Here is a 57,671-nt window from a genome sequence, read left to right on the forward strand (position 1 = left end):
TCCAGATTTGGAAAAAGCTTACAATTTATCCGATAAACTAAGGAAAATTTATAATCAGAACACATTAAAATCTGTAGCAATGCTCAAACTTGCCCATTGGTTTAAAGATGTGGAAGAATCAGGTTTTAAATCCTTTTCAACACTTAAAAATACGATTACAAACCATTATAATGACATCCTGAATTATTTTGAAAGAAGAAGTACCAATGCATCTGCAGAATCGTTTAATTCGAAAATAAAGCAATTCAGAATGCAGCTTAGAGGTGTTAAAGACAAAGTATTTTTCCTTTTCAGATTATCTAAAATTTTTGCCTAGTCCCCAAGGTTTGATCTTGATCCCAGAAGTATAAGCCTGACATAAAAAAAGCGATCAATAATTGATCGCTTTCATTTTTTGTATCAGTAAGATATTACCAACGGCTTCCACCACCACGGTTTCCGCCTCTGTCGCCACCACCGTAACCACCGCCACGGTTGTTGTCAAAAGATCTTCTTGGTTTTTCTTCTCTTGGTCTTGCTTCAGTTACGTTAAGAATTTTACCGCTAAATTCTTTCTGGTTCAAGGCGTCTACAGCTTGTTTTCCTTCCTCGTCGCCCATTTCTACGAAACCAAATCCTTTGGATCTTCCGGTTTCTCTGTCTGTAATGATTTTTGCAGAAGAAACTTCTCCAAATTCTTCGAATAATTCCTGCAACTGATAATCTTTAGTTGCGTAATTGATGTTTGAAACAAAAATGTTCATTTTAAAAAAATTAAGTTATAAAAAATGTTGTTTTAAAATTATAGATTAGGAAAAACAACAAAGAGAAAGAACAAATCATTGATTTCAAATATAATTTGTCGCAAGGTACGATTATTTTTGAATTATAAAATTTATTTGTTATTAAAAATGCAAAAACCTTGTTAAATCATTATTAATCAACCTCTTTACCTTGATTCGCTTCCAGAATACGAAACCAGTCTTCCAGTGGATAGTGGCGTAAATATAATGAATTTCCTACAAGTGTAATGGAAAGCCCTGAAACTTACATGCTAATTTCTTAAATTCGTACAATGAAGATCTTTATCAAAAATATGGTTTGCAGCCGCTGCATTGCTGCAGTAGACTCTATATTCAACAACATGGGTATCGATGTCAGCCAAATTTCATTAGGCGAAGCAGAGACTAAAAACCATCTTTCTGACAATACACTTAGAAACCTGGACCTGAAACTGAAATCCATCGGCTTCGAAATTGTACAAGACGCCACGCAAAAGCTGATCGAGAAAATAAAAACATTGGTTATCCAGAAAGTATCAGAAGAAGACCTGCCCGATGATTTCGTTCTGTCACAATTCCTAAGTTCCGCATTACACAGGGATTACAGTGCCCTTTCAAAGCTTTTTTCCCAAAACGAAAATGTCACGCTGGAGCACTATTTCATCCTCCAAAAGATCGAGAAAGTAAAAGAATTACTCCTTTACAGAGAGCGTAACCTAACGGAGATTTCCCAGAAACTAGGCTACAAAAGCGTGCAGCACCTGTCTGCGCAGTTCAGGAAGATCACAGGCTTATCTCCTACCCAGTTCCTAAACTCTAAGGAGAGAAAAAGGATTGCCCTGGATAAGATCCAAACAGAACCTGAGTAAAATATAAATTGTCGCGATATAACAATTTCCCATTTATTTATAAGTGATTGGCATCTATTTTTCAGAAATTTGTAGAAAGAACATACTATAATGGAAAACCATCATCATAATCACGACAATCCGCATCCCGGCCAAAGAATATCACCAAGCTCTGTCTACTATTGCCCCATGGAATGTGAGGGGGACAAACTCTATTTCAAGCCCGGCAGATGCCCGGTCTGCAATATGTTTCTGGTCCCGATAGAAGAACGGGAAGACCACAAAAACAAACCGCAAACCTACTCAAAAACAAACCTTCCTGATAACTTCAAAGATAACATCGGCAAATATTACTGCCCTATGTTCTGCGAAGGAGATAAAGTCTACAATGAAAAGGGCGACTGCCCCGTGTGCCACATGCATCTGGAAAAAATCACGCCTGAGTTGGTTCATAATGCTGAATCTGCGGCCCACAGCCATCATCCCGACTCCCAAAAAGCAACAATTGAAACCGATAAAAACGCAGGCAAGTACTACTGCCCGATGTTTTGTGAGGGTGACAAAGTCTATGACTCCAATGTCGGCTGCCCTGTCTGCGGGATGGATCTGGTAAAGATCCCCGAAAAAAAATCGGTGCAGTACACCTGCCCTATGCATCCGCAAATCATCCGAGATGAGCCGGGCAGCTGCCCCATTTGCGGGATGGACCTGGTACCTATACCATCAAAAAACAATGACCACGAGGACGAAACTTACAAACGCTTAAGAAAAAAGTTCTGGTTGGCCCTGGGATTTTCGGTGCCGGTATTTATCCTGTCCATGGGCGGGATGTTTATCAGCTGGCCTTTTTCGCATCAATTACAGGGGATCCTGGAACTGATACTCAGCATTCCGGTAGTTTTCTACGCAGGCTGGTTCCTGATAAAGCGTGGTTGGGTGTCCTTCAAAACCTGGAACCTCAACATGTTTTCTTTGATTGCGCTGGGCGTGGCAGCTGCATTTATTTTTAGTCTGGTGGCTTTGTTTTTCCCGCACATCCTGCCACACGAATTGGCACATGGCGGCAATGCGCCACTTTATTTCGAGTCGGTTTGTGTGATACTTACCCTCGTTATTATGGGACAGATGATGGAAGCGCGCGCCCATATGAAAACCGGGAAAGCCATCGAGGCCCTGATGAACCTTTCGCCGGATACCGCCAACCTAATCACCGACGGACAAGAGAAAAAAGTCCCTTTATCAGAAATTAAAATTAATGACATCCTACGCGTAAAACCGGGCGAAAAAATCCCTGTAGACGGCAAGATTACAGATGGCAATTCCAACGTAGACGAGTCTATGATTACCGGCGAGCCCATCCCGGTAGAGAAAAAAACAGGCGATAAAGTAACGTCCGGCACTATTAACGGCAATGGGTCCTTCCTGATGGTCACAGAAAAAGTGGGCGACGAAACGCTGCTGTCCCAGATTATCAAAATGGTGAACGAAGCCAGCCGCAGCAAAGCCCCGATCCAGAAACTGGCTGATAAAATCTCCAAAATATTTGTTCCTGCAGTCATAGCAATAGCAATCATCACCTTTGTCCTATGGTCTGTTTTCGGGGGTGAGAACAAGATGATCTACGCATTTGTAAATGCCGTTGCCGTGCTGATTGTAGCCTGCCCCTGCGCGCTTGGCCTGGCGACACCAATGAGCCTGATGGTAGGTATCGGGAAAGGTGCCCAAAACGGCATCCTTATCAAAAATGCCGAGGCGCTGGAAGAGATGCACAAAATCAATGTCCTGATTACTGACAAAACCGGGACGCTTACCGAAGGCAAACCAAGTCTGGACCACATCGAGACCTTTGACAATGCCGACAAAAACGATATCCTGAAACTGGCAGCTGCCCTTAACCAAAATTCGGATCACCCTTTATCCAATGCCGTTCTGGATACTTTCAAAAAAGCTCAGGCTGATCCTGCTGATATCCACTATGAGCAGGTCTCAGACTTCGAAAACTTATCCGGGAAAGGTGTAAAGGGTATTATTGACAATCAGGAAATCCTCCTGGGTAATGAGGCCTTACTGAAACATTTTGACATCGTAATCCCAGAGGCATTACAGCAAAAAACAACACAGAGCGAAGACAAAGCCAGGACGATCTCTTACCTTGCAAAAGGCGGGAAAATCTTAGGCTTTTTAAGCTATTCTGACAATATCAAACCAAGCTCAAAACAGGCTGTTGATTATCTTCATTCTCAAAACATCCAGGTCATTATGATGACCGGCGATAACCAGCGCACGGCAAAAGCAGTGGCCGACACCCTGGGAATCCGTGATTACAAGGCCAACTGCCTGCCTGAGGACAAGATGAACGAAATCAAAAAACTGCAAAAGGAAGGTAAAATTGTAGCAATGACGGGGGATGGCATCAATGATGCACCAGCCCTGGCCCAGTCCAACATTGGGATTGCGATGGGGACCGGCAGCGATGCTGCCATAGAGAGCGCAGAGATTACACTGCTAAAGGGCGACATCTTGGGGGTTGCCAAAGCAAAAATCCTGAGCGAAAAACTATTGAAAAACATCAAACAAAACCTTTTCTTCGCCTTTATCTACAATATCCTGGGCATCCCGTTGGCGGCAGGCCTTCTCTACCCATTCTTCGGGATCTTGCTAAGCCCTATGATTGCCGCAGCAGCCATGAGCTTCAGCTCAGTATCTGTGATCCTGAACTCTCTGAGACTTAACAATGCAAAACTGGAGTTATAAAACAACCTGCCCCGAGAGCCTCTTGCTGGCATTAAAAATATCATTCTGAGGCTCTCACAATTCCATAATAATACAAAAATCATCTTCTGATTAATATCACAGAGAATGCAACTTAATAACATCCAGTAAATTAGTTGTGCTCTTTGATTTTACAGATTCTGCAGTTTTATGTAAATGAAAGATAACATAGAAAAGATAAAAAGATGTGCAAACAAAATGTTTTAGCATAAAACTATACCATTAATTCTTTTCAAAGACATATAATTAAAAATCCTCAAAATCAGAGGAATCTGCGAGAATCAAAAAATAAGGGAAACTTCACATTTTTAAAGAGTTCAGGAATACCGGATTATCCTATAGTCATAAACCCGTCATCACTTTTTATGCGTTTTTGTTGAGGTTTTCTTCGGGTATCGTTCGGGTTTTGTTCGGGAAAAGCATGCTTTTATGGGACTTCTGTGGGAGAAGACCCGAAGAAAACCCGAAGAAAACCCCAAAATCGTCTTCAGCATTATGCAATAATTGTCAGAACCGGTCAGAACCGGTCACGGGTGTTGCGGATAGGATTTTCTTTGGTACCTTAGTGCTTTTAAACGGTAAAAACAGATGCCTTGGCAACAGATTGGCTGCAGCAAAAATACTTAGCAGGAGGCTCCTGGTTTTATAAACCAAAACAGCACCGTGGAAAATCCCACGATGCTGCTTTCAAAACAAAATAAAAAACCTAAAAAAAATTTCTTAGAAAGAGACCGTCAACTTACTGAATACGTAGCGGCCATTCTGCCCAAACTGTGATGTAGACCTGGAGTAGATAAACTGGTCGTTATTGGTAGAAGCGGGTACGTTTTTGGTCGGATATATATCAAACAGGTTGTTGGCACCTATGGTAAGATTAAAATTCTTACTGATATCGTAGCCAATAGATAAATCGGTGATAATTTTATCAGAAATCAGCTGATGCTCATTAGGCAGTATAATACCGTCAAAATTGGCATCTACGATATCGGCGCCCCACACTTTGCCGTAGTAGGTGTTTCGCAGGTAAAAGTTGAAGCTGTTCCAGCTTAGGTTGTTGGAAAGACTGGCTTTAACTTTTGGCACAGAATCTTCCAGATAGATCCTTGATTTCTCTGAGAAATAAGTGGACTCATACCCCAGATTCTGTAACACAGGCGATACGTGAACATCCCCTACTTTTTGCGTTTTATTAAAATTAATCGCAAAATCGTTATTCAGTTTGATGGCACCGTTCCTGTAATTGTGGCTGATAACCACATCCAGGCCTTTGGTCTCGGTATCGATAGAGTTGGCAAAGAACTGAGCCGCATTCACGCCCACGGCGTCAAAACGCTGCTGGATATCTGCTAAAGAAGGATTCGCTATAACCTGTGCATCAGTTGGCCTGTTGAACTGGTCTGTCAGCACAATCCGGTCATCAATCCTGATAAAATAGGCATCTGCTGTAATATTAAGATTAAGCGACGGAATTTTGTAGGTAAAACCTGTACTCAAAGATTTGGACGTTTCCTGTTTCAGTTTTGGGATCCCGAATGCCGTTGCAAAGTCAGAATCATTGCTGAAGGTTCCTACTTCTTTCAGGACACCATCTGTAAACAATGTGGAAGTTGTATTATAGTAGATTTGGTGAATCGAAGGTGCCCTGAAGCCCGTAGACCCCGCAAAACGGAAGTTAAAGTTATCGGCCAGTTTGATCCTTGAAGCCAGTTTATAATTAAAAGTTGATCCAAAATCGGAGTAATCCTCGTACCGGATGGCCGCATCTACCAGAAGCCAGTTGGTGAAGTTAAACTCTACATCGGCATAAGCGGCATAAGCATTCCTGTTCTTGTTAGTTTTGTTAGCTTCGCGGAAGCCTGCAAAAACCTGAGATCCGCCTGCCAGAGTGTTGCCAAAGAAATCGGTTGGTTTTAAGGAAGCCGGCGTAGATGGTGTTTGGACATTGCCATTGATGTCATAAGCTGTGTAAGATGCTTCTTCGCCCGGATTGATACGGAAATTCTCGTGTCTCTGCTCACCACCAAAAGCGACATTAATACCATCCAAAACATCAAATGACTTGCTGAAATCTAAATTAATAGTATTTTGTAAAAACTGCAGCCCACCTGCTTTGAAAGAGCTTGGCGATGCAAAACGCAAACTGGTATTGCCTGTATTTTCTATGGTATAATCAAAAGAGTTTTGCCCGAATGTGTTGCTGAGGTCTACATTCCAACCGTCCCATTGGCCTTTGATACCTGCCGACAAAGAAATATCCTGAATGAGTGTATGGATCTGAGGCAGATAACCGTCCAGATACAATCCTGTGAACGTCCTTGCCTGGTTGGGTCTTCTGTAGAAGCCTGCGGAAGAGCCATTCCTATTGGAATAGCCACCAAAGGTATAGACCTTCCAGTCATCATTCAAAGGGACTTCTATATTGGCAAACAACTGATGGTTATTCAGTTTTGACTGACCAACCTGTTGGTTAAAATCTTTTCTGCTTTGTCCTCTGTAATCCAACTCCTGATTGGTAACATCAGCAGACAGAATACTTTGTAAAGCAGTTATCGTATTGGCAGACTGTATCCCCGATGCAAGTGTAGAATTACTGTTTGGTGCGTTGACAGACCCAAAATAACCAACACCCTGCGCATACTGATGGATCAGGTTTACAAAATCCTGTTCGCCCGGCGTCCCTTTCAGGTTACCAATATTATTGAAATAGGAAGAAAGATTAACGCCGTTCTCTGCAGCTCTCTTTTCGATCGCATTGTAGGCATTGTAAAGTGTATTACTTTCTGTTCCCGCCCTTCTTGTAGGATCCCGAAACTGCGAAGACCAGGTGATGTTATAGAAACCACCGCGTTTGCCAATCTTATTACCATAATTAAGGTCCACCTGGAACTGTTGCCCGTCATAGTTGCCGGTATGGTCATTAGCAGCCGGTGTAAGGTAACCGCCGTAGTTGAACTGCCCTGTCAGTTTTCCGGTATCCTTTTTTAGCTGGAGGTTCATCACACCGGCAATGGCATCGGAACCGTACTGTGCAGACGCACCGTCGCGCAACACTTCGATCCTGCTGAGTGCAAAAGCCGGGATAGCATTCAGGTCTGTTCCCACAGTTCCTCTTCCCGGTGTACCATTGACATTTACCAGCGCCGAAGTATGCCTTCTTTTCCCATTGATCAATACCAAGGTCTGATCTGGCCCCAAACCTCTTAGCTGTGCCGGGTCGCTATGGTCTGACCCATCTGCATTCGTTTGGATGGTAGAAGTAAAAGACGGTGCAATGCTATTCAGGATTTGATTGATATTGGTTTGAGGTAAACTCTGCTGAATGTCTTTGATATTGAAGACATCTACAGGAACCGGGCTGTCAGCTTTGGAACGGCCTCCACTTCTGGAGCCTACCAGCACCACTTCATCAATCTGCTTGTCAGACACTGTGTCTTTTACCGGTTGAGCTTCCTGCGCCTGTAACAATGTGGCGCCTGAGAAGAAAACAACTGCTGCTGAAAGCACCAATCCTTTTCTGGAATTAATAATAATTTTCTGATCCATATATTCTAAATTTTACGTTTTTAAATAAAAAAAACTTCTTCCAGACAAGTCCGAAAGAAGCATTACAAAGGATATGTTTAATATATCTGTACTATCTTTTTAACTTATCTTCCCTTTTTACAAAGGCTGAATGTAACACCTTACCAGAGGCAGGTTGTTAAGACTTCTGCGGGTCAGGTCCCTCGGTCTTTCTTAATAAGTATGACAACAATTCTTAATCACAGTGCAAAATAATTTGAAAATTTTGAGTTATCCAAATTTATTTCATACTATTTTGGTATGATAAATATCATTCATTATCATAAAATATGTTAACAAACTGAAATTGTACCTGTTGGCACAAAAATTATTTTACATTAAAAATGAAAAAATACCATGTTGGCTGCTCCGGATTTTACAACACCGATTGGAAGGGCACACTTTACCCATCCGACGCTCAGAACAAGGACTTCTTAAAATTATATTCTCAAAGCTTCGATACCGTTGAGATCAACAGTACATTTTACAGAAAACCAACTGCTAAAACCTTACAGAAGTGGTATGATGAGACCCCCGAGCACTTCAGCTTTTATATCAAGATCCCCAAGAGCATCTCTCATTTTGGATATTCGGAGGGTAAAGGAGAAGAACTGTCTGCATTCTGTGATTATATACAACAACATATCACGGGTAAGCTGGCTGGCTTTCTCATCCAGTTTCCGGCTTCTTTTCATTGCACAGAGAGCCATATAAAATTGTTATCAGAAACATTGCCCACCAACTTCCCTATCGCAGTGGAGTTTCGGCACAGCTCCTGGTGGAATGATGAAGTATTCAGCCTGTTCAGAAATAAACAGTGGATCTTCTGCGGTGTCAGCTTTCCGGGGAAAATACCGGATGATCTCATCATTACAAATCCAACAACAGTCTACTACCGGCTGCATGGCAAACCGACGCTTTATAAATCAGCTTATTCGGATGATTTTCTCAGTGGCATTGCGGACAAAATAAAAGCAAATGATCAGGATTTCTATATCATGTTCAATAATACATGGGGAACAGCCGCTATAGAAAATGCCTTGTACATGAAGAAGCTGTTGGGCCGCAATATCAATAAGGAAAAAGGATAATATTAATTTTAAATTTATATTTTTAACAAAACATCCAAGGCATGAAGAAAAAACTGGTGGTACTGTCCGGCGCGGGCATCTCTGCAGAAAGTGGTATCAGCACCTTCCGGGATCATAACGGGCTATGGGAAAACCATCGGATAGAAGATGTGGCCACCCCGGAAGGCTTTGCGAAAAACCCTCAGCTGGTACTGGATTTTTACAACCTCCGGCGAAAACAGCTAAAGGATGTACAGCCTAATGAAGCGCACAAAATACTGGCACAGCTGCAGGATGAGTTTGAGGTTCACATTATTACTCAAAATGTGGATGACCTGCATGAGCGTGCAGGATCTTCCAACATTATACACCTGCATGGCGAACTGAAAAAGGTCAGGTCCTCTGCACACGAAGATCACATCATGATTTGGGAAAATGATATTAATATAGGTGATCTTCACGCAGACGGTTCTCAGCTGCGCCCACATATCGTTTGGTTTGGAGAGATGGTGCCACAGATGGACCATGCCATTGCAACAGCTTCCGGCGCAGACCTCTTTCTGGTAATCGGAACGTCGATGCAGGTCTATCCGGCGGCTTCCCTTGTGCAATATGTCCCGGCAACATGCGAAATTTTTGTCATCGATCCACAACCGGCAAATACCGTTTCTTTCACCAAAAAAGAAAATTATTACCGTACAACTGCCACGGAAGGCATGAGGAAGCTGAGAGAAGATTTATTAAAAAACTATACTTAATGATAGTTTACACAACAACGACTTACAACCACCGGTAAAGAAAAACTTATAGCGCAATAACGGATTGATGATTATAAGTTTTGCTAATTTTGTAAATTCAAAAGATTAATATAAATAAAATACAAATAATGCAGATAGAAATAAGAAAGCTAAGTGTAGATGATTATGAAGAATTGGATGAAGCCATGCAAAAAGCTTATCCTGACATTGATGACAATACATGGAGCAAACGGAATATCCAAAAACTAACATCCATCTTTGCGGACGGCCAGATCTGCATCCTGGTGAATGGCAAGTTGGCAGCAGCGGCATTGTCTATTATTGTACAGTACGAGCTGTTCAGCGATCAGCATACTTATACGGAGATTACTGGTAATGAGACCTTCAACACGCATAGCAATAACGGGAATGTACTCTATGGGATCGAGGTTTTTGTAGATCCGGAATTTCGTTCGCTAAGGCTGGGGAGACGATTGTATGATGCGCGTAAAGAGCTCTGCGAGATCCTGAATCTCAAATCAATCATCATTGGCGGCAGGATCCCGAATTATCACCTGCACAGCAAAGAGCTCACTCCCAGAGAATATATTAACAAGGTAAGGAATAAAGAGATCTATGACCCTGTTCTCAGTTTCCAGCTCAGCAATAATTTTTCACCGGTTAAAATCCTGAAAGGCTACCTAAAAGGCGATACAGAATCCGAAGAATACGCAGTACTATTGCAATGGAACAACATCTACTACACCGCCAAGAAAAACACCATGCAGGACAGCGTCATCCGCCTGGGGCTGGTGCAGTGGCAAATGAGACCACTGAAGGACCTGGAAGATTTTTATAAACAAGTTGAGTTTTTTGTGGACGCTGTAGCCGGCTATGAGTCGGATTTTTGTCTTTTCCCGGAGCTTTTCAATACGCCTCTTCTGGCGCCTTTTAATCATCTTAACGAGCGTGAGTCTATGGAGAAACTCTCTGAGCTTACTGGTGAAATCAAGGAAAAAATATCCGGATTTGCCGTGAGTTACAACGTAAATATCATCTCCGGCAGTATGCCAATCCTGGAAGACGGCAAGCTCTACAACGTGAGTTACCTGATGCACCGCGATGGTAAAATAGACGAATTCCGCAAAATACACATTACACCCAATGAACGCCGATATTATGGTATGGTAGGCGGTGATGAGATCAAGGTTTTTGATACAGACTGCGGAAAAGTCGGGATTATCATCTGTTACGATGTAGAATTCCCGGAACTTCCACGGCTCCTGGCAGACCAGGGCATGAAAATCCTTTTTGTACCATACCTTACCGATACGCAAAATGCCTATACTAGGGTAAGACACTGTGCCGCAGCCCGAGCTATAGAAAACGAATGCTATGTTGCTATTGCAGGATGTGTGGGTAACTTACCGGGCGTTAATAATATGGATATTCAGTTTGGGCAGGCAACAGTCTTTACACCTTCGGATTTTGCTTTCCCATCCAATGCCATCAAAGGTGAAGCCACGCCTAATACAGAGATGACACTGATAGTAGATGTGGACCTTAACCTTCTGAAAGAGCTGCACTACAACGGTGCCGTAAAAACATTGACAGACCGCAGACAGGATCTTTATGATGTATATATTAGGAACCAAAATTAACAGGCTGACTCTGATTTTTAAATAAAATTCAGTTTAACATTGGATGGATTCTGTTATCTAATCCTCAATACAAACCAATAATGAAAAAAAACTTATATTGTGGCTGTGGGACTTTTATTTTCGGTCTCTGCCAATGCACAATTGCTGGACGTTTTTAAGTCAGCTGTTAAAAACCAAACCGGTGTAGACCTGTCCAAAGTTGGTCAAAAAAATACAACTACCAGCACTACCTCGACACCGCAGACCACTGCAGACCTTAGCAGTCTGACAAGCTCGCAAATATCTTCCGGGTTAAAAGAAGCACTCAGCATGGGTGTCACAGAAGGTGTTAAAAAACTAGGAGTTACCGATGGTTTTTACAAAAATGAAATGGTAAAAATCCTAATGCCGGAGAAACTGAGAAAATCGATACAACCCTGAGGAGTATCGGGCTGGGAAGTCTGGCAGACCAGGGCGTAAAATTATTAAACCGTGCAGCAGAAGATGCCGTTACAGAAGCGGCACCAATCTTTGCCAACGCCATCACCACGATAACCATTACCGATGCTAAGAATATTCTGCTGGGTAGTGATAATGCCGCAACCAGCTACCTGCAGACCAAAACACAAAGCCAATTGTTCTCTGCATTCGAGCCAAAAGTTCAGGCATCTTTGGGAAAAGTGGGTGCAGATACTGTCTGGAAAAACATTATTTCAAAATACAATACGTTTACCGGACAGGCTGTAACAACAGATCTTAATGAGTACGTTACTACAGAAACCATCAACGGGGTGTTCAAAATGGTAGCAGAAAAAGAAAGTGGAATCCGTAATAATTCGGCTTTGCGCACAACCTCTCTATTAGAAAAGGTTTTCGGTGCCGTGAAAAAATAAGGACAGATTGCTAAACAAAAAGAGCTTCCTGAGTGGGAAGCTTTTTTTTTTAATCGTTAGTCTCAAAAAAGGTAGAGAAAAGCGATGTTACCAGCGATAGCAGTATACTGAACAATAATGCCCACCAGAAGCCATCCACATACATACTATCCATAAAATAATCGGTAAGGAGAATAATCAGCGCATTGATAACAAAGGAAAAAAGCCCCAAGGTTACAATGGTGATTGGCAATGACAAGATGGATAGGATTGGCCTTACAAATACGTTGAGAATACCCAGCAGAATGGCAAAGATAATGGTGGAACCAAACGAGTCAAAATGGACACCGGTAAGGATCTTACTCAATAAAAATGCAGAGATTGCAGTAATTAGCAAACGGATAATGAAGTTCATAGTTTGATGTTTTATTAATATTGTCGGTCTATCCAAAAATCAGACCTAATTTTTCGACTTTTGATAAAGTTTTATCTCCATATACTGGAAGTCCTTCTCATTCTGCAATTTATCAGAAATTAAAATCCCGGAAAGATGATCTATCTCGTGTTGCAGAATCACCGCTGTAAAGCCTTCCACCATTTCGTCATGTTTCTTGTTGTCCAAATCATAATATTCCAGCCGAATACTATAACTCCTGTAGAACTGATCCCGAAAATTATCGATCGACAGATCGCCTTCCGGTCCTTTGTTTAAAAGCTGCGAACGCCAGATAATTACTGGATTGATAAAATACTCTACCGGAAAATCGGTTTTATCAAACCGCTGTACCAAAACAACCCTCCTGTTAATACCAACCTGTGGAGCCGCAATCCCCACACCACCGTCTGTTGCAGAAAGTGCCGCTCGCATCCTTTGGATAAGTATGGGCAACGTCTTATCTTTTGGAGAAATCGTTTCTGACTGGTTAAGTAAAACCTTGTGCTGTGCCTCATTATCGGTTTGATATATTGGCAATGCAGTTTTGTTATCACCAGAGAGAATGAGCTGTTTTTCTTCTTTGCTGAATTTTTGTGAAAACAGCGATGTAGAGACGCTTAAGAGCAGTACGATAGTAAAATTGCGCATGGTAATAATTTTTGTTTCCAAAGATAAAAAATTGTTGACAGAGCAGGATAAAAATATTGAAGGCTGTAAAAATTGTTCTTCAGGAAACCTGGCGGACAAGACAATAATTGAGAACAAAATAAAAACTATAACTCAGATTATTGGTATAGTTTCTTAGATATATAATGATCAGTTGGCCAAGGAACGGTAGATAGACAACTGATGATTGGTAATAACCATTTCGCCTTTTTCCAGGCCAGAGACAATGTATATTGTAGAAAGGTTATGATTAAGAAGTTTTATTTCCCTGATCCTGATATCGGTTTGTGATTTGTAGACCACAACAAAATATCTGTTTTTATCCTTAATCACTGCTTTGGCAGGTAACGCCAAGGCCAGAGTCTCCTTTTTTCTTGATAACCGAACTTCCAATGCTTCGCTAGGCTCCGAAACCTTTACAGGATTAATGCATCTGGCCATGGCGAGGCTCATCGGTCTTCCTGCAGAGGCATCTGTTTTCTCAATCACTGCGTTGACTTTCTGTTGCGGATGATTAGGAGAAATTACTTGTACAGTATCGCCAACTTTTATCTTACCAGGATCATTTGGACTGATACGGAGTGTAACATGCAGTCTGCTTTTGTCCAGGACGCCAGTATATTGATAATCATCTTCAATACTTGATAATGCTGCCTTGGCAAACGTTGTACTCTTGAGCATTGCATTGCTGAGTTCAAAACCTTTTTCTAATTTTGGAGCAGGTTTTTCCTTTTGGGAACAGGAGAAAAGAGCCAGCAACAGCACCAATGCCGTGAGTAAGTTTTTCATTGTTCTTTTTTCTTGTGATTTTGGAAATCCAAAATTGAAAAAATCAAATTAAAACCAACTTAAATGCAACTTAAAAAAAACTTAATTGTCAGCCGAAGATAATTATTGAAAGCAATTACACATATTAACGACTTGATTTACAAAAATTTAAATACTGCAATAACACACTTCAACCAATATAAAGCTCCAACAAATTTTCAGGGAGTTCCTTGATTCAAAGTAATTCTTAGATCAAATTCTCGCAAAACTAATTCTCCTTAAACTATGGTTTGTGCAGTTTTAATAATCCTCAGAATATTTGCTAAAGACCAATGTAAAAAGATTTTGATTCATGGCGCTGGCGGAGTAAGTGATTTCTGCTTTATGGTACTCCAGTATCCTTTTCACAATTCTAAGGCCAAGCCCAGACCCTGTCCGGTTCTGAGAATTGCTGCCCCGCATAAAAGCGTCAAAAAGGCGGTCGCGCTCTTCTTCCGCAATTACAGACCCATTAGAAAAGACCTTGATAATAATACTGTAATCGGTTTCCCGGATAACAATGTCAGCTTCATTATCCACCGAGTACAGCGCCGCATTTTTAAAAAGATTAATAAAAGTGATCTCCAACAGAGATTGCACACCTTTTATGGTAAGATCCGCATCGGCAATACTCTCATTGTCGATCTGAAAATCGATCTTGAAGCCTGGGAAGTTGCGGTGGACTACCTCAAAGGCATCAAAAACGACCTCATCTATCCGAACATCTTCAAAAACACTGGCTATGGCCTCTTTATCAAATTTTGACAGCAACAGCAGCGACTGTGTAAGATCTGACAACTGATAAACATCCTGCAGCATCTGCGTGAGTGTATATCTTGTTTTGGGCGAGTGATCTTCCAGCTGAATAAGGTTTTCCAGCTGGAACGCCATCCTGGTGAGCGGTGTGCGCATCTCATGTGCCGCACTGGAGTTGAAATCTTTCTGCGACTGGAAAACATCGTTAAGACGGCTTGTCATCAAATTAAAAGACTTAGCCAGAACGCCAATCTCATCATGCGAATTGGGCACCTGTACAGGGATTGTGAGCTCATGAACCGTAATATTGGACATATCAGACTCCAGCGTCTCCAGCGGTTGCAGGAATTTTGAAACCAGATAATAGCTGAAAAACCAGATGAGCAAAATGCTGACAAAGTAGCATGAAACCAAAATATACTCCAGAAAAGCCAGCTTAGACTGTCCGGTGACATCTTTGGCACTGGTGAGAATGTAATAGTTTTGCCCATTAATATTCCGCAGGGCAGCATAGATCTCGGGAACCGAATTCTCTATATAAATTGTTTTTTCAGAATCCAGCCGGTTGAGAAGGTTCTCATCCCAGCTGACCTTTTTGTCTTTGAGTGTGCTGTGGATCAGTTTTTTTTGACCATTGAAGATCATGATGGTTTCATTCAGAAGGACATTATCAGAATTTTCATCAAAAAACAAAGGTGCTTCTTTCTCAAAATCGTCAGACTTTGCTATAAAACTAACCGTAAACACCAGCCTTTTCTGAAAACGTTCCCGAAACTCATCTCTCCGAAAATCGCGGAACGAGACGTATATCACAAACATCATCACCCCAAAAATAATGGAGAATGCGATGCTGAGACTAATGGCTATTTTGCGTTTGAGAGACATGCTGAAATTAATAAATGATCAGATCAATGATAACCTGTTAAAGCGGGCTAAGGTAATAACCGAAACCAGGCCTGGTATGGATCAATTTTGTTTTGAAGTTTTTATCAATCTTCTTCCTGAGAAAGTTGATGTACACTTCTATAGCATTATTAGTAGACTGAAACTGGTTTTTCCACACTTCGTCAGAAATATATTGCTTGGACAGCGTACGGCCGTTGGCTCTTGCAAGCAGCTCCAGCAGTTGAAATTCTTTTACCGTCAACACAATCTCCTCGCCGCCGCGGAACACCTTGCTGTCCTCGGGATATATGATCAGGTCATCTACTACAATTTTTTCCTTCTCATCTGATTTGGGTGTTATCTTGCGCAAATGCGAATTGATCCTTAGCAGCAGTTCTTCCAACAAAAAGGGTTTTACCAGGTAATCATCTGCAGCCCTGAGGAAAGCTTCTTTTTTTTCCTCGATACCATCGTAGGCTGAGATAATGATAATCGGCGTGTCGGCATTGGTCTCACGTATTTTTTTACAGATATCCAAACCATTGATCTTAGGGACATTGATATCCAACAAGAAAATATCGTACTTTTTTGCTGAAAACAATTCCAGGAATTTCTCACCATCGTCCGCAATGTCTGTTTTGACCGATCGGGATCCCAGGAAAAGCGCAATCTCTGATGACAAAACCGGATCGTCCTCTAAAAGTAAAGTCTGCATGGATTAAATTTTATACAAATATGAGAAAAAGTATTTTGGAAAATCTGTAAAATTAATACGTCTTCGCCATATCTGCAGGAATAATCAGATTAAATTCTGTCGGAATAAAATCCTTTTCGGGTAAGGACAGTACAGGCTTTTCTGATTCAAAGACTGAGATAACCGCGATTTTCAGGTTCGGTTTTTTTTCTTCAGGTACCAGTATATTCCGCCATATTGCTTGCTGTGGTAATCACCGCTGTAATGGATAAAAGTGGTACCGGGACGCAGGTTTAGAAAAATCGATTCTGCCATCGTAGCATCTTTAACCGCCTGTGCAGAGACAAAATTCATCAGCTTCATCTCGTCAACATGGTCGCCCATCAGGAATTTCATTTCTTTGTAACCCGGCGTTTCCAGCGTCACCTCTATTGGTAATTTGGCGATATAATTTTTTTCATTTTCGGGTAAGTTATTTAAGCTGCCAATTCCGTTTTTTGAAGTTTGGGATGCGTATTTTCTTGGGACATTGGTTGCAATGAAACTCAGTTTTTTCTCTTTTGCAAAATCCAGCAAAGGCCTGTAATCGGTCTCATAATTTTTCCAAAGCCTTACGGAATCTTTTAGATTTTTGGCTTCGATTTTTCCCGCGAGGTAAGAATAAAGAGCGGGCTGATTATCTCGCTCAAACATCTCGGCTCCCAAAATAACCTGACCTTTTTTCTTCTCGAACAAAGCCTCGGTTATTCTTTTCTCCAGCCAGTGATTAATCGAATTGTCATGATGCTCACCAATCAGAACCACATCATAGCCTGCCAAATCCCTGATAAGATCTTTAGGAGAATCCTCTTTAGATTTCTTATTATAAAACTTATAAGCATCAAAATCCTGAGCATTCAGAACACTTAAATTAATCATCAAAATTAAAAGCAATAACTTATTCATAGACAATGAAATAAAACAGCCGTTATCAAGTCAATTATAACTCTAAAACGGCTTTGGATTAATAATAATTATTTTGTTATTACAAAGCTGCAACCAGCTCTTTCCATTCCTGGAGTTCGGGATTTCCTGGTTTTCTTTTGCCGAAAAACTGAACAATAAAATCACCATTTTTATTGAAAACTTCTACCGAAGTCACCTCACCATCCTCAGTCGGTTTTTTGGTAATCCAGGTTTCAGCAATTTTTGTCGTATCCAAGTGAAGGTTGAAATCCGGATCCATCACGTTGAACCATTGCTGGTGCCAAAGTGTCTTTTTCACCTCACCTGTATGAATCTGAATAATCCCTCTGTTGCCGACAAAAACCATAATTGGAACATGTTTTTCAGAAGCATCTTCCAACAGGTTGACGACTTTTGAATTATCAATTTTTTCCGCATAACCTTCTGGCGCCAGCCTCAGCGCCTGCGTTCTGCTAACACCAAATTTCCTGGTCATCATAAAAAAATCGTGGGTATCCTTCAGATCTTTCCATGCCTGTTGGAATCCGGAGATATCAATCTCAGTATCCGGTTTCTCAGCAGGTTTTTCAGCAATTGGTTCTGTGATAATTTCAGGAGACTGCTCTTCGGCTTTGTATTGTTCTGTTAAAGCATCAAATTCGGCCTCATTGCTTTTATTAGTCAAATAAATCTTGTGAAGCGCCAGGCCATCTTTGCCAAAAAATTGAAAACTTTTTCTGTCACCTTCCACCACAGCAAATCCAAATTTCCAAGAATTAAGGAATATCCTTAGATCTATATCCTCACCCACAAACACCTGCCCATGCGAATTGGTGAAATCCGGGTTTTGATAAATACCCTTTCTCTCATGCACACATTCGTCATTTCTGGTCAGGGCCATTACTTTACCTAATTTCTCAATCTCCTGTAGAAGTGCAGCAAATTCCGGTTTAAGAACAGTAACGCCTTCGCCTACATTGGTTGCCAAAAGTTCTGCTTCGCTAACGCCTAATTCCTGTGCTGCATTTCTTATTCTAAGATGAGGATTCCCGGTCTTCAGAGCTTCCCATTTTTCTTTTAAATTATTGATTAAAGTGCTCATATTAATTTATTTTTGATTGTTATCTAATATTATATCGTCAATTCTACAGGCGACGCAGTTCTAATTTACCTACCCAAATAAAATCATGGTATCCTGATGCACAGGATGTTTGCATATCGTACAGGGGAAATTATACGCGCTGCTGATCATGTCCTGTGTAAAAACCTCTGACGGAGAGCCATAAGATAAAACTTCGCCATTACCCATTAGCAAAATCTTATCTGCAAAACGTGCAGCCAGATTCAGGTCATGCAGAACCACAATGGCGCTGTTATTCTGTTGCGTGAATTTTTTGATTAATTCTAATGTTTTGTACTGATGCTTGATATCGAGATTGTTAAGAGGTTCATCCAAAAACAAAAGCCTGTGAGCAACATCATTATCCAGTTGAGCCAGGACTCTCGCAAGGTGTACCCTTTGCTTTTCTCCACCGGAAAGCGAGTTGTAATCTCTGTTTTGGAGGTGTGTAACATCGGTCTCTGCCATCGATTTTTCAGCAGACTTTACATCTTCTGAATGAGGCTGAGAATTAAAATAAGGATAACGCCCCATCATCACCACATCTTTTACCACAAGCGGAATATCCTGTGCATTGTGCTGGGAAAATTTGGCTTTATGCCGGGCTAATTCTTCCAGGCTCCAGGTGGAAAGGATTTTTTCTTTGAAAAAAATATCCTGCTTTTTATCGGTTTTGATTTCATTAGCGAGCACATTCAACAAGCTGGATTTCCCGGCACCATTAGGGCCAACAATCGCCAGAAACTCACCATAACCTACATTGATATCAACCCCGTTCAGGATGCTGACTTTCTGATTCTGATAATTAATCTGATGGGCTTTTATCATCTTAGATTATTTTTGAATTTCAACAAAATAGCAATAAAAATCGGCCCGCCCATCACTGCTGTTAAAATACCAATCGGCAATTCTGACGGGGCAACAATTGTCCTGCTGAGCGTATCGGCAAACAACAACAAAATGCTGCCGCAAATGGCTGATAGTGGCAGGATAAAATGATAATCAGACCGGAATAACAGCCTTAGAATGTATGGGACAATCAGCCCTACAAAGCCTATCGTCCCGGAAAAAGCCACACAGGTCCCCACCATCAATGCTGTGAGAACAACAATCTGCTTTTTTAGCCCTTCTACATTAATCCCCAGGTGCTGTGCATCTTTTTCGCCCAACATCATGGCATTCAGAGCTTTTCCCTTGGGCAGTAAGATGAAATATGAAATGACTAAAACAGCAAATAAAATAGCGTTTTTTGTCCAGGTGGCCGCAGCCAGACTGCCGAGATTCCAAAATGTGAGGTCTCTCAACTGGTCGTCTTTGGATATGTAAATCAGCATCCCTGTAATGGCAAAGCCAATGGCTGTAATAGCCACACCACTTAAAAGCATCATCACGACATTGGTTTTTCCGCCTGAAGTTGAAATCCTGTAAACCAAAATCATGGATAACAGCGCACCAACAAATGCTGAGATGCTCACCAGAGAAAACCGCATCCACTCCGGAAGGAAATCCTGAAATGTATGCCCCAGAACGATGGCTATAGCCGCCAAAAGTGTCGCACCAGAGGTTAAACCAATCAGATCGCCGGTTGCCAAAGGATTTTTAAACATCCCCTGAAGGCTGGTTCCCGAAACGGCTAACATACTGCCAATTAGCACTGCCATAATGATCCGCGAAGCCCGTACCTCCCAAATAACATATTTCTCACTGAGAGAAAGAGAAGAATCATTGGTTATGAATCTCCAAAACACATCGTAGGAAGACAGTTTCCCAAAATCATAAACACCAATATCTAATGACAAAACCATCATCAGCACCAAAAGTATGATGCCGATGATGGTGTAAAATGTAAGACTTTTTGATTTCAAAATACTTTATTTTCCCATAGTTCTACCTATGGTAATTGATATTAAACCCTTTGGTTCTTTTATCTCTTTTCACAGGATTACCATCCTGTGCTTTGTTAAATCAGCTCTTCGAGATTGTTTATTTGGAAGAGTCGATTAATAATTTGTTTAAGCCCAATGCCGCTTCTCCGACTCTTGGCCCGAAGGACGAAAGTAATCCGCCATCCAAAGCGATGATTTTTTTGTTTTTACCAGCATTAGTCTGGGAAACGCCAGGCATTTTGAGAGCACCTTCTAATCCGCCAGAACCCTGCAGTCCGCTTGTAAAGAACAAAAGTACATCAGGATTAGCCTGAACAACCGCCTCTGGCGTTAAAGGCTTGAAATCCTCGAAACCATTGGCAGCATTTTGTCCGCCTGCGATCTCTATCATATTAGCCATTGGTGTATTTTTACCTGCAACCATCAGCATATTGCCTCTGGCGTAGATGAAAAGGACTTTTGGTTTCTTGGCAATAGGCTGAATTTGTTTTACGTCAGCATCAATTTTATCATTCAGTTTTTGATAATCTGTATTCCCCAACGCTTTAGCAACCTGCTCAATCAGTTTTTTGGTTCCGTCGATTGTAAATTCCTGATGGAAAACTTCCGACTTGATTCCTGAAGATTTGATCTTTGCCAACAAATCCTGATTTACATCTTTATCAGACGCTACAATCAAGGTTGGGTTAAGCGCCATAATAGGCTCAATCGTCATAGAACGAACATGCCCAAGGTCTTTAGCTGTTGCTTTCAGACTCTCCGGATAGGTGCTTGTAACATCAGTCCCAACGATCTCTTTCTCATGGCCAAGGGCTGCAACGATCTCTGTAACACCCCCACTGATACTGACAATTTTTTGGTTAGAAACAGGATTCTCTGTTTGTGTTTCATTAGCAACAACGGCTTTTGTATCCTCTTTTTTACAGGAAACGCCGGCTAAAAGTATTGCTGATAATACAGCTAATTTTATATTTTTCATAAGTTATTGTATTAATGTTTATCTACTATTTTTAAAGTGGTTCATATTCGAACTGGGGATGTCCTCTTTCACCGGTTTTATCGTCTGACATCTTATTGAAACGCAGTTTGAACATAAAACCTTCGGCATCTTTAATAATGAAAAAAACGTTACCCTGAATATGCGGGCTGCTGCCACCCGGTACTGCCGTCACACGCCAGTTACTGCCAATCGCTCTCTGGTCATTAAAGATAAATTTGACTGCGTCAACATCCTTCATTTTATAATTGGCATAAAACTGATCCATATTCTGCCCGGCAGGGACATTTACCTGATAAGCGCCCACTCCGTCTGTGATGTTGGTAATCACATAATCTGCATAAAAATAACTTCCCGCACTCTCGGTACCGCTAAAGACTTCGTTGGTAAATGTTGTAAAGGCGATATCCCAGTTTTTTTTCCTGGGTTGTATCATCACCTCTTTTGCATTTTCTAAACTGAAAAAATTAAAATTGTAATCCGGATTTTTGGTAATAATATATTCCTGATGTTGTGTTGCATTGAGGTCGGCAAATTTAATTTTATAGCCAGTGGTTCCGTTCCTGATGATCTGCATCTTTTTCCAACCTCTGGTATCCCCTGCCAGCAAAGCAGAACCCGGAGCAATAACGGAATTGGCATCTGCAAGTTTTCTTCCCATATTCACAAGATAGATTGGGTTATCGCTCTCTTTTTCGCTAACGGGCGCAATGCCTGTTGTCTGTGTGAGAAACATGCCATTTGGATTATCAACATATTGAAGATTGGATACATCGAAAGTCCCCAACTGCACAAGGTCCATCAGCGAGGTAAGATCCGAGGACTTCACCGCATCAATATCATTGGCATTAGGTATTTTACCTACCGCCATTGCTATAGAGCCATTGATAACCACACGATACTCATCGCCGGTATAAAATCCAAGATCCCAGTCTGTTCTCAGATTTTGAGAAGGTTTGTCCGGCGCTGTAAGATCTATCCAAACCTGATTTTGCTCTCTTGCACCGCCTACTACAGGATCCACAACGTCTCCCGTGATTGGCAATACTGCAACTGGGTCTTCATCCGCAGGCAGACAGGATTGCGTTATATTGGCTAGAGCAGCTATGAAAAGTATCTTGATTAGTCTCATAATTTGTTTTTAGAATTGATAAGTTAATCTGGCCAGGTAGCTTCTTCCGTAGAAAGAGAGCCTACTGGTGGTGGTAGAATGGCCTTGTGATGATAAGGTTGTATCATTAAGATTAGTTACATCAAATATATTCTTAACACCCAGAGAAAACTCCAGATGATTGTTGTAAAAAGGCTGACTGATGATAAAATCCATCATACTGAATGACTGGACGGTTCCTATGTCAAACACAGGGTTTTTTATGTCGCCGGAGTTTCTGTATTTTTTTTCTTCACCATTAAATTTGTAAAAAAGTGAAAACTGAGTATCCCAGTTTTTCAGCCTGTAATTAGCGTTGGCTCCTGCCTGAAAATAATAGTTGATATCGGACGGGGCCGATTTTTCATCAAACTTTTGGGAAACGCCATTTAACGAAGCTCTTACCCCAAATGACAACCTGTTGACCTGAAAATTAGCATCAGCAGACAGCATCATATTTCTGTAATAATCCAAATTGTAATATCTGTAGGTGCTGGAATTAACATCCATCAAAATCATATCGATTTTGTCTTTCACATCCACATATAGAAAATTGGTATTGTAATTGATCTTCCAGCTTCCCGTATTAGTCAACACGTGGTTCCAGAACAGGCCGAACGTTCTGCCCTTTTCCGGTGTTAGATCAGGATTACCCTGTAAATCGTGATTGATATTTACAAAATAGGTATATAACTCGTCATAAGTAGGATAACGGTTGGCGGTTCCAAACGAGGCGCGGATATCCGAATGGGCAGAAGTCCTGTATTTTGCTGTAGCCGAATAATTAAACTGATTGTTAAAGCTGTCGTTAAGGGATAGTCTGGCACCTGACCGAATTGATAATTTATCTGTGATATTCCACTCCGCTGATAAAAAATTAGAGTAGGTAAAGATCTTTCTTTTGATTGTATTACCATCAAATTCGCCGGCAATCAGGGAGGCATAACCACTGGTATGATCCAACTCATAACCTAACTGAAAATCAAAAGTCCTGTTATTGAGAAAGTTACTGAACATCCCTCTGGAATAGATCACATTGGTTTTGTAATAAGACTGTTCCTGGTTCTCATTTAAAATCTGTCTGTTTGGGACATCGTAGCCATAGTCAAAGTATTTCCTGTCTTGGCTTTGGTACGAGAAATCACCGTTATAGCGGATATTCCCAAGTTTTGATTGTATGTTGAACTGGTGAATCCATCGGTCTGTATTATATTCCCGGTCTGTGGCAAGATAAGTAGCGCCTCCGTTGCCGTCATTCAGAGGTTTTCTCTCAGCATCCGGGCTGTAGTAGTAGAATTTTTCTTTGAGATAAGAGAGCTTATAGAAGAATGTGGTATTATTTTTTGAGTATTTGATAAGCGCACTGCCATCCAGCTGATCTTTTGGGTTCCAGTCGTATCCTCTTTTATCTGTAGGTGTTGTATAAAAAAATTTGTAACCGTTCTTACCACCTTCGTATCCATTAAAATCATTATGATTGAAATTAATATTCGCAAACCAGTTTTTATCCAGGTTATAGTCAATATTAATATTTTGGATATGTCTGCCCTTACCTTTTTTTCGGATATCGTAAGTATCCCTTACAGTCTCTTCCTGCACCAATGCTCTAAGGCTGATTTTTTTGGATGCATTTTTTCTTGTGATAATATTAATAATACCAGCCAAAGCACCATTACCATACTCTACACCCATACTGCCCTGCACTACCTCTATCCTTTCCACATTGCTGATGGTAAGCTTGGTAAGATCTATATTGCTGCCCAGCCCTGTATCACCAACCACCGGGATATTATCTATCAGGATCTTGACATAGCTGCCATCCAGGCCCATAATATTTGCAGTAGAGTTGCCGGAAGTTGTATCAGGAATGATGAGAATATTAAGACTTTGATTGAGAACATCTGCCACATTGGTCGCTGCCATATTTTTGATCTGTTCTGCATTGATAACCTCTACCTTGTACATCGACTTGTTGACAGACTGGGGATTGTACTGCCCGGTCAAAACAACTTCTTCAATATTTTTCTGGCCAAGAGAATCTTTTTGCGCAAAAGCATAACTGATTGCCAAGAGTGCTGCCACAGACATTATCTTCCTATTCATAGAAAAAAATTTTTGCAAATATAAAATTTTATTTAGAATGATTAAAAATAATTATATACTTTTGTAGAACAATTCTAAATAACGTTTTTAAAATTTATAATCTAAAAATGAAAACAAAACTACTTTTGGCAAGTTTACTTGCTTTTACAGTTAATCAAACTGTGCTTTCACAAACAGACGAACTGGGTTACACACAAGTTGAACTTACCATGGGGTCCAATTATTCCAACAGGGTATTTTTTGATCTTTCTGCTAACAATATAGTTTCCCAGCCGGCAACCGGATGGGATATTGCATTTTACAGAAACTCATCTATGTCTTTTGGAGAACGAGTTAACGATGCTAATAACGTTTTGGTTTATCAGGTATCCGCCGATCCCGCAGCATTTGATACTGTAACACCGGCAGATAAAGGCAACTGGGGAACTCCGCTTTACAATCCTGATCAGACCACAGCTCTGGAAGACGGCGCGTTTGACAATGCGACCCTTTTACCTGCAAGCAACTTTAATTTCGGTTGGGGTAGCTATGACATTGCCACCCACAAAATTATAGGGAAAGTGGTTTTTGTGCTGGATTATGGTAATGAAAACTATTATAAATTCTTCATTAATGAATATTATGGTGGCTATACCTTTAAGTACGCCAAATGGAATGGGACTTCCTGGGATGCAACCCAGACTAGAACAGTGCCAAGCGGAACCGATGATGCATTTTTCAACTACTTCTCTTTTGCTACAGGCGAAAAAGTTGCTAATCTGGAACCTGCTAAAGCTAACTGGGATCTGATGTTTACAAGATACTGGACTTTCTACGGCGGGCAGCAGATGTACAGATTGTCAGGTGTTATACAATCACCTAACGTAAGTGTTGCTTATGTAAAACCAGAGACTCAGGCTACATCAACATTTACTGCACCAGCTTCCACAGCCTATTCCAAAAACATAACAACCATTGGGCATTCGTGGAAACCAACAACAGGTGTTTACTCAGATGTCGTATACTATGTAAAAGAAGGAAGTACATACTACAGACTTTACTTTACAGCTAACGGTGGCGCTACTACAGGTAATATGTTCTTCAAATACAAAAATGTAACCGGAGAAATGGCAGTAGCCGATTTTGGTAAAAAAGGAAGTTTTGGTATCTATCCTAATCCTACTAAAGAGGACAAAAAAGTTAACATTCTTATTGATATCAAAGATGCCGCTTCTAAAAACGGTAATGTAGAAATCTTTGATCTTTCAGGAAAAAAAGTTTTTGAAACCGCTATTGCCAATCAAACCGGTTTCTCAGCAAAAGAACTTGACCTTAGCAGATTATCATCAGGCGTATATATTGTGAAGATCAACTATGGCGGACAAACTGAATCCAAAAAGTTAATCATTAAGTAAATTATATTTCTAATTTTATTCTTTACGAGCCACCTTCGGGTGGCTTTTATTTTTTTGTAAATTGGTAAAATAATGAGTATTTTTGTGAAAATAATGCAACCGCAGTGAACACTCTTATCAATAAAAAAGTAGCCTTTCAGGATTTAGGAACCCAAGATTATCAACCAACGTGGGACTATCAGGAAGAATTACTGAAAAAAAACCTAGAAACCAAAATATCCAACAGAGAGCATCCGGAAAATCAGAAAATGACCGATAACCATCTGCTTTTTGTAGAACATCCGCACGTCTATACGCTTGGTAAAAGCGGACATGAGGAAAATCTCCTTGCCAATCAGGATAAACTGAAAGAAATCAACGCGACCTATGTAAAAGTGAACCGTGGTGGCGACATTACCTATCACGGTTTTGGCCAGATTGTAGGATACCCCATCTTGGATCTTGAAAATTTTTATACAGATATCCACCGCTATATGCGTGATCTGGAAGAAGTCATTATCCGTACCATTGCAGAATATGGCCTAAAGGGTGAGCGCTCACAGGGTGAAACCGGCGTTTGGCTGGATGTGGGAAAACCATACGCCAGAAAAATTTGTGCTATGGGCGTAAAAGCGTCCCGATGGGTTACCATCCACGGATTTGCCCTGAATGTAAATACCGACATGAAGTATTTTGAGTACATCATCCCTTGCGGAATTACCGATAAACAAGTCACTTCGTTAAAAAGAGAACTGGAAAAAGATGTAGATATTGAAGAGGTGAAAAGCAAAATCAAAAAACACTTTACAGATGTTTTTGATTGCGAACTGATTGGTAATTGATCAATGATTATTTGAGATATATTAATAATTAGAGGTCATAAGATATCATGATATCAACAAATATTCTTTATTTAAATGATTTCTGATTATTTCTAATTCTCGCAGATACTCAAATTTGAATCTGTAAAATCTGCCTCATCAGCGATGAATTATATTTTTCAGTTTGTAATTAAGTTATGATCTCTTTTAATAATTATCACGCATCAACTTAATTATTGAAAAGAATTAATGATAGATTTTTAGATTAAAACAGCTTGATTGAAGCCTTTATCTATTATTTTTTCATCTAGTTACATCGTCATCCCGATATCTATCCCTTTTATTTTTCTGTAGAGGTCGGTAGCATAATTATCCGTCATGCCGGAGACAAAATCAACAACGCCCAAAACTTTCTGATAGTCTGATCCTTCTTCATAGAAAAACTGCTTTGGAAGGAGTTTCAGGGCTTTTTTATCATAAGACTTTCTTGCCTCAGTTGACTTAAGGATAGATGGGATAAAATGATCCAGCAATTCATACATTACATTATAACCGGCATTCTCAATCTCCACAACCGCGCGGTGATTGTAAATTTTCTCAATAGAAAACTGCTCTATGTCCTGCAGCGTTTTGTTTTCTGATTTATAGATATCCAACAGGCCTTTATCCAGATTACCATCAAAAATAAGGCTGAGATTAGACTTGTAAAGTTCTACCGATTTGTTGATCAAAGCATTGATCACCTTAGCTCTCAGATAAGATATTTTTTCGTTTTCATTACTGATGGAATCCAGCTTACGCTCTACCCTGCTGATATCATCGGTCTCAGATTTAACAAGTTCATAAAAAAGATTTTTACAATCTGCGGTAGACACAATCCCAAGCCGGTGTGCATCCTCCATATCAATGATATTATAGCAAATATCATCCGCTGCTTCTACGAGCCAAACAAAGGGATGCCTCTTAAAAATGTAAGGATCCTGACTCTCAGAAATCAAATTGGTACCGCTTGCAATCTGTAGGAAAATATCTTTCTCATTCTGGAAAAATCCAAATTTTTTACGGTGCAGGACGCCCTTCTTTTTCGCAATGGCTTCGCAGGGATATTTGGCAATACTCGCCAAAGTAGTCAGCGTCAACTGCGTTCCGCCGGCATCTTTCCCTTGCTGTTGTTGTGCCAAAACTCTTATAGCATTGGCATTCCCTTCAAAATTAACCAAATCTGACCACTCTTTTTCGTGGAATTTTGATTTTAAATCCACTTCGTTTCTGTCAAAGTAGCTGGCAATGGCATCTTCGCCGGAGTGCCCAAAAGCGGGGTTGCCAATATCATGACAAAGGCAGGCTGCAGCTATCACATTACCTAAATTATGAAGATAAAAATTCTGAGAATCATCATTAAGATCATGGATAAAATGATCATGGATAAACTCACCAATGATACTGCCCAAACTGCGCCCTACGGACGAAACTTCCAGCGAATGCGTCAGGCGGTTATGCACAAAAACACTGCCCGGAAGCGGAAAAACCTGGGTTTTGTTCTGCAGCCTCCTGAATGCTGACGAAAAAATAATCCTGTCAAAATCCCTTTGGAAATCTGTCCTGGAAGCTTTTGTACGCGGATTATTTCCCGTCCTTTGGTTTGTAAAAATAGTGTTGAGATCCATATCGAGGTCAAAAATAAGGGATATTTTATTTTTAGCGGAATAATATTTGATTTTTCAATAAAAAATATCGCTATGCCAGAAGGTCCATCCATTCTTTTGATGAAAGACAACCTCAGTCAATTTGTAGGAAAAAAAGTTCTTGAAGCCGCAGGATCTTCGATCCCTGATAAAAAACAACTGGTAGGCAAAATACTTAAGGAAATAAGGCTGTACGGCAAACAAACCTACCTGATACTGGATGATTGCTGCATCAGGATCCATCTGTTGATGTTTGGGTCTTATGAGGTTGATGAGCAGACCAAACCCGACAAAAATCTGCGGTTGGCCTTAAGCTTTAAAAATGGTAAAGCCTATTTCTACACCTGCTCTGTAAAGCTTTTGCCACTTGATATTTTGAAAACCATCGATTGGGAAGCCGACGTAATGAGCGATATCTGGAATCCTGAAAAAGCCAAACAAAAACTAAAAGCCAGCCCCGACATGATGGTTTGTGATGCACTGCTGGATCAGGAGATTTTCTCCGGCGTAGGCAATATTATTAAGAATGAAGTTTTGTTCAGAATTGGGGTGCATCCTGAAAGTGTGACTGGTCATTTGCCTGCTGCAAAACTCAATGCGCTGATCTCGGAAGCTAGAATTTACAGCTTCGACTTCCTGAAATGGAAATCTAACAATACTCTTAAAAAACACTGGCAGGCCTATCACCAAAAAACCTGCCCAATCTGCGGAAAACCCCTCACCAGCAAAATAACCGGAAAATCAAAACGCAACAGTTTCTTCTGCGAGACGGATCAAAAACTGTATTGAATTTTTCAATACTCTACTTCCACAAACCAATACGCCTCAGCAATGCTGAGGCGTATGTTTTTTATGATCAGAAAAGTTATGCAGAGTTTCTGCTGGCATTGATATTCCCAAACAGAGAGCGCATCACCAGTTTTTCATAAGTGTCGCGATCACCTTCATTCTTTTGTAGTTTGATGAGTGCGTACTGCTGAATACTAAGGAGCGGCAAAACGATTTTTTCTCTGATTTTCACAGATTTTCTGTTCAGTGGTTCTTCCTGCATCAGGATTTTGTAACCCGTCAGTTCCAGCATCATTTCCTTAGACAGTTCAAATTCTGAGAACAGGACATTCCAAAATTCACCAAACTTGGGGTTATTTCTCATGTAATAAGTGAGCGGGAAATAAGTCTTGTTCATAGACATCATAGAATTCAGCACCAGAGTTTTGAAGAAATCAGAACCTTTGTAAAGTGCCTCAACCTCATCAAACCTTCCTTGGTCTTTCAATGATTTTAAGGCAAATCCAAATCCAAAAAAGCCCGGAACATTCTGTTTCAGCTGCGCCCAAGATCCTACAAAAGGGATAGCGCGCAGATCTTCAAATTTGAGCTCAGATCCTGCGCCGCGTTTGCTTGGGCGGCTGCCAATATTGGTACGCCCATAATACTCCAGCGTGCTCATCTCCTGCAGATAAGGGACGAACATTGGATGTGCTTTGAGGTCAGAATATTTTTTGTAACTGATGTCTGCTAATTCTGTAATCAGTTGCCTCTCATGTTTATCCAGATCTTTTTTATGACTTTTGAAGACATCATTTTCTATACCGGCTGTCAACAACTGCTCAAAATTGAATTTGGCCTGGTCTTTATTTCCAAAGACACTGGTAATGGTTTGCCCTTGTATGGTCAGCTCAATCTGATTGTTGGCAATTGTATTGCCTTGCGAGGCGTAAAAATCATGGGTTTTGCCGCCACCTCTTGCAGGCGGGCCGCCGCGGCCGTCAAAGAAAATAACTTTTACATCATTATCTTCCGATATTTTGGTCAGTTTCTCTTTGGAAGTATAGATTTGCCAGTTGGCTTTCAGATAGCCACCGTCTTTGGTACCATCAGAAAATCCCAGCATAATAATCTGTTTGTTGTGTCTTTTCTTTAGATGCTTTTGGTAGACAGGGTCATTGTATAAGGTTTTCATCACTTCCTCAGACTTATCCAAACCTTCCATCGTTTCGAACAATGGCACAATATCGATATTGATTTCATGTTCAGCATATCCACAGAGCCTCATCATAACATAGACATTCATCACATCTTTGACCTCATCAGAATTTGAAATAATATAACGGTGCATACCTCTTTCACCGTTATTGTCTTGAATTTTCCTGATATTATAAATACTCTTCAACGTTTCACAGGTCATTTCGTCCTCAAAATCTCCGGGATTAAGCGTGGCGCTACTGCTCAAAAGAAATTCTATTTTCTCATCCGGTGTTTTGGCATCAGCTGGTAAACCAGAAACTTTTGTATAAATATCATCCATCACTTTTTGATGAATCCTGCTATCCTGACGGATATCCAAGGTGGCGAAGTGCGTCCCAAAAATCCTTACCCTATCCCGGTAATCATCAATCACATCACGGAAAAGACCGTTATGTTCCTCCACCAGTATTTTTTCAGCCTCGTTGAGCTGAGAAATAATTTCATCGGCAGAAATCTTAATCTCTTTCTGAAAAATAGCAGCGTAGATAGTCTTGCTAAGAGTATCCAAAATATCAGAAACTCCACGAAAACTCAGTCGGCGTCTGACAATTTTAAGATGCCCATAATAATCTTTGAGAATAGAAATCCGCAGTTCTTCGGCCACTTGTAACGTAATATCCGCAGTCACAAATGGGTTACCATCGCGGTCGCCACCCGGCCAAAATCCTAACTGGATAATATCCGGATTGGGCGTAAAGTTAGAAGTCCCGAAAACCTGTTTGATTTTTTTATAAAGCTCACCAATACTCTGGTAATAGACATAGCGCAGGTAATAGATAATGCTCATAGCCTCATCCAGCGGTGTTGGCCGTTCTTTGTTAACGAAAGGTGTTTTGCCCAATTGCTGAAGCAAAGTATCGATCTGAGTGACTGAATCATGAATAATTGCATCTCTCAAATCATGGATAATGCGCTGCACGGCATTAGGATAAAACTGGGTCGGGTGCGCTGTAAACACAATCTTGATGGCAAAATCATCCATCTTTTTGCGGATCGCCGTCAGGTGGTACTCCTGTGTCGCCCTGTCATACATATTGAGAATAGTTCCCGTATCGGTCTCATGATGCAGCTGCTGAAACGCCGCATCCTCTATACTGTCAAACAGTACAACCTGTCGTTCTATATACTGGATAATTTTAAAAAGCAATTCGGTTTTCTGCTCTTCGGTTTCCAGATCGGTATGTTTCTGAAAAAACTCTTCCACAATATCTTCCGGAGATTTCCCAAGCTGGTAACCCTCTCTGCTTTCCTCGTAGAGAAAAGGAAGAAGCATCCCGATATTCGTCATTTTATCATACGGCAAACTCATAAAGAGAGAATTGTAGATTTGAAATTTGTTTTCTACAATCTGCCGGAATTTTTCAATTTTCTGATCATTTAGCATATAACAAATGTAAGAGATAAACTTTTAACCTCAATAGACAGAAATGTTATTTTTACCTTAAAATCAAGAAAAAAGAGAAGTTATTGCTAACTTCTCCTCTTCGCATCACTTGTTACCTAACAGGAGAAGTTCTTCTATCCTGATTTCTGTAATTGTTCTTTTAGCTCCATCCTTATCCTCATAAGACCGATAGGTGAGTTTTCCCTCTATGGCGATCTCTTTCCCTTTTGGGACATATTTTTCCAGGATTTCGGCTGTTTTGCCATAAGCAGCAAGGTTATGCCACTGGGTTTCTTCCACCTTTTCACCATTAGAATTGGTATAATAATCATTGGTTGCCAGCGTAACGGTCGCTTTGCGGTTCCCGTTCTCAAAATTAAAGATTTCTACATCTTTGCCTGTGTGACCAATTAATGTCACTTTGTTTCTTAACGACATAATAAATTGTTTTTTGAAATTAGACATTTAAAACCGGATTCTGTTGTCGTGTTTCCCGGTTTTCCTGATGCAAAGTTTCAAAACAGTGGAAAAAAGATTCGGTTAAAAAGTATTTATATCCGTTTGTAAGCGTTTGTAAACGAATATTTATATTAATCTAAATTTATATTAAAATTATTTTTAACTTAGAATAAGATTATAACCCTCTATTTTCCAGGTCATTTGGTGATAATTACCAAATGGTCATTTTGAGTAAAGATTAAAATCAATGTTTTTAAAAAAAATTAATATCTGAATTATTTTAAATACTGAATAAAGATTTCTGCAAATATTTTATAAAACTTATATCCTAAAACAAAAACACCATGGAGAACTTAACATGCCCGGAATGTGGCGACAAAATCGTCGGTAGATCTGATAAAAAATTCTGTTCTGATGCCTGCCGCAATGCATTCAATAACAAGCAGAACAAAACCACCACCAACTTTATGCGGAATGTAAATAACAAACTCCGCAAAAATTACCGTATCCTTTCTGAAAATAACCCGGAAGGAAAAACAAAAATCAGCCGCCAAAAACTTCTATCTGCCGGTTTTGACTTTGATTTTGTAACACAGCCCGTTACCTATAAGAATGGCGCCCAGTATTTTTTTGTATATGACCAGGGTTACAAAATGCTTGATAACGACTGGATCCTGCTGGTAAAAAAACAAAATGAATAACCACAAAAAATGCAACTCCTCCAATATAAAACTGACATTTTTTATTGGAAAAATTGCATTACGTCTGCAATCAAAAAGACAGATGAATTGTAATCAGATCAATTAAAAGACATTATTTCTTTCTGAAAAACAAAGATCTGTTGTATTCATAATTCATTCTGGCAATATTGAGTACCGATATACCTTGTGGACATTCTACTTCGCAAGCCTCAGTATTAGAGCAGTGCCCAAAATGTTCGGCATCCATCTGATTCACCATATTCAGGACACGCTCATCCCGCTCCTCCTTCCCTTGTGGCAACAGTACCATATGGGTAATTTTAGCCGACGTAAACAAAGCGGCACTACCATTTTTGCAGGTCGCCACGCAGGCACCACAACCAATACACGCCGCCGAATCAAAGGCTTCCTCCGCAGTTTTGTGTGTTACGGCAATGGCTGTAGCATCAGGCGCCTGACCCGTATTAATAGAAACAAAGCCTCCGGAAGAGATAATCCTGTCAAAGGCAGAACGGTCTACCTTCAGGTCTTTTTTCACAGGGAAAGCTTCTGCCCGGAAGGGTTCTATCACAATAGTCTCGCCATCTTTGAAAGAACGAAGATGCAACTGGCAGGTCGTCGTATGTTTGAGAGGGCCATGCGCAATGCCGTTAATCATCATACCACACTGGCCACAAATCCCTTCGCGGCAGTCGTGATCAAATTCTACAGGTTCTTCGTTACTTAAAATCAGTTTTTCGTTCAGTGTATCCAGCATCTCCAGAAAAGACATGTTGGCGTTTAGATCTTTCAGATCATAATTGACCAATTTACCCTCGGACTGGCGGTCTTTCTGTCTCCATATTTTAAGATGTAAATCCATAATTTTCTATTTATAGCTTCTAACTGTAGGTTGTATTTCTTCAAAAACCAAAGGCTCTTTAACAAGCTCCGGCTCGTTATTTTCTCCTGTCCACGCCCAAGCGGATATAAACTGGTAATGTACATCATCACGCAAGGCTTCACCATCCGGTGTCTGATACTCTTCGCGGAAGTGCGCACCGCAGGATTCATTTCTTGTCAGGGCATCGTAACACATCAGCTCACCAATCTCAAAATAGTCTGCCACACGGCCGGCTTTTTCCAGTTCGGCATTCATTGCATTACCGGATCCTGAGACTTTGACATCTTTGTAAAACTCTTCTTTCAGTTTTCTAATTTCAGCAATGGCATAGCGCAGGCCTTCGGCATTCCTTGCCAATCCGCAATAATCATAAAGCAGCTTACCCAATGTTTTATGGAAATAATCCACCGTTTTTGTCCCATTAATATTAATAAACTGATCGATCTGCTGTCTTACATTTTTCTCTGCTTCATCAAATTCCGGAGTATCCGATGCTATTTTACCTGTCCTGATCTCATTGGCCAGATAATTGGCAATGGTATAAGGCGCAATAAAATAACCGTCTACAGAAGCCTGCAACAAAGAATTGGCACCCAATCGGTTGGCACCGTGATCTGCAAAATTAGCTTCACCCAAAGCAAATAAACCAGGCACAGTCGTCATCAACTCATAATCTACCCACAAACCACCCATCGAGAAATGGGCACTTGGCGAAATCATCATCGGCTGCTTGTAGGCATCATATCCGGTAATCTTGAGATACATATCGAAGAGGTTGCCATATTTCTCCTGAATTTTGTTCTTGCCCTGCTCTTTGATAGCTTTGGAAAAATCGAGATACACGGCATTTTTAAGTGGCCCAATACCATAACCGGCATCAATTCTTTCTTTGGCAGCGCGGGAAGAGATGTCTCTTGGCGCAAGGTTACCAAATGCCGGATAACGGCGTTCCAGATAATAATCACGTTCATTTTCCGGAATGGTATTAGGATCTCTGGCATCGTCTTTTTTCATGGGAACCCAGATTCTGCCATCGTTTCTCAGGGATTCTGACATTAACGTTAATTTGGATTGATAATCTCCGGATTGTGGTAAACATGTGGGATGGATCTGAATCCAGCTTGGCGAAGCCATCAGCGCCCCTTTTTTATGCGCCCGCCAGATTGCTGAGCCATTACACCCCATGGCCAGTGTTGACAGGTAATAGATTTTGCCATATCCGCCCGTGGCCAGGATTACGGTGTGGGCAGCATGCCTCTCCAACTCGCCGGTATCCAGATTCCGGGCAATGATGCCTCGTGCTTTGCCATCTACAACAACCAGGTCAAGCATCTCGTGCCTGGAGAAAAGCTGCACGCTTTTTTTACCAATCTGCCTTTGCAAAGCCTGATAAGCTCCCAAAAGCAACTGTTGCCCGGTCTGCCCTCTTGCATAAAAGGTCCTGCTGACCTGCACACCACCAAAGGAACGGTTATTAAGATAACCACCATATTCCCGCCCAAACGGGACGCCCTGCGCAACAGCCTGGTCTATCAGGTTGAGTGAACATTCTGCCATACGGTAAACATTAGCTTCCCTGGCGCGGAAATCACCACCTTTTATGGTATCCACAAACATCCGGTAAACACTGTCGCCATCATTTTTATAATTTTTAGCCGCGTTTACGCCACCCTGCGCAGCAACTGAGTGTGCTCTTCTGGGACTATCCTGGAAACAGAATGATTTTACATTATAGCCCATCTCGCCCAGAGATGCTGCAATGGAACTGCCTGCCAGACCTGTACCCACAACAATAACATCCAGCTTTTTCCGGTTGGCAGGATTTACAATTTTGGCTGTTTTTTTATAATTGGCCCATTTATGTTCAAGAGGGCCTTCTGGTATTTTTGAGTTTAGAATCATAATTTTTCATTTTTATTTGGCTGTAAAAAAGACATAAACAGGCATGATCGCAAAACCAAGACTGATAATCACGGCATAAGCAACAGCAGCTTTATGAAACCACTTTACATACTTGGGATGAAACAGGCCCAATGTTCGGGTTGCACTGTAAATGCCATGAATAAGGTGGTAACACAAAGCAATCATAGATAATACATAAATAACCACATACCACCATTCTTTGAAAACAGTAACAACCAGAATGTAAAGATCCTTATTCCCATTACTATCGAGTGGAATGCTACCAAATTTGTAAACATACCAGAAATTCTGAAAATGAATCACCAGAAAAATCAAGAGTATCGTACCCAGAATCCCCATATTGCGTGAATACCATTTGCTGGCTCTTGCACGGCGGTCATTTTGATAATTACCTTGTGTTTTTCTATTCTTGATTGTAATAATCAGGCCGTCCACAGCATGTAAAATAATACTGGCGTACAACACATAAGAAACAATCTTGATAATAATATTGCCTGATAAAAAATGGGAATAGGTGTTAAACTGTAAATGAGCCTGCTCCTGCGGAAGAAACAGCTGCAGGTTTCCCAGAAAGTGTATCAGAAGGAAAAAACTTAAGAAAAGCCCCGTAAGGCACATAAGCATTTTCCTGGATAATGTAGATAGCATAATTTTGTTTTAAAGATTAATAATAACCAAGAACTTTCATCCAAAGTCCGCCTACAACCATATAAATGATAAGCAGGACCACACCAATTTCTAAGCCCCGAAGCCACCAGGCTTTAAGATCCACATAACCGCTTCCGAAGAAAACTGGCGCCGGGCCGTGACCATACTGTGTAAGAACGCCATAAATTGAACCCACAAACCCAAGCATCATAGCCAGCAACATTGGCGGCACACCTACCGCTACACCTACGCCCAACAGCGCTGCGTACATGGCTGCAACGTGTGCTGTTGCACTGGCGAATATATAGTGGCTGAAAAAGTAAACAATAACAATGACCGGAAATGCCACCTGCCAACTCAAACCGGATATTTCTGTTTTGATAAGGCCACTGAACCAGCCTATAAACCCAAGATCATTCAGTGAACTGGCCATCATCACAAGCACTGCAAACCAAACAATGGTGTCCCATGCTCCTTTTTCGGATTTTACATCTTCCCAGGTCAGTACAGAAGTTAACAATAACAAAGTAAGCCCCATAAAAGCAGTGGTAGTAGCATCAATAGACAACGCACCTCCAAAAATCCAAAGCCCTAAAAGAATGAAGAACGCGAGAAGCATCAGCCATTCATTTTTAGAAATTGGCCCCATCTCTTTCAGTTTTTGTGAAGCTACTTTGGGCGCGTCTTCTGTTTTTTTGAGTTCAGGCGGATAAAGTTTGTATAAAACAAATGGCACTACAAAGAAAGCTACCAGGCCTGGCAGAAAACCAGCTTCGGCCCACGACATCCATGTGATGTTAATCCCCAGATTGGCTGCAAACTTTTGGCACATCGGGTTACTGGCAGTCCCAGTTAAAAACATAGACGAGGCTATCAGATTCATATAATAACTATTCAACGTTAAAAACGAACCGAGTTTCCTGTGCGTTTCTTCTTTGTCCGGCAGCGAGCCAAAGTTAATGGCCATAGACTTCATAATCGGGTAAATGATACCACCGCCACGTGCAGTATTACTTGGTATAGCCGGCGCAAGGCATAGATCTGCAAGCCCCAACCCGTAGGCCAAACCGAGAGAGCTTTTACCAAAAATACGGATAAAGAGAAAAGCAATCCTGTTGCCCAAACCAGTTTTGATAAAACCTCTGGCAATAAAAAACGAAATCCCTATAAGCCAAATCACTTTATCACCAAAGCCTGTTAATGCTTTTGTAATCGACTTGCCGGCATCACCCGGCGCTAATACCTGTGTAAGCGCCGTAACGCCTAAAGCAAGCATACACATCGTTCCCATCGGTGCCGCTTTGAGGATAATCCCCAAAATAGTGGCTGCAAAAATCGCAAACAGGTGCCAGGCATCTTCTGTAACGCCTTTAGGTACCGGAATAAACCATAATAAAACCGCAATGGCAATTGTAATGGCTACATTTCTGATGTTAATTTCTTTCATGATAATGATTGTATTAATCGGTTAAAATCTGCTTTGTACCTGTATTATAAAAAGATTGTTGTTGTACTGCGTTGTATTAGGCGTCTGGTTTTTGTATCGGTCAAACTGCATCCCCAACTGGATTCTTGCACCATAATCTTTGAGGAACTCCAAGCCCAGCATTGGTGTAATGGTTTGCCTTGGATTAGAATTAATTTTATAATTCGTATCCAGATATTCATAACGGCAGGAGAACTCAAATGCACTTAAGTTTTTATGATGAATCTCATACCTCAAATTAGGAAGAAAATAAATCCCTCTAATCTGATAATCATTGATATTAGACGATCTTAAAGCCGGATCCAATGCGTAATAAAGAACATGATTGGTGCCTTGTTTGGCTTCCAGCTGCATGTCCAGACTCCATTTGGGATCAAATTGGACTAATGATGTCAGATCGGCGCCCAGCGCATATACTTTGTGAGAAGATACTTCTCCCACGCCACCGTTAAGCCCCAGGTTGAGCCCGTATTTTTTCACCAGGCCAAAAACCAGCCTTGTAGAATATTGCTTACCATTATCGCTGTCGTTAATCTGATTTTTACCATTACCATTCACCACAGACACGGCATACTTGAACGGCATGTTACCCAACTTTAGCTGGCCGTTGGCAGAGAGGCCAATCTGAAAACTCGTCCATCCCAATTTTCCAAATTCGGTATATTGGTTAGACCAGTTCAGGGATTTTATTATATCAATCGGATAAGTCTCCTCTATCCCAAACCATGGACGGAATTGCCCTGCCGTAATGGAGAGTTTTGGGCTGAAGGTATATTTCAAATAAGCATTCTCCAATACTCTGGATTTGGGGTCGTTTTTAAAATCTGCCAAATTGGCTAATACTACCACATTAGTCCTTTTGCTGATCTTCGCCTGCATCTGCACCCGCATATACTTAATCAGGAACGTGTTATCTGTGCCGCTTTGGTCTACATGATGCAGGCCATTAACATCTACATCTTTTGTAAGACTCTCCACATAACGCGCCTGAAAAAGGCCCTTGAACTGAAACTGCGGATATTTTACCACCTCTTTGGGTTCCTCAACTTTGGAACTGTCTGTGGTTTGTGATTTAGAAACTGCAAAAAACAGTAAAAGAATAGAGATAAAACCTTTTTTAAGAACATTGGATTTCATAAGGTTCGATTGTTTTTATATGGTTAATAGATAAGGCTTAATCGAAAACAGCTATTAATTATTTTTAATTAATCTAAACAAATTATGATATTATGCATAATCAATAACCTTAATCGTTATATTTTAATCAAAGATAATGATTAATTGTTTTATGTCATAAATTTAAAAAATAATTTAACTATTTACAATCCTATATTAGTTTTAAAATTAATATTATGTTAAAAATCATCTAAATTATATTAAAACTGAATCAAAAAAAACTATCTATTCAAAAATCAATAGATGTAGGTTATCAGAAAAAAAAATGTGATATGTTTTATAAATCTCTATCGGAATTTCATTTTATCAAAAAAATTGATGGTAATAGAAAAATAATTGAAGGAAAAACAAGATTTTGGCGTCATATTGATTGACTATCCTAATCGGTCAAAAAATATTTTCTCTTTTATGATTTACATTATCTTAATACTGTTGGTTTTAGCCATTTATCTCTATAATCATCCTGTTTTTGGAGGAAAAGCCGAAGGAAAAAGGCTTATGAGGATAAAACAGTCTCCCAATTACAACAATGGCACATTCCGGAATCTAAGCCCCACACCTGCATTGGCAGAAGGTTACAGCATGCCACAGGTCATGTGGCAATTTTTAACAGACAAAACATCTCACAAAAGGCCAGACCATATGCTGCCTTCCAAAAAAACCAATCTTAAAGACCAACCTGTTGACGATGATTTCCTGGTTTGGATGGGACATTCTTCTTATTATTTTCAGTTAGATAAGAAGCGCTTCCTTGTAGATCCTGTTTTCAGCGGGAATGCCTCACCCATCCCCGGAACTACGAAAGCGTTTGCTGGTTCGGATATCTATAATGCCGATGATTTTCCTCCTATTGACTTTCTTATCATCTCACATGACCATTATGACCATCTGGATTATAAAACGATTAAAGAATTAAAGCCTAAAATCAATAAGGTGATTTGTGGATTAGGCGTGGGTGCCCACTTTGAACGATGGGGCTTTGACGAAGATCAGATTATCGAGCTGGACTGGTATGATGAGGCAGAATTAGCAAAAGATTTCAGGATCATTTCTACGCCAGCCAGGCATTTTTCCGGCAGAAGGTTTAGAAGGAATAATACGCTGTGGGCTTCCTACGTTCTTGAGAGTCCCGGAAAAAGGATTTTCATTGGTGGTGACAGCGGTTATGATGTCCATTTTAAAGAAATTGGTGAAAAATATGGCCCTTTTGACTGGGCCATCCTAGAAAACGGACAGTATAACGAGAAATGGCGTTACATCCATACATTGCCCAATGAATTTGTGAAAGTTGCAGAAGATCTTAATGTGAAAAATGTTTTGCCAGTCCACTCAGGGAAGTTTGCTTTGGCACAACACCCGTGGACAGAGCCTTTGCAAAAAGTATGCGATAACTGCGCTCAGGAAAAGTTCAATCTTTACACGCCCCTTATTGGTGAAAAACTAAACCTCAACAGCGAGCCACAAACATTCACGCATTGGTGGAACGATTAACAAAAAGCCTCTCCATTTAAGGAGAGGCTTTGTTATATCAGACCAGGAATCCAGACATGAGAATCAGCTCTTAGCCTGCTCAACTATCTTTCAACAGTCTGTTATCTTTTTGTCAAGCACTACATATACGCTTCTATAGGCTCACAGGTACAGACAAGATTTCTGTCGCCATAGGCTTCATCAATTCTTGACACCGTTGCAAAGAATTTGTGTGTACGCACCCATTCCAGCGGATACGCTGCTTTTTCTCTGCCATACGGTTTATCCCAGTTGTCAGAGATAACGACCTGCTCGGTATGAGGTGCATTCTTAAGGACATTGTTATCTTTATCCGCATCACCGTTGGCAATCTCTTCAATCTCCTTTTTGATATTAATTAGCGCTTCAGCAAAACGTTCTATCTCCTCTTTACTTTCGGATTCTGTAGGCTCTATCATCAGAGTACCAGCAACAGGGAAACTGACAGTTGGTGCATGGTAACCATAGTCCATCAGCCTTTTTGCAACATCGGCAACCTCAATCCCCAAAGATTTGAACTGGCGGAAGTCAACAATACACTCATGGGCTACCCTGCCATTTTCGTTGGCATAAAGAATAGGGAAATGCTCAGCCAAAATCTCTTTCAGATAATTGGCATTCAGGATGGCATACTCGGTGGCTTTTTTAAGTCCCGATGTCCCCAGCATTTTAATATAAGCATATGAGATATTAAGAATCAACCCGGAACCATAAGGCGCAGCTGAAATCCCGTCAATAGCATCTTTGGTACCTACAGGAATATTAGCGTTGGTTGGTAAAAACGGAACCAAATGCTCTGCCACACAGATGGGGCCTACGCCCGGCCCACCGCCACCATGCGGGATTGCAAAGGTTTTGTGCAGATTCAGGTGGCAGACATCTGCCCCTATATTCCCCGGGCTTGTATAGCCGACCTGTGCATTCATATTGGCACCATCCATATAAACCTGGCCGCCATGCTCGTGAATCAGTTTTGTAATCTCCTTGATATTGGCATCAAAAAAACCATAGGTAGAAGGATAAGTAATCATAACAGCCGCAAGGTTTGCAGAATGCTGCTCGGCTTTTGCTTTGAGATCCTCAAAATCAATCTCACCATTTTCCAGGTTTTTAACCACTACAATTTTCATCCCGGCCATGGCTGCAGAAGCCGGATTGGTACCATGTGCCGACTGTGGGATAAGAACAATATTACGATGGCCTTCTCCTCTGTTTTTATGGTATTCGCGGATCACCATCAGACCGGAATATTCGCCTTGGGCACCGGAATTAGGCTGCAAAGAAGTGCCTGCAAAGCCTGTGATCTCTGCCAGGTCTTTCTCCAGCTGTTTGATCATCAGCTGATAACCGCCGGCCTGCTCTGTAGGTACAAACGGATGGATGCTGCCCCATTCTGCCCATGATAAAGGGATCATTTCGGTAGCGGCATTCAGTTTCATCGTACAGGAACCCAGGGAAATCATAGAATGGGTCAAAGACAAATCTTTTCTTTCCAGGCGTTTGATATACCGCATCAGTTCTGTCTCTGTATGGTATTTGTTGAAAACTTCTTCCGTAAGGATTTCGTCTGTCCTCAGCAACTCAGCCGGGATCGAATATTCTTCTTTAAGCGTCAGTTTATACCCTTGTTTTGCTTTGAACTGGGCAAAGGCATCAACTAATTTATTCAGTTTTTCTACCGTAGTCGTTTCATTGATAGAGATGCTTACAATTCCCTGAGAGAAGTAATTAAGGTTAATCTTCTGATCTCTCATCTTCATTCTCAAAGAGGTTTTCTCTTCCTCATGGAGCCTGAACTTTACCGTATCAAAAACCGGCTCGTCTACAATATCATATCCCAAGATCCTGAGTGCATCTGCAAGGGCATTGGTTTTATAATGGATCTGATCCGCAATAAAGTTGAGGCCTTTTGGCCCGTGGTAGACGGCATACATCCCTGCCATAACAGCCAGCAGGACCTGGGCTGTACAGATGTTGGATGTTGCTTTTTCTCTTTTGATATGCTGCTCTCTGGTTTGCAGTGCCATTCTCAACGCGCGTCTGCCGTACACATCCTGCGAAACACCAATGATCCTTCCCGGGATGTCTCTTTTGTAATCGTCTTTGCAGGCAAAAAAGGCAGCATGAGGCCCGCCATATCCCATCGGGATCCCAAATCTCTGCGTGGTGCCCACGGCACAGTCAGCACCCATGGTTGCCGGTGATTTTAACTTCACCAATGCCATTGGGTCACAGGCTACAACAACCTGAAGATCAAATCCTTTAGCCGAAGCGATAAAATCGGTATAATCCAGGACAATACCGTTTTTGCCCGGGTACTGCAACAGGATCCCAAAATAAGAATCGTTGAACTGATGACTGGCGTGATTGCCTACAATAATATCAATACCCAACCCTTCTGCTTTGGTTTTGAGCACAGAAATCGTTTGTGGTAAAACAAGGTCCGACACAAAGAACTTAATCGCATTATCTTTTTTCTGCGCTTTGCTTCTGTTATTGAAAAACATGTGCATTGCTTCTGCCGCAGCGGTAGCCTCATCCAGAAGAGACGCATTAGCCATCGGGAAACCGGTAAGGTCACAAATAACGGTCTGGAAATTAAGGAGCGCCTCCAGCCTGCCCTGGGCAATCTCTGCCTGATACGGCGTATAGGCGGTGTACCAGCTTGGGTTTTCCAGAATATTTCTCTGGATTGGCGAAGGCAAAATAGTGTTAAAATATCCAAAACCAATGTAGGTATCAAAATCTACATTTTTAGTTGCCAGATCTTTAGAATGCAAAAGCATCTCATATTCAGAAAGTGGCTCTGCGAGCTCCAGCTCTTTCTGCAATCTTATACTGTGAGGAATGGTTTGAGAAATGAGTTCATCGATACTGCTAACACCGATTTTGTTTAGCATTTCCACTTTATCAGCTTCGTTGAGGCTGATATGGCGGTTGACAAATTGCTGTGTGTTCATTTATAAACTTTAGATTAGATTTTTACTAAAAAGGTTCGTAAAAATACTAATTTTAAAAGAACTGAGCAATGAATAGCATCGAAAATGAATATCCCTATTCCCTATCAGAAAGGTAGTTTTTAAGATGAAAATCAATACTTTCGGCAACCGGGATAAAGTGATAGCTCAATACATCTGTAATTTTTTTGTTTGAGATGCGCGAGTCTGACTTTACCGCCTCCACATTAGACCGGTTCAGCAGCTTAAGCCCCGGCACAAGCCAGCCCAAGAGCGTCCCAATAATTGGTGCCAAATCAAGGAAAAAAGGAGCGATGATCCTGGCGCGGCGCAGACCTTCTGCCTGCCTTACCTGATCCGAAATCTTCTGGTATTTGTAATTTTCTGAACTAATAATAAACCGCTCACCAAAGGTATTTTTAGCCATTAGCGCAATGGCCGTCTTTGCCACATCGCGGACATCCACATAAGACGTGCCACCCGGGAAAGTTACAGGCAATGCAGACTTGGCCATCAGGTCCCCGCTGCTGCTGCCCCAGTTTCCGGAGCCTATAATCAGTCCCGGATTGATAATAATGGTATTAAGGCCTTCGGCAGATGCCCTCCAGACTTCCATCTCAGACAGATGCTTGGAAATCGCGTAGCCGGAGTGTTGCAGCTTTGGGTTAAAATCAGAGTTTTCATCCATCATCCCGGCTTCATTATAACCATCCAATACCGCAATAGAACTTACAAAAAGGAACTTTTTAACCTTGGTACTGTCTATAGCGTACAGCAGATTTTTGGTACCTTCTATATTGGTTTTAAAAAGTTCTTTATCGTCTCTGGGGTTGAAACTGACTTTTGCAGCACAATGGTACACCTCATCTACACCTTTCAAAGCCTCCTGAAGAGACTCGATAGATTCGAAATCGGTATCAATCCATTGGATTTTATCGAAATAAAAATCCGGCTTATCTGTATAAAAACGATAGGACGCTCTTACTTCTTTCAGATTGCTAGAAGGTCTTTTTGTTGCGCGAACTTCTTTTCCTTGCTTTAAAAGTTCAAGAACAAACACTCTTCCGAGTATTCCTGTAGCGCCGGTGACTAAAACCATATGTGCAAATATAGCGAAATTGTAGATTTATGAAATGATTTTTAATCACATAAAATAAGAAAAGCTGCATTATTTACCAATGCAGCTTTTGTGTAAGAATTTCAGATAATCCTCTTGTTTTTATTTTTTATTTTGTTGTGCCAAAATAAGAGCTTCTATATCTCTCCAATCGTAGATGTGAAAAACTTTTCCGTTGCTCATTGCTACAAACATACCTTTAGGAAAATCTGGTCCAAAATTAACATTACTAACATCCGATCCATCACTTTCTTTAGTAGAAACTGGTATGATAGCAATCCTTTGGTATGTATTTTTATTAGTATCTCCTTCACGTCTATAGACATTAAAAGTATTGGCTTGCTGATCTGAGACCAAAATATAACCTGTTTTCTCACCTGTTGGATAAATAGAAATCCCTTCGATATCTGATTTGAAATCATTGGTACCAAATAAAGCTAATTGTTCATTAGAAGCTGATGGATCTGCATTATATTTATGAATCCCGTATTGTTCATCAGAATAATATATTACTCCCAAAGCATCATCTACTGCAATAGATTCTATTTCTTTTTTACCTGAGTATTCGCCAAACTTACGAACGAGCTCTCCAATTACTTGTCCATTACCATCATCTTTCAGTAGATATTGATACAAATACGAGCCAGAAGGTCCTGTTTTTCTCCCAACAACTGCATAAATTTGTTGTGTTGCAGGGTTTTTATATAATGCAATACCCATTGGACTTTTTTGATCGCTATCTTCGAAAACAGAAATCCCTCCGTTATCTATTGGTTTTAGATCTGGCACCGAAAAAACACGTATTTTGTTAGTTTCGCGCTCTGTAAATACAGCGATATCCATTTTTTTACCACCTACTTCTAATCCATATTCTACATCAATGTTGTTGGGACGTTGTATCCCCAAAACTTTATTTACAATCTTACCTTTTAAATCGTAAACATAAATCCCTCCATTGGTTTCTTTGTCTGTACCTAAAATTAAACTTTTGGAGGCATCTTGTGGATTAATCCAAAATGCTGGATCATCTGTATCAAACTGAACTTTTTGTGTTTTATAAACTGGTTTAACCTTCATAGATGTACATTGTACCATCAAAAAAGAAACCGAAGCTATCAATAATATCTTTTTCATTAAAAATCGAATTTTAGTCCTACGTTGTATCTTGGTTTATAATATTCCATTTGCATTGTTCTGTTCTTTTCGCCTTGGTAATATCTTAATGGTTGATTGGTAAGATTATTAGCTTCAACAAAGAATCTTATTTTTTCTGTGATGGCATAAGATACGTTAGCGTCTAAGAAGGTTTGTTTATCATAGTAACGGTCATCAAAAGCAACACCTCCAATCTCATCTAAATAAGAAGCTGTATAGTTAAGCGATACACGCGCGGAGAATCTTTTGTTTTCCCAAGATAAGGACGAGTTAAACATATGTGGTGCTGTTCCTGGCAACATAAGACCTTCTCTTTGTACATCATCTCCTACAATACCTTTGGCTTTGGAATGTGTATAAGTATAATTGGCATAAATCCCAAAATAACTAAGAAAACCAGGTAGAAAATCTAGTTGTCTCTGCAAAGCAACTTCAAAACCATAAACGTCTACACTTTGTCCGTTTCTGGCTTGTGAAAATACGTAGGTGTTATCTGCTCCCAAATCATTAGCGAGATCAGGAAACTGTTGTGTAAACTTGTCTCTTGTAAAATTTTGATCGATGTAATTAAAGATAAATTTATTAATCTTTTTGTAAAAACCACCAATTGATATTAATCCCACTGATTTGAAATAGTACTCTCCCATTACATCGAAGTTATGAGCATAAGAAGCTTTCAAATCTGGATTACCTGCATGTATTTGTGCATCTTCTCCTGGTGTAATATTCACAAATGGAGACAAATTGTAATAACCTGGTCTTGCCAAAGAAGTTGTATAAGCAGCCCTAAGAACCATATCATCTGTTGGCGTATACTTGAAGGTAATGCTTGGCAAATAATTGGTATAGTCGTTTTTGATTTTTCTCTCACCTTCTAACATTACATCATCATCTTCGGTTTTGGTGATATTACCAGTATACTCTGTGTGGGTATTTTCTAAACGAAGACCTGCAATGAAAGAAAAATCATCCGTAATATTTTGGTCCCAACGGATATATCCAGCATAGATTTGCTCTTTGGCTTTGTAATTTACGCCTAGATATTCTGCAGGATTACTTTCTGAAGAAAACATTCCTGTATTGTATAAATCCAAATTGCCTAATAATTGTTTTGATGCAAAATATCCTGGGATATACTTGCTATTTGGAGACCAATTTTTACCATCCCAATAGACTGGATTAATTTTATCCATTGTGGCTAAGCTGGTGTTGGCATCGGTTGGAGTATAGTCATTAAAACTGTTCTCTCTTTCTTTTTGTTTGATTCTTGTTTTTGCTCCAAATCTCAATCTGCCTTTTTGCTCTGATATGATATTAAGCGGAATTCTAAGATCTACTTTCCCCGTAATCTCATCTTCATAAGTATGACCAAACTGCTCCGTAAGTGTTCGGAATTTAAAGGATTTGAGTGTAGGTTCTGTTGTTGGCGTTAGTAATGGTTCTTTCTCACTATCATAACCAGAAAGTGCTACTCCCTTTGACTGATAATCTATATAACGTTCATTAGGGCGGTCTTCGGACGCTCGTGAATAACCTCCAGACCAATTTAATTGTAGCTGAGAACCCAACAAATGTTCACCATTGATAAAATAGTTTTGCATAATCTGGCGTTCTAGCCTTGCCGCTTTACTTTTATCAGTATCTATACCACCTTTGGTTTGTGCTCTAAGATCAGCTTTGTAACCAGTAATAAGACTTTCATCTGTTTTGTCGTAGATAGGTGTAACTTTATTAAATCTCAGTCTATACCTATTTTCCCAATCGTCTCGCCAGTTATAAACAGCACCAGCTTTGATGATATTTTTATCATTAATTTTAAAATCAAAATTAGCCCCTAAACTTTTACGCTCTCTTCTTACATCATATTTGCGAATATCCATCTCTCTGATGTAAGCATTACCAAATTTATCTTGCGCCCAAACACCTTCTACATTATCAGACCCATAATCTTGATTATTATAAGAACCGTTGAAAACAAACCCAAATTTTTTACCAAAATAACGGTTACCATACATAAAAGCTGTATTACTAGATACTTTATCTCTAATAGGATTATAACCCCCAGCCGCGGTAAGAGATATTCTTTCTTTGTTTGGTGCAGTTCTTGTGATGAGATTTACGGAGCCTCCAATGGCGTCTGCATCCATATCTGGCGTTAAGGTTTTGTTAACTTCGATAAGTTGAATCATATCGGAAGGAATTAGATCCATCTGAACTCGTCTATTATTACCTTCTGCTGACGGAATTCTGTTTCCATTGAGAGTAACTGAGTTAAGTTCTGGAGCCAAACCTCTAATAATAATATCTCTAGCTTCACCTTGGTCATTTTGCATCGTAATCCCAGGTACTCGTTTTAAAGCATCTCCGATATTAGAATCCGGAAATTTCCCTACCTGATCAGACGAAACAATATTGGTGATATTAGAATTATTTTTCTGCGTATTTAGGGCTCTAGCTTGGTTTTGTCTGCTAATACCAAGAAGCCGAACCTCTTTTATTGTAGTTGATTTATTTTTATCAAACAAAACATCTACGCTAGTATTATTCTCGGATTTCACAACTACTGTTGATTGCTGACTGCCATAACCAATATAATCTACGGTTAGCGTATAGGTTCCTTCTGGAACATTAAGGAAGACATAATCGCCTGTAGCATCAGATATTGTGTAATAATTACCAGGTGTTAAAGTTAGTTTTGCCCCAGGCAAAGGAATTTGGTTACTATCATTAATAATCCCAGAGATACTACCTTTTTGCGCAAACACAAAAACTGTTGCACAAAAAAGTACAGTTGTAATAAGCTTTTTCATTTAGATTTATTTGCGGACAAAAATAAGATTGCGCTCTTCTAAACTTATTAATACAACTTAAATCATATAATAATTCTATTAAAATTAAATATCAATAGGATTTAATAAATAATTTTCAATCAATTTATCTTTCATCTTGGATAAATTGATTGAAAAATTTACAAAATTTGCTGAGTGATCAAGTTAAGTCTGTTTCTTTCTTTTGAAAATCTGAAGCAAAAGAAAACAATTCAAAACAGAATAAGCTAGAATTACACCAATGAAAAACCAAAAACTTCTACCTTCCAAAAACCATTCTCCATTTCCAGAAAACGAATCTCTGAGAGCGAAAAACATCAGCACAATCAAAAACAGATTGATGACAACAGAAAAAATCAAAATGATTTTATAAATGGTTTCTTGGTATTTTTTCATTTAGGAATTACAAAGATACTTCAAAGTTTTTTATAATTTAAAACCACATAGACACATAGAGATGATTCTTTTCAGCTTAATTAGAATTTAAATCTATGTTTCTATATGGTTAATATTCTTAATTCTGTAAAAATTCTTTCACAGCCGCATTGAAATCAACAGGATTATTAGCCTGAACCCAATGTTCTGCATTTTTGATTTTGATGAGTTTGTAATTCGGGAATTGTTGTCTGATGAGAAACTCGTCTTGTGGAAGAATATAATTGGAATTAGCTCCGGCAATGAACAAAGTCGGACCACCAAAAACACCGAATTTAATTGCATTAGAAACAAACTCAGTATATTTTGAAGCCAAAGTTTCAAGATTGAATCTCCAAGCTAATTTTTTATCCTCTGTCCAGTACAGGTTTTTCATCAGGAACTGAATCACAAACTTCTCGTGAATGTATTCGCCTAAAACGTTTTCAACATCCTGTCTTGATTCAACCTTATTAAAATCCACAGATTGCAACGCTTTGATGATTCCCTGATGATGCGGAGGATAAGCCTTGGGGGAAATATCTGCAACAATTAGTTTTTCAACTCTTTCAGGAAAGTTAATGGCGAATTGCATCACCGCTTTTCCACCTAATGAATGTCCTAATAGATTGGCTTTTTGAATGTTATGAGCGTCAAGATAATTCAGAATATCATTCGCCAAATCATCATGTGTCATAGAATCTGAATGAAAACTACGACCGTGATTTCTTAAATCCAACAAATGCGTCGGCATCAATTCTCCAAATTCTTTCCCAAAACTTCCCCAATTATCCAGCATTCCGAACAATCCATGAAAAACCAAAAGTGGCGTTTCTGTTCTTTCTTCTCCGTATATTTTTGAATGTAAAATGTCCATTATTTTATTTTTTAAATTACCATTTTGCCAGGCGTTTCAGATAAGCCTGGATGGTATTTTCCAGTCCCATGTATAGGGCTTCCGAGATCAGGGCGTGGCCGATGGATACCTCCAGCAGGTTGGGGATATTGTCGGCAAAGTATTGGAGGTTATCAAGGCTGAGATCGTGCCCCGCATTGATCCCCAGGCCATACTCCCCGGCGGCTACTGCGGTCTCAAAATAAGCTTTGACGGCCTGCTCTTTATCTTTGGGATAATGCCTGGCATAAGCCTCTGTATACAGTTCTATCCTGTCGGTTCCGGTTGCCGCTGCAGACTGCACCATCGCGGGATTGGGGTCAAGAAAAATGGAAGTCCTGATGCCCGCCTCTTTAAACTCCGCAATCACCCCTTTTAGAAAATCAAAATGCTTTTCGCAGTCCCACCCGGCATTAGACGTAATGGCATCATCAGCGTCGGGAACCAGAGTTACCTGGTCTGGCTTTACATCCAAAACCATATCAATAAATGGCCTGTGAGGATTGCCTTCTATATTAAACTCGGTGGTTACAAGTGGTTTGAGGTCATAGACATCCTTCCTGGTGATATGCCGCTCATCCGGCCTTGGGTGGATAGTGATACCCTGGGCGCCAAACCGCTGGGCATCTACTGCTATCTGGGTTACACTGGGCACATCGCCGCCTCTGGCATTGCGCAGGGTTGCAATCTTGTTGATATTGACACTTAATTTTGTCATAGTTATAATGGATAAATGATAATTAACGGTTAATAAATAACAGGTGTACAGAGGATGAATGGATGGATGACAGGACTTATACTGACTGTTTTGCCCTGGTTCTTTTATCTCATGGCTTATCTACTGCTCCTGATGCTAAGCCTTCTGTACCACCTCCAGCTCAAACTTCTTGGCGGCAGCCAGCAGATGGTCAAAGATATCAGACTGGATGGCCTCGTACTTGGTAGTATCAGCTTCGGTGGCGAAACAGTAGATCTCCAGCGGCAGGCCTTCGGGCGAGCTTTGCAGCTGCCTGACGAGGATCAGTTCTTTTTGATCGATCTTGCCACTGCTTTTAAGATAATTCTGCACATACTTCCGGAAAACGCCTATGTTGGTCAGCTGGTTACCGTTGATGATCTCGTCGGGATTATCCATGGCAGCGCGTTCTTTCTTGATTTCGGCTTCCTTGTTGTTGATATAAGTCTGTATAAGGTTTATTTTTTTTAGCCTGGCCATGAGCTCGTCATCTACAAAATTGAGCGATTTCATATTAAACACAATCGACTTCTTGATCCGCCTGGTGTTCTCGTCTGAAATAACCTGGTAATTACGGATCTCGGTGCTTAGCAGATCATAAGTAGGGATGGTGGATATGGTTTTGTCAAAATTTTTGATCTTGGTTGTCAGCAGGCCAATATCCTCGATATACCCCTCTATACTGTATTTGGGGATTGCAATCCAGTCGCCTACTTTCATGTTACGGGACGTGGCCACATTCAGCCCGGTCACAAATCCCAGGATCGTATCGCGGAAGACCAGTACCATAATAGCCGTAATGGCTCCCAGGCTACCAATGATGGTGGTACTGTTAATCCCGAAAATCACGCAGATCCCAATGACCGAGAAGATGAAAATCCCTACGATTTTTACGGTTTCTGATACGGTTCTGATGGCAAAGTTCCTGTAATAATCTTTTTTGATAAGGCTGTAGTAGCCAAAAGCCCTTAGTGAGCGGAATGCCAGGCCGGCAATAACCAGTACCATGGCAAAATTGATCATCCTCTCGGAGAAAAGCGTTGTTTTTTTGAGGTAGCCCAAAAAGATGGAAGTCTGTACCGAGCCGGCAATCAGCAGTGCAAAAAGATGGGCAAACGAGTTGGTAATCTTGGCATGCTGTATCGACTTCATCACAGGGTACCGCTCTTCGTTACGGAAAAGCCTAAAGATGGAATTAATGCAGATCTTAAAGATAAAATCGAAGATCAAATAGGTGAAAAGAATCAGAAGAATCTTTGTAGCCACCTGGAAGAACAAGCTTAACCCGTCGGGAAAGTGCGCTCCTATGTAATAAAACAGACCTTCTGTAATATCCTGAATAAAATCTTTGGTATCTTTTAACTGGTCATTCATCCTGACAAAATTATGAAATGAATTTTTTATATCTTTAAAAAATAATTGTTTATTCCAAATATATGGATTCTGTTATTATTGATATTGTGGCTTTGGCGCTTCTGGTAATTGGCCTGCTGGGGACCTTTCTCCCGGTTTTGCCCGGCCTTTTGCTGAGCATATGCGGTGTACTGATCTTCAAATTTGGTACCGATAACCAGATGCCGATGCTCTATGTATGGATCTTTGCGGCATTAACGGTGATCTCCACAGTTATCAATTACATTATACCTGCCAGAACCAATAAAAAGTATGGCGGCACGCGCTATGGCAGCATAGGCTCGTTTGTAGGGACGCTTGCCGGGCTTTTTTTTATCCCTGTCCCTTTTGGTTTTTTGATCGGCATGCTCCTGGGTGTTTTTATCGGGGAACTGCTGCATGACATCAACGACAGGAAAAAAGCCTTTAACTCGATGAAAGGGGCTTTTATTGGTTTTGTTTATGGTACGGGATTTAATTTTATGGTAGGTTTGGCAATGCTTTTGGTGGTTGCCTATTATATTTTCTTCTAAAACGAATACGATGAAATGGCCATCATTTGAAACCCCAAACACCAATGAAAATTACGTTAACCCCTTATAACCTTTGGAAAAAAATAAATAACGGACTATGAAAATCAGGATATTATTATTTGCCTGCCTGTTTCTACTCATCAGTTGCAGGACACAGACCACAGCACCAGTCGCCAACAATAATACGGTAACGATTGAGATTAATAAAAAGGTAACAATACCCAACGCCAATATCACCCTGGAGTTTGCCAATATCCTGGAAGACAGCCGGTGCCCGGCCAATGTCAACTGTGTCTGGCAAGGCATTGCGATACTGGATATCCACGCCACTTCCAAACAGGCGCCTGCCAATTTTGAGCTCGCCACAAGGGATTTTGAACCCAAAAAGGCCAGCCAGTCTTTTAGCTATGCAGGCTATCGGTTTACCCTGCAAAGCCTTACCGCCCAGCCCGGCAGTAAAGATAAAACACCCATTGCCACTATTGGCTACACTAAGGAATAATCCGGTTTCCCGGCCTGAAGTTTATCCCCAGACTATTTCCCTCTTGCCTTTGCTTCTCAGGTAATCGTTGATTTTAGAAAATGGTTTGCTGTCAAAAAACCCTCTGTAAACAGAGAACGGCGACGGATGGGCAGACTGTATGATATGATGTTTTTGCTGATCTATCAGCGCTGCTTTCTTCTGTGCAAAGGCTCCCCAAAGCACAAAAACCACATTGGTTTTCTTATCAGATATTTGCTGAATAATATAATCTGTAAACTGTTCCCACCCCAGATCTTTGTGGGAATTGGGCTGATGGGCCTGCACCGTCAAAGTGGCATTAAGAAGCAGGACCCCCTGTTTTGCCCAATCCTGCAAATCTTTGTTTTTGCGATCGATACCGGTATCCGATTTTAGTTCTGTAAAAATGTTTTTGAGTGAAGGCGGTGCCGTCACACTCTCTGAAACCGAAAAACAAAGTCCATTAGCCTGGCCATCATTATGATAAGGGTCCTGGCCAATGATAACCACCTCGATATCATCAAATTCGGTTAATTCCAAAGCCCTGAAAATTTCGTTTTTTGGCGGAAAACATGGCGCAGTATTGTACTCATATTTCACTTTAGCCCAAAGATTCTTAAAATAATCACTTTCTTTTATTGGTTGCAGTACTTCTGTCCAGGTCATCTTTTATTTTTTACAAAATTAGAGGATTACAATTATAATGCAAAAGAAACAGGTTGCACTTTATTATTAATAAGCAGATGAAAAAAAACAGCATAAGGATAAAAGACATGCCATCCACCTGTTTTATCTTAAAGGTGAATCAGGTTATGTTCTGCCACTTAACAATAAAATCTATTCATAATAGTATCTTTCAAAATACCAGAGCAGAAAGAATCCTGCTTTTTTTAAAAGAGATTTGTGCAATTTATTATCTTTGCAGGGCAATTGTGTCGTGAAGAGGCATTTGTCAAATTTCAATTATTAGTTTAATTTTAACCAATAATCTGCAACAATTAAAAATGAAAAAACTATTACTTCTTTCTGTCTTAATATCAGGGTTGTCTGCTGCGCAGTTCTTTGACACACCAGAAACATTTACCAAAACCGATTCTCTGAAAGGGTCTAATACCAGATACAGGAATTTTTGGGACGTCAAAAAATATGATATTGTTGTAGAGCCGGATTTCTCTGCCAAAAGCATCAAAGGGCATAATAAAATAAGTATCGTCATTGAGAAGGATATTAAAAACCCAACCTTCCAGATTGACCTGCAGCAGCCTATGAAGGCGGATCAAATCAAAGCAAGTTTTCCTGTCGCGGATCAGAAGCCGGATGGTGATTTTATATTCATTACTGCCAAGAAAACTTTTAAAAAGGGTGAAAAGCATTTTATAGATATTACTTTTTCCGGACAGCCGGTTATTGCAAAAAATGCACCTTGGGACGGTGGCTGGGTTTTTACCAAAGATAAAAACGGCAACCCCTGGATGACTGCTGCCGACGAAGGGATTGGGGCAAGCATCTGGCTGCCAACCAAAGATATCTGGAGTGATGAGCCGGATCATGGCATTAGTTTCAAAATCATTACCCCAAAAGATCTGGTAGGTGTCGCTAACGGAAGGTTGATAAAAGAAGAAAATATAGGAGATAAAAAATCCTGGCTATGGGAAGTGAAGAATCCAATCAATGCGTATTCGATAATCCCGTCCATCGGGAAGTATGTTAATTTTAAAGAAACCTTCAATGGCGAAAAAGGCAAGCTGGACCTGGACTATTGGGTTTTGGATTATAACCTGGACAAAGCGAAAAAGCAGTTTGAACAGGTAAAACCAATGCTCAAATCTTTTGAATACTGGTTTGGGCCCTACCCGTTCTATGAAGATTCTTATAAACTGGTAGAGTCGCCACACCTCGGGATGGAGCATCAGAGCAATGTTGCTTACGGCAACCGTTACATGAATGGCTACCTGGGCAACGACCTTTCGGAAACCGGAGTTGGGCTAAAGTGGGATTACATCATTATTCACGAGTCCGGGCATGAATGGTTTGCCAATAATATTACTGCTAAGGACCAGGCCGATATGTGGATCCATGAGTCATTTACAGACTACTCTGAGACGTTGTACATAGAAAGTTTGTGGGGAAAAGACGACGCCAACCGGTATGTACAGGGCTTAAGGAATAAAATCCAAAATGATAAGCCTATTATTGGTCAATACGGCGTAAGGAACGAAGGCAGCGGCGATATGTACTACAAAGGTGCCAATATGATCCATACCATCCGGCAGATCATTAATAATGATGAGAAATTCCGCCAAATCCTGAGAGGCCTTAACAAGGATTTTTACCATAAGACCGTTACAACCGCTCAGGTAGAGGATTACATCATCAAAAAATCCGGGAGAGACCTGTCAACAGTTTTTAAACAATATTTGAGAACTACAAAGATACCTACGCTGGAATATAAACAAAACGGTAATCAGTTGTCCTATAGATGGACCAACGCCATCAACGGGCTCAAGCTTCCCATTCGCCTATCCGACGGGCAGGAACTGAAACCAACAGACCAATGGCAAACTGCAACGCTGAAATCGGATAAACCAGCAGAAGTAGACAAAAATTATTACATTTTTACCAAAAAGATAACTGAATAATCCTTACTAAGCTTTATCCGTTACAGCCTTTAAACAACAAAACTCCCGCGATTGCGGGAGTTTTGTTGTTTAAAGGAATTTGTTTTAGAATTTAATTCTTAATAAATTTAAACTCGTTGACAGTTCCGGATGTCGAAATCACCTGGTAGATATAAGTGCCGGCTCTCATATCGCTGAGATCTGTTTTCTCTGTAAACCCACCTGATTTTACAAGTTGACCAGCCATATTATAAATCCTGTAGGATTCTGCTTTTATGCCTGAAACCGTCAAAATATCTTTAACCGGATTAGGGAAAAACTGAATTTTATTGGCATGATTATCCAAAACAGCCAGTGTGCTGGTGTGTACATCGCCGGTCATCGTAGAATTAGCTGTGGTAAGATTGCCGCCACACGCGCCTGCAGTTACCGCTGTATTCTCTACCCATGTCCCAACATTCGCAGCGGGTGGATTGGTTGCTGTGGCATTTCCTCCGGAATTATAAAAAATAAGGTAAGGATTCACAAAATCACCATTTCCACTGTCTGCGATAAACTCCCAACGGTTTTCAGCAGAATTAAACTCTATCTTAAACTCACAAGTTCCCAAACCGCCACATGGCTGATCACCATCTACGGGAGAAGTAATATAAATGCCTTTGCCATTCGCATCAGAAGAAGCTTTGTTAAATACGAATAACTGATCTTCAAAAAGAGGCGTACACCCCTTGAAATCGATGGTCTGTGCAGAAACAGCTATTGCTGAAACCATACAAAATATTATAAAGTACTTTTTCTCCATAGCATTAATCTCTTGACGGATAGACTCCTTCTAACGCAATAATGCACTTAAGGGTAAGATACGGTTGCATATTAGGATGAGGTTGATTACCACCTGAGGGAGAAACTATTGGAGGGGTCATTGGTACAATAACTGCAGCGGGACTTCCCGGCGCAACCAACGAAGCATCGTAATATTCCTTATCTAAAACCTTGGTATTTGCAGGTATAGCATTAGTTGGCAAATTTGTATTACCTTCCGCAGTCGTCCCATTCATTACAGTTGTATGTGTATGGGCAGGCATTTGACCTGGTAGTAAGGTTACACTTTCTGTTCCTCCCTGTTCTCCCAAAACTCTTGAAGAAAGTCCAGCTCCTTGCCCATTGTGTACCAAGACCCTGCCTCTCATATCCGGCAGCGCAAACGTAGTTTGCCCATCTCCACCGTAAGTGGTTCCTAATAAAGAAAAAAGAGCTGTGTTCTGTGCAATAGACATCATCTGTCCATTACATTCTGCCCAGCCTTTTGGTGCGAAATTATATGGAACAAAAGCAATTTGTCCTAAAAAAGGTAGAAATTGCGCTGACATTTTTGTAGAGAAAAGACCACAAATTGTCATTAACACAAAAGATAATTTTTTCATTGGATTAAATTTTTAATTAGTATAATATTTAGACAACAAAATTAAATGTATACGATACAATTGCGTAAAAAAGAAGGGGGACAAATTGGGGACAAATGATTTTACAAATAAACTACACTGATAAATAACACTTTACCATTTTGAGTGTATTTAAAAATAACGACTATTTTTTATTGTGAATCCAAATAGCATTACATTAGAAAATAAAAAGCCCGGTCATTTTACAATTCCCGGACTTTCATTTTTCCTATTTTTATTCCCATTCTATGGTTGCAGGTGGTTTTGAACTAATATCGTATGCCACTCTGTTGATTCCTC

General features: G+C 40.4%; 48 protein-coding genes, 1 pseudogene and 1 riboswitch (1 of these 50 running past the window's edge). Of the genes and pseudogenes, 15 read left to right on the forward strand and 34 right to left on the reverse strand.

Annotated features, from left to right (window positions below; genetic code table 11):
- Window positions 1-316, forward strand: a 316-nt coding sequence (locus B0B05_RS05725; protein ID WP_076782024.1) for a transposase, incomplete at its 5' end; no start/stop codon positions are given.
- A 94-nt stretch (window positions 317-410) separates the two neighbouring features.
- Here B0B05_RS05725 and B0B05_RS05730 read toward each other — a convergent pair.
- A complete protein-coding gene (locus B0B05_RS05730; protein WP_076782586.1) occupies window positions 411-743 on the reverse strand; it encodes an RNA recognition motif domain-containing protein in 333 nt (110 codons plus the stop codon).
- Window positions 744-1,054: 311 nt separating this feature from the next.
- Between B0B05_RS05730 and B0B05_RS05735 the strand changes: the two genes are divergently transcribed.
- Window positions 1,055-1,630 (forward strand): helix-turn-helix domain-containing protein, encoded by a 576-nt coding sequence (locus B0B05_RS05735; protein ID WP_076782589.1) that lies wholly within the window; start codon window positions 1,055-1,057, stop codon window positions 1,628-1,630.
- Window positions 1,631-1,720: 90 nt separating this feature from the next.
- A complete protein-coding gene (locus B0B05_RS05740) occupies window positions 1,721-4,363 on the forward strand; it encodes a copper-transporting P-type ATPase (protein WP_084173891.1) in 2,643 nt (880 codons plus the stop codon).
- A 738-nt stretch (window positions 4,364-5,101) separates the two neighbouring features.
- On the opposite strand, the gene B0B05_RS05745 is transcribed toward B0B05_RS05740, so the two are convergent.
- Window positions 5,102-7,924, reverse strand: a complete 2,823-nt coding sequence (locus B0B05_RS05745; protein ID WP_076782591.1) for a TonB-dependent receptor plug domain-containing protein — start codon at window positions 7,922-7,924, stop codon at window positions 5,102-5,104.
- Window positions 7,925-8,025: 101 nt separating this feature from the next.
- A riboswitch (SAM riboswitch) is annotated at window positions 8,026-8,126 on the reverse strand.
- Window positions 8,127-8,286: 160 nt separating this feature from the next.
- Here B0B05_RS05745 and B0B05_RS05750 point away from each other — a divergent pair.
- The 4 genes and pseudogenes from B0B05_RS05750 (at window position 8,287) to B0B05_RS05765 (ending at window position 12,282) form a co-directional block, all read left to right on the forward strand.
- Complete coding sequence (locus B0B05_RS05750; protein ID WP_076782595.1) at window positions 8,287-9,033, forward strand: DUF72 domain-containing protein; 747 nt, start codon at window positions 8,287-8,289, stop codon at window positions 9,031-9,033.
- 41 nt (window positions 9,034-9,074) lie between these two features.
- A complete protein-coding gene (locus B0B05_RS05755; RefSeq protein ID WP_076782598.1) occupies window positions 9,075-9,770 on the forward strand; it encodes an SIR2 family NAD-dependent protein deacylase in 696 nt (231 codons plus the stop codon).
- 128 nt (window positions 9,771-9,898) lie between these two features.
- The gene (locus B0B05_RS05760; protein WP_076782599.1) at window positions 9,899-11,410 is read left to right on the forward strand and encodes a carbon-nitrogen hydrolase family protein; all 1,512 of its coding nucleotides are present in this window, start codon (window positions 9,899-9,901) and stop codon (window positions 11,408-11,410) included.
- Between the two features lie 309 nt (window positions 11,411-11,719).
- A pseudogene (locus B0B05_RS05765) lies at window positions 11,720-12,282 on the forward strand (DUF4197 domain-containing protein).
- A 49-nt stretch (window positions 12,283-12,331) separates the two neighbouring features.
- Here B0B05_RS05765 and B0B05_RS05770 read toward each other — a convergent pair.
- The 12 genes from B0B05_RS05770 to B0B05_RS05825 all read right to left on the reverse strand — a co-directional run bounded on the left by B0B05_RS05770 (window position 12,332) and on the right by B0B05_RS05825 (window position 24,706).
- On the reverse strand, window positions 12,332-12,676 hold the full coding sequence (locus tag B0B05_RS05770; RefSeq protein WP_076782602.1) for a phage holin family protein: 345 nt from the start codon (window positions 12,674-12,676) through the stop codon (window positions 12,332-12,334).
- Window positions 12,677-12,721: 45 nt separating this feature from the next.
- Window positions 12,722-13,345 (reverse strand): peptide deformylase, encoded by a 624-nt coding sequence (locus B0B05_RS05775; protein ID WP_076782605.1) that lies wholly within the window; start codon window positions 13,343-13,345, stop codon window positions 12,722-12,724.
- 168 nt (window positions 13,346-13,513) lie between these two features.
- Window positions 13,514-14,152: an efflux RND transporter periplasmic adaptor subunit gene (locus tag B0B05_RS05780; RefSeq protein ID WP_076782608.1), complete on the reverse strand. Its 639-nt coding sequence runs from the start codon at window positions 14,150-14,152 to the stop codon at window positions 13,514-13,516.
- A 279-nt stretch (window positions 14,153-14,431) separates the two neighbouring features.
- Window positions 14,432-15,811, reverse strand: a complete 1,380-nt coding sequence (locus B0B05_RS05785; protein WP_076782611.1) for a HAMP domain-containing sensor histidine kinase — start codon at window positions 15,809-15,811, stop codon at window positions 14,432-14,434.
- 37 nt (window positions 15,812-15,848) lie between these two features.
- Window positions 15,849-16,526 (reverse strand): response regulator transcription factor, encoded by a 678-nt coding sequence (locus B0B05_RS05790; RefSeq protein WP_076782614.1) that lies wholly within the window; start codon window positions 16,524-16,526, stop codon window positions 15,849-15,851.
- Between the two features lie 171 nt (window positions 16,527-16,697).
- The gene (locus tag B0B05_RS05795) at window positions 16,698-17,423 is read right to left on the reverse strand and encodes a ChaN family lipoprotein (RefSeq protein WP_245799223.1); all 726 of its coding nucleotides are present in this window, start codon (window positions 17,421-17,423) and stop codon (window positions 16,698-16,700) included.
- 106 nt (window positions 17,424-17,529) lie between these two features.
- Window positions 17,530-18,552 carry a hemin-degrading factor gene (locus tag B0B05_RS05800; RefSeq protein ID WP_076782617.1) on the reverse strand — a complete coding sequence of 341 codons (1,023 nt, stop codon included), beginning with the start codon at window positions 18,550-18,552 and terminating at the stop codon, window positions 17,530-17,532.
- Window positions 18,553-18,621: 69 nt separating this feature from the next.
- Window positions 18,622-19,398: a heme ABC transporter ATP-binding protein gene (locus B0B05_RS05805; RefSeq protein ID WP_076782620.1), complete on the reverse strand. Its 777-nt coding sequence runs from the start codon at window positions 19,396-19,398 to the stop codon at window positions 18,622-18,624.
- Complete coding sequence (locus tag B0B05_RS05810; protein WP_076782624.1) at window positions 19,395-20,435, reverse strand: FecCD family ABC transporter permease; 1,041 nt, start codon at window positions 20,433-20,435, stop codon at window positions 19,395-19,397. Before B0B05_RS05810 ends, B0B05_RS05805 begins: the two co-directional genes overlap by 4 nt.
- Before the next feature lie 118 nt (window positions 20,436-20,553).
- The gene (locus B0B05_RS05815; protein ID WP_076782628.1) at window positions 20,554-21,435 is read right to left on the reverse strand and encodes a heme/hemin ABC transporter substrate-binding protein; all 882 of its coding nucleotides are present in this window, start codon (window positions 21,433-21,435) and stop codon (window positions 20,554-20,556) included.
- 31 nt (window positions 21,436-21,466) lie between these two features.
- Window positions 21,467-22,585, reverse strand: coding sequence for an HmuY family protein (locus tag B0B05_RS05820; RefSeq protein WP_076782631.1), 1,119 nt, complete (start codon window positions 22,583-22,585; stop codon window positions 21,467-21,469).
- A 9-nt stretch (window positions 22,586-22,594) separates the two neighbouring features.
- Window positions 22,595-24,706, reverse strand: coding sequence for a TonB-dependent receptor plug domain-containing protein (locus tag B0B05_RS05825; protein ID WP_076782634.1), 2,112 nt, complete (start codon window positions 24,704-24,706; stop codon window positions 22,595-22,597).
- Window positions 24,707-24,813: 107 nt separating this feature from the next.
- Here B0B05_RS05825 and B0B05_RS05830 point away from each other — a divergent pair, with 107 nt between their 5' ends.
- On the forward strand, window positions 24,814-26,100 hold the full coding sequence (locus B0B05_RS05830) for a T9SS type A sorting domain-containing protein (protein ID WP_076782636.1): 1,287 nt from the start codon (window positions 24,814-24,816) through the stop codon (window positions 26,098-26,100).
- 104 nt (window positions 26,101-26,204) lie between these two features.
- Window positions 26,205-26,921 (forward strand): lipoyl(octanoyl) transferase LipB, encoded by a 717-nt coding sequence (lipB, locus tag B0B05_RS05835; protein ID WP_076782637.1) that lies wholly within the window; start codon window positions 26,205-26,207, stop codon window positions 26,919-26,921.
- Between the two features lie 290 nt (window positions 26,922-27,211).
- Here lipB and B0B05_RS05840 read toward each other — a convergent pair whose 3' ends face one another.
- Window positions 27,212-28,567: a deoxyguanosinetriphosphate triphosphohydrolase gene (locus B0B05_RS05840; protein WP_076782639.1), complete on the reverse strand. Its 1,356-nt coding sequence runs from the start codon at window positions 28,565-28,567 to the stop codon at window positions 27,212-27,214.
- A gap of 72 nt (window positions 28,568-28,639) precedes the next feature.
- Between B0B05_RS05840 and B0B05_RS05845 the strand changes: the two genes are divergently transcribed.
- Window positions 28,640-29,374 carry a DNA-formamidopyrimidine glycosylase family protein gene (locus B0B05_RS05845; RefSeq protein ID WP_076782641.1) on the forward strand — a complete coding sequence of 245 codons (735 nt, stop codon included), beginning with the start codon at window positions 28,640-28,642 and terminating at the stop codon, window positions 29,372-29,374.
- Between the two features lie 76 nt (window positions 29,375-29,450).
- Here the strand turns inward: B0B05_RS05845 and B0B05_RS05850 are convergent, their stop codons facing one another.
- Window positions 29,451-31,997: a phosphoenolpyruvate carboxylase gene (locus tag B0B05_RS05850; RefSeq protein WP_076782643.1), complete on the reverse strand. Its 2,547-nt coding sequence runs from the start codon at window positions 31,995-31,997 to the stop codon at window positions 29,451-29,453.
- A gap of 105 nt (window positions 31,998-32,102) precedes the next feature.
- Window positions 32,103-32,435 (reverse strand): single-stranded DNA-binding protein, encoded by a 333-nt coding sequence (locus B0B05_RS05855; protein WP_076782759.1) that lies wholly within the window; start codon window positions 32,433-32,435, stop codon window positions 32,103-32,105.
- Between the two features lie 365 nt (window positions 32,436-32,800).
- Here B0B05_RS05855 and B0B05_RS05860 point away from each other — a divergent pair, with 365 nt between their 5' ends.
- Entirely contained in the window at window positions 32,801-33,157 is a 357-nt protein-coding gene (locus tag B0B05_RS05860) for a DUF2116 family Zn-ribbon domain-containing protein (RefSeq protein ID WP_076782645.1), read from the forward strand.
- Window positions 33,158-33,269: 112 nt separating this feature from the next.
- Here B0B05_RS05860 and B0B05_RS05865 read toward each other — a convergent pair whose 3' ends face one another.
- Genes B0B05_RS05865 through B0B05_RS05885 form a run of 5 tightly spaced genes read right to left on the reverse strand, consistent with a single transcriptional unit; the run spans window position 33,270 to window position 39,234 of the window.
- A complete protein-coding gene (locus tag B0B05_RS05865; RefSeq protein ID WP_076782647.1) occupies window positions 33,270-34,019 on the reverse strand; it encodes a succinate dehydrogenase/fumarate reductase iron-sulfur subunit in 750 nt (249 codons plus the stop codon).
- A 6-nt stretch (window positions 34,020-34,025) separates the two neighbouring features.
- Window positions 34,026-35,942, reverse strand: a complete 1,917-nt coding sequence (locus B0B05_RS05870) for a fumarate reductase/succinate dehydrogenase flavoprotein subunit (RefSeq protein ID WP_076782648.1) — start codon at window positions 35,940-35,942, stop codon at window positions 34,026-34,028.
- 12 nt (window positions 35,943-35,954) lie between these two features.
- Window positions 35,955-36,611, reverse strand: a complete 657-nt coding sequence (locus B0B05_RS05875; RefSeq protein WP_076782651.1) for a succinate dehydrogenase cytochrome b subunit — start codon at window positions 36,609-36,611, stop codon at window positions 35,955-35,957.
- 16 nt (window positions 36,612-36,627) lie between these two features.
- Complete coding sequence (locus B0B05_RS05880; RefSeq protein ID WP_076782653.1) at window positions 36,628-38,058, reverse strand: anion permease; 1,431 nt, start codon at window positions 38,056-38,058, stop codon at window positions 36,628-36,630.
- Between the two features lie 21 nt (window positions 38,059-38,079).
- Window positions 38,080-39,234, reverse strand: coding sequence for a porin (locus tag B0B05_RS05885; protein ID WP_076782656.1), 1,155 nt, complete (start codon window positions 39,232-39,234; stop codon window positions 38,080-38,082).
- A gap of 447 nt (window positions 39,235-39,681) precedes the next feature.
- Here B0B05_RS05885 and B0B05_RS05890 point away from each other — a divergent pair, with 447 nt between their 5' ends.
- A complete protein-coding gene (locus tag B0B05_RS05890; protein ID WP_076782761.1) occupies window positions 39,682-40,764 on the forward strand; it encodes an MBL fold metallo-hydrolase in 1,083 nt (360 codons plus the stop codon).
- Window positions 40,765-40,883: 119 nt separating this feature from the next.
- On the opposite strand, the gene gcvP is transcribed toward B0B05_RS05890, so the two are convergent.
- The 8 genes from gcvP to B0B05_RS05930 all read right to left on the reverse strand — a co-directional run bounded on the left by gcvP (window position 40,884) and on the right by B0B05_RS05930 (window position 52,258).
- Entirely contained in the window at window positions 40,884-43,742 is a 2,859-nt protein-coding gene (gcvP, locus tag B0B05_RS05895) for an aminomethyl-transferring glycine dehydrogenase (protein ID WP_076782658.1), read from the reverse strand.
- Window positions 43,743-43,836: 94 nt separating this feature from the next.
- A complete protein-coding gene (locus tag B0B05_RS05900; protein ID WP_076782660.1) occupies window positions 43,837-44,838 on the reverse strand; it encodes an NAD-dependent epimerase/dehydratase family protein in 1,002 nt (333 codons plus the stop codon).
- Between the two features lie 120 nt (window positions 44,839-44,958).
- Entirely contained in the window at window positions 44,959-45,990 is a 1,032-nt protein-coding gene (locus B0B05_RS05905) for a phytase (RefSeq protein WP_076782662.1), read from the reverse strand.
- Window positions 45,990-48,821 (reverse strand): TonB-dependent receptor, encoded by a 2,832-nt coding sequence (locus B0B05_RS05910; protein ID WP_076782664.1) that lies wholly within the window; start codon window positions 48,819-48,821, stop codon window positions 45,990-45,992. Before B0B05_RS05910 ends, B0B05_RS05905 begins: the two co-directional genes overlap by 1 nt.
- Before the next feature lie 183 nt (window positions 48,822-49,004).
- Window positions 49,005-49,235, reverse strand: coding sequence for a hypothetical protein (locus tag B0B05_RS05915; protein ID WP_076782667.1), 231 nt, complete (start codon window positions 49,233-49,235; stop codon window positions 49,005-49,007).
- A gap of 118 nt (window positions 49,236-49,353) precedes the next feature.
- Window positions 49,354-50,130: an alpha/beta fold hydrolase gene (locus tag B0B05_RS05920; protein ID WP_076782669.1), complete on the reverse strand. Its 777-nt coding sequence runs from the start codon at window positions 50,128-50,130 to the stop codon at window positions 49,354-49,356.
- 16 nt (window positions 50,131-50,146) lie between these two features.
- Window positions 50,147-50,866 carry a pyridoxine 5'-phosphate synthase gene (locus B0B05_RS05925; RefSeq protein ID WP_076782671.1) on the reverse strand — a complete coding sequence of 240 codons (720 nt, stop codon included), beginning with the start codon at window positions 50,864-50,866 and terminating at the stop codon, window positions 50,147-50,149.
- A 135-nt stretch (window positions 50,867-51,001) separates the two neighbouring features.
- Window positions 51,002-52,258 carry a mechanosensitive ion channel family protein gene (locus tag B0B05_RS05930; protein WP_076782673.1) on the reverse strand — a complete coding sequence of 419 codons (1,257 nt, stop codon included), beginning with the start codon at window positions 52,256-52,258 and terminating at the stop codon, window positions 51,002-51,004.
- Between the two features lie 62 nt (window positions 52,259-52,320).
- Here B0B05_RS05930 and B0B05_RS05935 point away from each other — a divergent pair, with 62 nt between their 5' ends.
- Window positions 52,321-52,809, forward strand: a complete 489-nt coding sequence (locus B0B05_RS05935; RefSeq protein WP_076782674.1) for a DUF456 domain-containing protein — start codon at window positions 52,321-52,323, stop codon at window positions 52,807-52,809.
- A gap of 97 nt (window positions 52,810-52,906) precedes the next feature.
- Complete coding sequence (locus tag B0B05_RS05940) at window positions 52,907-53,311, forward strand: hypothetical protein (RefSeq protein WP_076782676.1); 405 nt, start codon at window positions 52,907-52,909, stop codon at window positions 53,309-53,311.
- A gap of 21 nt (window positions 53,312-53,332) precedes the next feature.
- Here B0B05_RS05940 and B0B05_RS05945 read toward each other — a convergent pair whose 3' ends face one another.
- Window positions 53,333-53,977 (reverse strand): uracil-DNA glycosylase, encoded by a 645-nt coding sequence (locus B0B05_RS05945; protein ID WP_076782678.1) that lies wholly within the window; start codon window positions 53,975-53,977, stop codon window positions 53,333-53,335.
- Between the two features lie 338 nt (window positions 53,978-54,315).
- Here B0B05_RS05945 and B0B05_RS05950 point away from each other — a divergent pair, with 338 nt between their 5' ends.
- Entirely contained in the window at window positions 54,316-55,950 is a 1,635-nt protein-coding gene (locus B0B05_RS05950) for a M1 family metallopeptidase (protein ID WP_076782679.1), read from the forward strand.
- Window positions 55,951-56,041: 91 nt separating this feature from the next.
- Here B0B05_RS05950 and B0B05_RS05955 read toward each other — a convergent pair whose 3' ends face one another.
- The 3 genes from B0B05_RS05955 to guaA all read right to left on the reverse strand — a co-directional run.
- The gene (locus B0B05_RS05955; RefSeq protein ID WP_185116209.1) at window positions 56,042-56,701 is read right to left on the reverse strand and encodes a T9SS type A sorting domain-containing protein; all 660 of its coding nucleotides are present in this window, start codon (window positions 56,699-56,701) and stop codon (window positions 56,042-56,044) included.
- 34 nt (window positions 56,702-56,735) lie between these two features.
- Window positions 56,736-57,353: a phage tail protein gene (locus tag B0B05_RS05960; RefSeq protein ID WP_084173893.1), complete on the reverse strand. Its 618-nt coding sequence runs from the start codon at window positions 57,351-57,353 to the stop codon at window positions 56,736-56,738.
- Between the two features lie 253 nt (window positions 57,354-57,606).
- A protein-coding gene (guaA, locus tag B0B05_RS05965) for a glutamine-hydrolyzing GMP synthase (RefSeq protein ID WP_076782683.1) crosses the window boundary here: on the reverse strand, window positions 57,607-57,671 show its end. The gene runs 1,465 nt beyond the window's last position; the window shows 65 of its 1,530 coding nt (coding positions 1,466-1,530); its start codon lies off the right edge, out of view; its stop codon occupies window positions 57,607-57,609.

Source organism: Epilithonimonas bovis DSM 19482 (genome assembly GCF_900108115.1).
Lineage (GTDB): Bacteria > Bacteroidota > Bacteroidia > Flavobacteriales > Weeksellaceae > Epilithonimonas > Epilithonimonas bovis.

Coding starts and splice junctions, on each gene's coding strand:
- B0B05_RS05790 (WP_076782614.1), bottom strand. CDS start 16,526: ATGCAGACTTTACTTTTAGAGGACGATCCGGTTTTGTCATCAGAGATT.
- B0B05_RS05885 (WP_076782656.1), bottom strand. CDS start 39,234: ATGAAATCCAATGTTCTTAAAAAAGGTTTTATCTCTATTCTTTTACTG.
- B0B05_RS05900 (WP_076782660.1), bottom strand. CDS start 44,838: ATGGTTTTAGTCACCGGCGCTACAGGAATACTCGGAAGAGTGTTTGTT.
- B0B05_RS05850 (WP_076782643.1), bottom strand. CDS start 31,997: ATGCTAAATGATCAGAAAATTGAAAAATTCCGGCAGATTGTAGAAAAC.
- B0B05_RS05925 (WP_076782671.1), bottom strand. CDS start 50,866: ATGACAAAATTAAGTGTCAATATCAACAAGATTGCAACCCTGCGCAAT.
- B0B05_RS05755 (WP_076782598.1), top strand. CDS start 9,075: ATGAAGAAAAAACTGGTGGTACTGTCCGGCGCGGGCATCTCTGCAGAA.
- B0B05_RS05770 (WP_076782602.1), bottom strand. CDS start 12,676: ATGAACTTCATTATCCGTTTGCTAATTACTGCAATCTCTGCATTTTTA.
- B0B05_RS05910 (WP_076782664.1), bottom strand. CDS start 48,821: ATGAAAAAGCTTATTACAACTGTACTTTTTTGTGCAACAGTTTTTGTG.
- B0B05_RS05825 (WP_076782634.1), bottom strand. CDS start 24,706: ATGAATAGGAAGATAATGTCTGTGGCAGCACTCTTGGCAATCAGTTAT.
- B0B05_RS05800 (WP_076782617.1), bottom strand. CDS start 18,552: ATGAGCACTTTAATCAATAATTTAAAAGAAAAATGGGAAGCTCTGAAG.
- B0B05_RS05830 (WP_076782636.1), top strand. CDS start 24,814: ATGAAAACAAAACTACTTTTGGCAAGTTTACTTGCTTTTACAGTTAAT.
- B0B05_RS05820 (WP_076782631.1), bottom strand. CDS start 22,585: ATGAGACTAATCAAGATACTTTTCATAGCTGCTCTAGCCAATATAACG.
- B0B05_RS05795 (WP_245799223.1), bottom strand. CDS start 17,423: ATGATTAATTTAAGTGTTCTGAATGCTCAGGATTTTGATGCTTATAAG.
- B0B05_RS05940 (WP_076782676.1), top strand. CDS start 52,907: ATGAAAATCAGGATATTATTATTTGCCTGCCTGTTTCTACTCATCAGT.
- B0B05_RS05760 (WP_076782599.1), top strand. CDS start 9,899: ATGCAGATAGAAATAAGAAAGCTAAGTGTAGATGATTATGAAGAATTG.
- B0B05_RS05730 (WP_076782586.1), bottom strand. CDS start 743: ATGAACATTTTTGTTTCAAACATCAATTACGCAACTAAAGATTATCAG.
- B0B05_RS05920 (WP_076782669.1), bottom strand. CDS start 50,130: ATGGACATTTTACATTCAAAAATATACGGAGAAGAAAGAACAGAAACG.
- B0B05_RS05890 (WP_076782761.1), top strand. CDS start 39,682: ATGATTTACATTATCTTAATACTGTTGGTTTTAGCCATTTATCTCTAT.
- B0B05_RS05955 (WP_185116209.1), bottom strand. CDS start 56,701: ATGGTTTCAGCAATAGCTGTTTCTGCACAGACCATCGATTTCAAGGGG.
- B0B05_RS05930 (WP_076782673.1), bottom strand. CDS start 52,258: ATGAATGACCAGTTAAAAGATACCAAAGATTTTATTCAGGATATTACA.
- B0B05_RS05950 (WP_076782679.1), top strand. CDS start 54,316: ATGAAAAAACTATTACTTCTTTCTGTCTTAATATCAGGGTTGTCTGCT.
- B0B05_RS05845 (WP_076782641.1), top strand. CDS start 28,640: ATGCCAGAAGGTCCATCCATTCTTTTGATGAAAGACAACCTCAGTCAA.
- B0B05_RS05750 (WP_076782595.1), top strand. CDS start 8,287: ATGAAAAAATACCATGTTGGCTGCTCCGGATTTTACAACACCGATTGG.
- B0B05_RS05805 (WP_076782620.1), bottom strand. CDS start 19,398: ATGATAAAAGCCCATCAGATTAATTATCAGAATCAGAAAGTCAGCATC.
- B0B05_RS05865 (WP_076782647.1), bottom strand. CDS start 34,019: ATGGATTTACATCTTAAAATATGGAGACAGAAAGACCGCCAGTCCGAG.
- B0B05_RS05735 (WP_076782589.1), top strand. CDS start 1,055: ATGAAGATCTTTATCAAAAATATGGTTTGCAGCCGCTGCATTGCTGCA.
- B0B05_RS05875 (WP_076782651.1), bottom strand. CDS start 36,611: ATGCTATCTACATTATCCAGGAAAATGCTTATGTGCCTTACGGGGCTT.
- B0B05_RS05880 (WP_076782653.1), bottom strand. CDS start 38,058: ATGAAAGAAATTAACATCAGAAATGTAGCCATTACAATTGCCATTGCG.
- B0B05_RS05780 (WP_076782608.1), bottom strand. CDS start 14,152: ATGAAAAACTTACTCACGGCATTGGTGCTGTTGCTGGCTCTTTTCTCC.
- B0B05_RS05905 (WP_076782662.1), bottom strand. CDS start 45,990: ATGAAAAAGATATTATTGATAGCTTCGGTTTCTTTTTTGATGGTACAA.
- B0B05_RS05960 (WP_084173893.1), bottom strand. CDS start 57,353: ATGAAAAAATTATCTTTTGTGTTAATGACAATTTGTGGTCTTTTCTCT.
- B0B05_RS05935 (WP_076782674.1), top strand. CDS start 52,321: ATGGATTCTGTTATTATTGATATTGTGGCTTTGGCGCTTCTGGTAATT.
- B0B05_RS05840 (WP_076782639.1), bottom strand. CDS start 28,567: ATGGATCTCAACACTATTTTTACAAACCAAAGGACGGGAAATAATCCG.
- B0B05_RS05860 (WP_076782645.1), top strand. CDS start 32,801: ATGGAGAACTTAACATGCCCGGAATGTGGCGACAAAATCGTCGGTAGA.
- B0B05_RS05915 (WP_076782667.1), bottom strand. CDS start 49,235: ATGAAAAAATACCAAGAAACCATTTATAAAATCATTTTGATTTTTTCT.
- B0B05_RS05785 (WP_076782611.1), bottom strand. CDS start 15,811: ATGTCTCTCAAACGCAAAATAGCCATTAGTCTCAGCATCGCATTCTCC.
- B0B05_RS05745 (WP_076782591.1), bottom strand. CDS start 7,924: ATGGATCAGAAAATTATTATTAATTCCAGAAAAGGATTGGTGCTTTCA.
- B0B05_RS05740 (WP_084173891.1), top strand. CDS start 1,721: ATGGAAAACCATCATCATAATCACGACAATCCGCATCCCGGCCAAAGA.
- B0B05_RS05855 (WP_076782759.1), bottom strand. CDS start 32,435: ATGTCGTTAAGAAACAAAGTGACATTAATTGGTCACACAGGCAAAGAT.
- gcvP (WP_076782658.1), bottom strand. CDS start 43,742: ATGAACACACAGCAATTTGTCAACCGCCATATCAGCCTCAACGAAGCT.
- B0B05_RS05775 (WP_076782605.1), bottom strand. CDS start 13,345: ATGCGCAATTTTACTATCGTACTGCTCTTAAGCGTCTCTACATCGCTG.
- B0B05_RS05870 (WP_076782648.1), bottom strand. CDS start 35,942: ATGATTCTAAACTCAAAAATACCAGAAGGCCCTCTTGAACATAAATGG.
- B0B05_RS05945 (WP_076782678.1), bottom strand. CDS start 53,977: ATGACCTGGACAGAAGTACTGCAACCAATAAAAGAAAGTGATTATTTT.
- B0B05_RS05815 (WP_076782628.1), bottom strand. CDS start 21,435: ATGAAAAATATAAAATTAGCTGTATTATCAGCAATACTTTTAGCCGGC.